Raw genomic sequence first — 55,876 nt, 5'->3', positions numbered from 1 at the left:
ATAATCCGCTTCAGCGGTATTATCGGGATGCCCGGGCCGGCCTTCACAATCCGCCGATGGACGATGCGGTCATCGGCAAATTAGCGGCGGAAGCCTTTGAGCAATAAAAAAAGAGCCTGAAAAAGGCTCTTTTTATGTATGGCTGTTGTGCCGGAGCAGTTTTTGATGCTTGCGGTCAATTCTGTCATAGATCACATTCATCAGCTTTTGATTATTCATAATGGCCGCCTTGTTTTCTTTTATCAGCTGTTCGTATGTTTTTATTTTACGTTTCGCCATGAGCCCGCACCTTCCTTACATATTTGTATTCGCTTTCTAATTCTCCGAGCGATAATTCATATAAATGCCGTTCCGACTTTTTGTATATTCCGTTATTGATCAGCAAATGGATCAGATGTTTTTTTCGTCCTTCAACTGATGATCTGAGCTGAGGAGAAGACCTCATGATTACCCTCCTAATCAAATGATATTGAGAATCATTATCAGTTAATGAAAGTATACAATGGGCATATTCATATGTAAAGGAAAAATACCGCCAATTTTTCGACAAAAAGTTTCCCGGGGAATAATGCTGTCGAATTGATTGTGTTTCTGTCAGATCAAAGCTGCTATTTTTCCGCTTTTCCATCCATACTATGAATGAGAATGGAGGAGTCCTTACATGAATGATCAAACGGCAAACTTAAAACGGGGCGAAAAAGGCGCGATTCTTAATATCGCCGCGTACCTCATCCTTGCCGCCGTCAAACTGGTGATCGGTCTTATTTATCATTCCGAAGCGCTCAGAGCGGACGGGTTAAATAATGCCACGGATATTGTCGCATCACTGGCTGTGCTGATCGGGCTCCGGATTTCCCAGCGCCCCGCGGACAGTGATCATGCTTACGGACATTATCGGGCTGAAACAATTTCTTCATTAATTGCGTCTTTTATTATGATGGCGGTCGGTATTGAAGTGCTGATCGGAGGAGCAAAGGCGATTGTCAGCGGAACGGAGGCCGAGCCGAGCTTCATTGCGGCATGGACGGCGCTCGGAAGCGCGATTGTAATGTACGGCATGTATGTATATAACAGCCGACTTGCGGATCGGGTTAAAAGTTCTGCCCTTCATGCGGCGGCGAAAGACAGCCGTTCTGACGCCTATGTCAGTATTGGGGCGTTTATAGGCGTCTTAACGGCCCGGCTTCATCTGCCGTGGATTGATCCGGTTATTGCTTTTCTGATCGGAATCATCATCTGTAAGACGGCATGGGACATCTTCAAAGATGCATCCCACTCATTGACAGACGGATTTGATCTGAAAGATTTGGAGCCGTATAAACACACAGTGAAAGAAATAAAAGAGGTCAGCAGGCTGAAGGATGTGAAAGCAAGGTATTTGGGGAGCACGGTTCATGTGGAAATGGTCATTACGGTAGATCCGGGACTGTCTGTGAAAGAAGGCCACGAAGTAGCCGATGAGGTCGAATATGCAATAAAACATGAACATGATGTGACTCATGTCCATGTTCATGTAGAGCCTGAAGTCATAAACAAAGATCGTGAAACGAATTAAATATGCTGTGATAAAAACTCTGTGACTTCTTCGGGCGTTTTCGCGTTTGCGCTGTGAAGATGCGCTTTCTTTTCGCCGTTTTTAAAGATCAGAAGGCTCGGTATGCCCATTACCTGATATTTGTCGGCAAGCTCAGGGAGCTCGTCTCTGTTCAGTTCATACCAATCATTTTGATTATATTCTTCCAAAATATCGCCGATGAACATATTCATGCGCGTGCAGTCAGGGCACCAGTCAGCGAAAAATTTCACGATGATTTCCTTGTCGGATTGAATAAGTTCATTAAATTGTTCTGTTGTACTGATTTTTTTCATATGACACATCTCCTTTTCCATGCCATTTTAATATAAAATAAAAAGGAATTACATACAAATGCTTTCATATTCAGAATGCCCAAAAATAATTAGATCATTTTCTGAGGAAAGTGATAAGATAGTAAAGATGAATTGTTGTGGGGGGAATATCCATTGAAAACAAGTCTAGGATTGGTGTACGGCGGAAAGTCAGCCGAACACAATGTATCGCTGCAGACAGCATTAGCTGTAACAAAAGCGCTTAATACTGAGAAGTTTGATATACATCCGATTTACATCACTGAAAAAGGAGAATGGCAAAGAGGCCCGCTGCTGACTGAGCCGGTTTCCAACGTGAAAATGCTTCAGCTGGAACAAAACGGTGAAAGTTTCGCTCTATCAGCATTGAACCGGGAAATGTTTCCTGAAGCGTCGCCTGACGAAAAGGCGCCGATCGATGTCGTATTTCCGCTTCTGCACGGACCGAACGGTGAAGACGGCACCATTCAGGGTCTGCTGGAATTGCTGAACGTTCCTTATGTCGGCAACGGGGTGCTTGCATCATCAGCCGGCATGGATAAAGTCATCATGAAGCATTTGTTCGCTCAAGCGGGGCTTCCGCAGGCGAAGTACGCCGCTTTCTTAAAAAAGGACTGGAAACAGACGCCGGACAGCTGCTTACAGCAGGTTGAAGAGGAGCTTGGGTATCCATGCTTCGTCAAACCGGCGAACCTCGGATCAAGCGTCGGAATCAGCAAATGCCGAAATCGCGAAGAGCTTGAAAAAGCCTTCGAACTGGCTTTTGAGTATGATCGGAAAATTGTGGTGGAAGAAGGAATCGCCGGAAGAGAAATCGAAATCGGCATACTCGGAAATGACGAACCGAAATGCTCCGCCGTCGGTGAAATCGCGCCGAAAACCGACTTTTACGATTACAAGGCGAAATATGAAGACGGCGACACGGATTTAATGATTCCCGCGCAAGTGACGGATGAACAATATGCGGAAATCAGCGAGATGGCGATTAAAGCCTTCAAAGCGATTGACGGATCAGGCCTTGTCCGCGCCGATTTCTTCCTGACCAATGACGGTCAAGTGCTCATTAACGAAGTGAACACAATGCCGGGCTTTACGCCATTCAGCATGTTCCCGCTGCTTTGGAAAGAAGCAGGCGTAGATTACAGTGATCTGATAGAACAGCTGGTTGAGCTGGCAAAAGAACGCCATGCCGAAAAACAGCTGATTAAACATACATTTTAATGAAGACGGACACTGCCTGAAGGGGCAGTGTCTTTTCCCGTAACAGACAACATTTTCAGAAAGCGAGGTGCCACCTTTGATAAAGCGAACTGTAAAACGAATCGCAGACATGGTCAAAGGCACACTGACAAATCCCGTATTTGAACAAACAATGATTGAGGGCGCCGCAACCGATACGCGGACTTTGGAAAAAAATCAGCTGTTCATTCCTTTAAAAGGCGAGCATTTTAACGGCCACACCTTTGTGCCGCAAGCATTCGAAAAAGGCGTTTCCGCGGTATTGTGGGACCGCTCTGAACCGAATCCGCCGGAAGAGCGTGCTGTCATCCTGGTCGATGACACGCTGGAGGCGCTGCAAACATTGGCAAAAGCTTATTTGAAAGAGCTCGGCACACGGGTTATCGGGGTGACTGGGAGCAACGGAAAAACGACAACGAAAGACATGCTTCACGCCGTTCTCGGCACGCAGTACCGCGTTCACAAAACCGCCGGCAATTTCAACAACCATATCGGCCTGCCGCTGACCGTGCTTGCCATGCCTGAAGATACAGAAATCGCCGTTTTAGAAATGGGAATGAGCGCGAGAGGCGAAATTGATTTTCTGAGCCGTCTTGCTGAACCGGAAGCTGCCGTCATTACCAATATCGGCGAATCCCACATGCAGGATTTAGGCTCAAGAGAAGGAATTGCGGAGGCAAAACTTGAAATTATAAACGGACTTCGGGAAGACGGCGTTCTGTTTTATTTCGGGGATGAGCCGCTGCTTCGCGAAAAGACGTACACTTGCCGGACAACGACATACGGCGCAGGCGCGGACAATGATCTCCGCCTGAAAGAAATAAAACAGGCGGAAGAAGGCACGTACTTCAATATCGACGGAATCGGCCGTTCTTTCTTTATTCCCGTTCTCGGCAGACATAATGTCATGAATGCCATGGCCGCATACGCCGCCGGCATCTATTTCGGCATTACGCCGGAAAATGCCGCTCTGGGACTGAGCCGCCTGAAGGTGACGGGGATGAGATTGGAACTGGTCAAAACGGACAACGGCATCTCGATCGTAAACGACGCATATAATGCGAGCCCGACGTCAATGAAAGCGGCGGTCGAATTAATCGAAACGATGAAAGGCTATCGGAAGAAAATGCTCGTGCTCGGTGATATGCTTGAACTTGGTGATGAAGAAAAAGCATTCCACGAAGAATGCGGAGCTGCGATCAATCCGGCGGAAATCGACCATGTATTTACTTACGGCACACTCGGCGCATTCATCGCTGACGGAGCGCGCCGGCGTTTTAAAGAAGGGCGCGTCAGCCATTATCTTGACAAAAAAGAACTGCTTCACGCCATACAGGAAATGGCCGCTTCCGGCGATCTCCTTCTGTTTAAAGCATCGAGAGGTATGAAGCTCGAAGAAATCGTTAAAGATTTATTAGAGAAGCACTGAAAAAATACTGATCAGCATCATAAAAATATACAAAAATGAAGAAACTAATTCAGGGTGAAATAATTCTGTCCGTATGAAAAAGAAAGACCGCCGGCTGGGAAATCCCGTCCGGCGCGGGGTCCGGCCCCGTTCGCGGGAAGAATCCGGTCAGGCCGCTTCCGGCCGCCTGACCATCTCGCCTTATTGAAAAACACATAGTGTAATGGTAAGATTAAACGTAAAGTAATTCGGGCTTTGTATACGTATGATCCTGTCCTTTGGATGAAAGGGCGGTTTTTAGTGGTAAATCACGACATTACTGAAACAGCAATCAGAAGGAGTTTGAATAATTTGACTATAACGTTTCAAGATTTCCAATTAAGTTCTGATCTCATGAAATCAATCAATCGTATGGGATTTGAAGAAGCAACACCGATCCAGGCACAAACGATTCCGCTCGGACTTTTAAATAAAGATGTCATCGGACAAGCGCAAACAGGTACAGGTAAAACAGCTGCGTTCGGTATACCCCTTGTTGAAAAAATGAACCCCGAGTCTCCTAATATTCAAGCAATCGTAATCGCGCCAACCCGTGAATTAGCCATTCAAGTATCTGAAGAGTTATATAAAATCGGACAAGATAAGCGTGCGAAAGTACTGCCTATTTACGGCGGCCAGGATATCGGACGTCAAATCCGCGCATTGAAGAAAAACCCGCATATCATCGTAGGTACGCCGGGGCGTCTTCTTGACCATATCAACCGCCGCACGATCCGTTTAAATAACGTGAACACGGTTGTCATGGATGAGGCTGATGAAATGCTGAACATGGGATTCATTGATGACATTGAATCCATTCTCTCAAACGTGCCGAGCGACCACCAAACGCTCTTATTCTCAGCAACAATGCCTGCGCCGATCAAACGGATCGCAGAGCGTTTCATGACTGAGCCGGAACACGTAAAAGTAAAAGCGAAAGAAATGACTGTGTCCAACATTCAGCAGTTCTACTTGGAAGTGCAGGAGCGCAAAAAATTCGATACGCTGACTCGTCTTCTTGACATTCAGTCTCCGGAACTTGCGATCGTATTCGGACGTACGAAACGCCGTGTCGATGAGCTTGCTGAAGCCCTGAACCTTCGCGGATATGCGGCTGAAGGAATTCACGGCGACTTAACGCAGGCGAAACGTATGGTTGCGCTTCGCAAGTTTAAAGAAGGTGCGATCGAAGTGCTTGTAGCGACTGACGTTGCCGCCCGCGGACTTGATATCTCAGGCGTTACCCACGTTTACAACTTTGACGTGCCTCAAGATCCTGAAAGTTACGTTCACCGTATCGGAAGAACGGGCCGTGCAGGAAAAACGGGTATGGCGATGACGTTTATCACACCGCGTGAGAAAAGCATGCTTCGCGCGATTGAACAAACGACAAAACGCAAAATGGACCGCATGAAAGAGCCGACGCTTGACGAAGCATTAGAAGGACAGCAGCAGGTGACGGTTGACCGTCTGCGCACGGCGATCAGCGAAAACAACCTGAACTTCTACATGACGGCAGCTGCGGAATTGTTAGAAGATCATGATGCAGTGACAGTTGTGGCTGCAGCCATTAAAATGGCGACAAAAGAGCCGGACAGCACGCCTGTACGCCTCACTGATGAAGCGCCTATGGTCAGCAAACGCTATAAAAACCAGCGTACTTCTAAGCGCAGAGACGGCCAAGGCGGCGGCTACCGCGGCGGCAAAGGGAAAAACAACAACCGTTCTTCCTACGATAAAAAACGCTCAAGCGACCGCCGTTCTTCAGGTGACAGACGCCAGAAAAAATCATACTAAAACACAGGAAGCGGACCCTTTTACGGGGTCCGCTTTTTTTTTGATATGCCGGAAAGTGAATCTTTTTTGCAAATCAGCCGTATTTGTATGTATGATAAAAAATGGGAGGTAGGTATGTTGAGAGCACAGCCAAAAAATCGAATCAGTCCAAGCGGCTTAAAAGTCTGGCGTCTTCAGGAAATCATCCTGTCCGCCTTCTGTCTTCTGGCCGTTATAGCAGCAGCTGTTTTAAGCCATTTCTTCCATTGGCCGTATTGGATCACCGGAGTCCTCGGCATCATTTGGGTTATCGGTTCAGTAATATCCGTCTATGCCATACCGAAAATCAGGCACAGGATCTGGCGCTATGAAGTCCATGAAAATGAAATTGATATTCAATCCGGCATTTTTATTGTCAAACGGGTCATTGTGCCGATGGTGAGGGTGCAGCACGTAGATACTTCACAAGGCCCGCTCCTCAGAAAGTACCGTCTGGCCTCAGTCAAAATCTCCACGGCGGCAACCGTTCATTCCATTCCGGCGCTTGATATGGAGGAAGCTGACCGGCTGAGGGATTCCATTTCCCGTCTGGCAAGGGTGACGGAAGATGATGTCTGAGCCGAAACGTCTGCATCCGGCGGCCGTGATTTTGAACTTATTCCATATTATTATCGAAACCATTAAAAACATTATTCTGCCATTTTTTCTCGTCTATATTGTAAACTCCAACCACTTCATCCGCTTTTACGGAGGCATTGCGCTCGCCGTCCTGCTTATCTGGCTGATTACGGCTAGTGTGATCGAGTGGAGAAAATTTACATACCGGATTGAGGACGGAGAATTCAGAATTGAAGAAGGCTTGTTTTTTACGAAAAAGAGATACATCTCCATTGACCGGATTCAATCAATGAATACGAGTGCCGGCATCATTCAGCAGCTTTTTAAGCTTGTTAAGCTTCAAATCGAAACGGCCGGCGACGGGAAAAACGCCGAGGCCGTCTTATCCGCCATTACTGTGGAAGAGGCGGAACGGATCAGAGCGGCTGTTTTTCAGCAAAAAGCGGAGCAAGAAGAACGAGGGGAGACTGCAGCGGAGCAGGAGCCGATGAGCGGGGAAGATGTGCAATCCGTTTACCGCCTGTCTGTAGGTGAGCTGCTTATGGCCGCCTCAACATCCGGGGGAATCGGTGTCATCATTTCAGCGGTATTCGCCCTCTTTTCTCAGATTGATGAAGTACTTCCGATGGACTGGCTCTATGACAGGTTTTCCTTTCTCAAGCATGCGAGCATCGGCATATACGCCGTGATCATTTTCATAGGATTGTTCATCGCCTGGCTGTTAAGCATCGCCGGTATGATGATCAAGCATGCCAACTTTAAAATAGAAAAAAAGGAACACGAATTGGTTATTACCAGAGGAATTATTGAAAAGCATCAAGTGACAATCCCGCTCCGTAAAATCCAAGCCATTAAAATGAAAGAAAATGTGATCAGGCAATTATTCGGATACGCGACGGTTGCGATTGTCAGCGCCGGCAGTGCGGGGAATGAGAAAGAAGGAGCACAGACGATTCTGTTTCCGATCATCCGCAAATCAAAGCTCGGTGTGATGCTAAATCGTTTCACACCGGATTACGTGCTGGAAGAAAACCGGAATCATTTGCCGAAAAGGGCGCTGCGCCGGTATTTATTCCGATCTATAATCTTCTCGGTTTTCGTGATCATCCCGCTTTGTATTCTGTTTAAGCCGTGGGGATATGCATCGCTGCTTGTGCTTCCTGTCGAACTGGTGCTTGGATATGCTTCGTTTAGGACAGCGTCATGGTGCATAAACGGCGGCAGGCTTCAGATCACCACGAGGCTGATCGGGAAGACGACCACGATTATGCTGAGAAGAAGAATGCAGATGTTTGAAGTCAGCCGCTCCTTTCTGCAAAAAAGAAGGCGGCTCGCATCTGTGGCTACCGCAGTGAAATCAGCTCACCACATGGAGCTTGTCATGCTGAAGGATGTCAGCGAGGAAGATGCCGAACGCATCGGGCGCTGGTATTCATATGAAAAAGCGGACGGTTAATACCGCCGCTTTTTTTGCTGCACGCATAAAAAGGAAAGCAAAAATCCGCCTGCCAGTCCGAACAAATGCGCCATAATGTTAATATTAGAGTTGATAAACGTCGACAGCACCGCGATGATAAGCAGGGTCATAATCATTTTCGACTGATCCCGGCCGATCAGCTCCTTGCGGAAAACAGTCAGAAACACATACACGCCGAAAAGTCCGAAGATCGCGCCGGATGCGCCGACATGCACATAATCAAGCGGTTCGGCAAGATACGTGCCGATATTGCCGATGATGCCCGATGCGATGTACACAATCAGAAAACGGACTTTTCCGAGCATCTGCTCAAGCGGGGGCGCGAATAAAAAGAGAGACATGGAGTTAAACAAAAGGTGAGTGAAATTCGCATGTAAAAACATCGGTGTCACCAGCCGCCACCATTCTCCCGAGGAAACGCCGTAATTATAGCCGGTCACAGCATCTGACCACATCATGACGGAATGAAGCGGCATACTGAAAAACAGCCATAAGAACGCCTGCAGCGCCAAGATACAGCTGACGGCCGGATAACGTCTGATAAAAGTCTGGAAATTTTCCGTTCGTATAAACATCGCAAGCCCCTTTGCATCTGATTTGTTACATATATAGTAACACGTTTATGACATAAACCGTTTTTTAGTACGGACTTTTAGGAGGAATTCACATGATTTTCGGAATCGGAATCGACATCGTTGAACTGCACAGAATTGAAAACATGCTCAGCCGGCAGGCGAGGTTTCCCAAAAGAATATTGACGGAGGCTGAATACGCCCGTTTTACATTGCTGTCGGACAAAAGGAAAATTGAATTTCTCGCGGGAAGATTTGCGGCAAAAGAAGCCTTTTCGAAAGCATACGGCACAGGTATCGGCAAAGAGCTCAGCTTTCAGGATATTGAAACCGGAAACGACACGGCGGGAAAGCCTGTGCTGGTCTGCGCCAAGCTTGACGGCGCGGCGGTTCACGTCTCCATTACCCATACAAAAGAATACGCCGCGGCACAGGTCGTGATTGAAAGGTTGTCACGCTAGTCTGCATATTAGCCGAAACCCCTTCATATATTTGATAGTGCATTAAGGGAGACAAGTTGTTTGAGGCTTTTATGGTACGCGTCCGTCCGTTCAGGGCGTACCGTTAAAGTCAAACAAGCGATTTCTTCCCTTTACATCAATTGAGAAGAAGGGGTTGAAAAAAGGTGAGAAAAAGCTTTGTTTTGCTTTTAACGGGACTGCTTGCCGTCCTTATTCTTTCGGCCTGCGGCCAAAAATCACAGGAAGATATCGTGAACGGTTTAGATAAGAAGGCGAAAGAATACACCTCGTACAAAGCGAAAGCCAAAATGACCATCGAAACGGGGAGTGATCCGCAAGTATACAATGTGGAAATCTGGCATAAAAAACCTTCCCTGTACCGGGTCTATTTGGAAAATCCGAAAAAAGACCAAAACCAAGTCATTTTACGGAACGCCAACGGAGTCTTTGTCCTCACGCCGTCTTTAAATAAGAGCTTCAGATTCCAAAGCGACTGGCCGAATAACAGCAGCCAAGTATATTTGTTTGAGTCACTTGTAAAGGACGTGCAGCATGACAAAGACGCCGTCTATTCCGCCAAAGATAAAAAGTACACGTTTGAAACAAAAACAAACTATCAGCACAACAAAATGCTGCCGACTCAGGAAATCACTTTCAACAAAAAGGACATGAGCCCGTCGCTCGTTAAAGTTATGGATACAGACCGGAAAGTGATGGTAAAAGTCGAATTCAAAAGCTTTGAATTCAACAAACCGTTTGATAAAGACTCTTTTGACGAGAAGAAAAATATGACGCTTTCCCAGATGGACGTCGCCACAAGCGCCAAGCCGTCTGATTCATTTGCGGTCAAAACACCGCTTCAAGTGCCGGCCGGCGTCAAAAAGCTTGAAGAGAAAGATATTTCAACGGCGGACGGCAAACGGATCGTCATGACTTACGGCGGAGAAAAATCATTCACCCTTATTCAAGAAAAAGCCCATATCGCAAAAGCCGCCTCTGCCGTCACGCTGAAAGGCGAACCGGTTAATCTCGGCTTCACGGTGGCCGCATTATCTGATACGTCTTTAACGTGGACATATGACGGAGTGGATTATCTTCTGTCATCACAGGATCTGACAAAAGATGAAATGGTGGCCGCCGCCAAAAGCATGCAGGGACAGTCGTCAAAATAACGTCAAAAAAGAGGCCGCCGCTGTCGGTCTCTTTTTTGATTCCATTTCACTTTACAGAATAATTTTAGTATGATAATAACAATATGAATTGAAAATAATGCTAGGAAGTGTATCGAATGAACACAGCATCCTTTTACAGAGAAACGTGGGCGGAAATCAACCTGTCCGCGATTAAAGAAAATGTCACGCATATGAAAAAACACATCGGGCAAAACGTCCATCTCATGGCGGTTGTAAAGGCGAACGCTTACGGTCACGGAGATTTGGAAGTTGGGAAAGCCGCGCTTGAAGCGGGTGCCTCTTGTCTTGCCGTAGCCATACTGGATGAAGCGATTTCATTGAGAAAACGGGGCATTACAGCGCCGATTCTCGTGCTTGGCGCCGTGCCGCCCGAATATGTACAAGCAGCTGCCGAGTATGACGTAACACTCACGGGATATTCTGTTGAATGGCTTCAGGAAGCTGCGCGCCACCTCGGAAGTGCAACAGTGCCGTTTCATCTGAAAGTCGACACCGGCATGAACAGACTCGGAGTCAAAACGGAGGAAGAAATCCAAAGCGTGTTAAAAATCCTCGATCAAAATCCCGGTTTAGTCTGTAAAGGCGTATTCACCCATTTTGCTACCGCGGATGAGAAAAACAGAGATTATTTCCTCTTTCAGTTTGACCGCTTTAAAAAATTGATCGCTCCGCTTCCTTTAAAAGAATTGATGGTGCACTGCGCGAACAGCGCTGCCGGACTTCGTCTTAAAAAAGGCTTTTTTAACGCGGTTCGTTTCGGCATCAGTATGTACGGGCTTCGTCCTTCTGCTGACATCCAAAGCGAAATTCCGTTTCAATTAAAACCGGCTTTTGCGCTGCACTCTGTTTTATCCCATGTGAAAAAGATCCGCAAAGGGGAAAGCGTCAGCTACGGCGCAACATATACGGCAGAGAAGGATCAATGGATCGGAACGGTTCCCATCGGCTATGCAGACGGGTGGCTCCGCAAGCTGAGCGGCACGTCTGTGCTGATCGGCGGCAAACGGATGAACATCGCGGGAAGAATCTGCATGGATCAATTGATGGTCGAATTAGATCAATCTTATCCGCCGGGCACCAAAGTCACCCTGATCGGCAGCCAGAAGGGAGAAACGATCACGATGGATGAAATCGCAGGGCGGCTTGGGACGATTAATTACGAGGTCCCTTGTACCATTAGTTCCCGCGTTCCCCGTATGTTTTTGGAAAATGAGAGTATAATGGAAGTAAGAAATCCTTTACTGCAAGATAATACAAGCAAGTAGCCGTCATCCGGAAAAAGAGAATTTATAAAACAGCTTTGCTTGACGTTTGAATAATGGTATCATTATGTCTGGATGGATGAATTGGTCGTATCCGTAAGTTTGGTGGAGGTGTATGTTTTTTGTCTGAATCCAGCGCAAGAACCGAAATGAAAATCAGCTTGCCCGAAAACTTAGTAGCTGAATTGGATGGTGTAGCGATGCGGGAGAAACGAAGCAGAAACGAACTGATATCACAAGCAGTGAGAGCGTATGTCAGCGAACGGACAACTCGCCATAACCGTGATTTGATGAGACGCGGGTATATGGAAATGGCGAAAATCAACTTGAATATCTCTTCTGAGGCTCACTATGCTGAGTGCGAAGCAGAAACGACCGTTGAGCGCTTAGTCAGCGGAGGATAATCATTTTGATTGTAAAGCGCGGCGATGTTTATTTTGCTGATTTATCTCCTGTTGTTGGCTCAGAGCAAGGCGGCGTACGCCCGGTTTTAGTGATCCAAAATGATATCGGAAATCGCTTTAGCCCGACTGCTATTGTTGCAGCCATAACAGCCCAAATACAGAAAGCGAAATTACCAACCCACGTCGAAATTGATGCAAAACGCTACGGTTTTGAAAGAGATTCCGTTATTTTGCTGGAGCAAATTCGGACGATTGACAAGCAAAGATTAACGGATAAAATAACTCATCTGGATGATGAAATGATGGATAAGGTTGATGAAGCCCTGCAAATCAGTTTGGCACTCATTGATTTTTAGTCATATTTTGGTTGCTCATATAGAGCAACTTTTTTTGTTTTCGAAAAACATAAGCGCTATAATAAAGAGATAATCAAACAAAATTTGTTGTTTTGTGTCGGGAGGTCAGTGAAACCCATGTCGAATCAGAAAGTGTATCAGTTCATCATTGATCAGCATGATGAACTGCTTGATACTTGGACAGCCAAACTAAAAGAAGTAGGCAATCAGGAAGACTATCAGCTTACGAATCACATATGTGAAAATATTTGTAAAGACTATATAGACATTCTTTTATTATCGACTAAAAATGACGAGGCTACGGAAGAGCAGATCAGTGAGCTCGCACTGCGCGCCGTTCAGCTCGGTCTGTCACTGAAACTTCTTTCAGCCACCCTGTCAGAGTTTTGGAAACTGCTTTACGAAACGATGGTCGACCTTAATATGGCCGATCAGGACAGAGCAGATTTGATTTTGGAAATAGACAGCTTTTTCAATCCGATCAACACGGAAATTTTAAATCAGTATTCTATCTCCTGGGAAAAAACGGTTACTTTGCAAAAAATCGCGCTTCAGGAATTGTCGGCTCCGCTGATCCCGGTATTTGAGCATGTAACGGTCATGCCGCTTGTCGGGACGATTGATACGGAGCGTGCAAAGCACATTATGGAAAATCTGTTAAACGGCGTCGTGAAGCACCGTTCACAGGTTGTATTAATTGATATCACGGGCGTGCCGGTCGTTGATACGATGGTGGCGCACCATATTATCCAGGCGTCAGAAGCGGTGCGGCTTGTCGGCGCGAAATGCCTGCTCGTCGGAATCCGTCCGGAGATTGCGCAGACGATCGTTAATCTGGGAATTGATTTGTCGCAGGTTATTACGAAGAATACCCTTCAAAAAGGAATTCAAACAGCGCTTGAAATGACAAATCGAAAAATCGTTTCATTGGGGGAATAACATTGTGAGACATCCAAAAATCCCGATCCTGAAACTGTATAACTGCTTATTGGTATCCATCCAATGGGAACTTGACGACCAGACAGCTTTGCATTTTCAAGAAGATCTGCTGAACAAAATCTATGAAACCGGCGCAAACGGGGTCGTCATTGACCTGACATCCGTTGACATGATCGATTCATTTATCGCGAAAGTGCTCGGCGATGTCATCACCATGTCTAAATTGATGGGCGCAAATGTCGTATTGACGGGAATTCAGCCGGCTGTGGCGGTCACATTGATTGAACTCGGAATCTCACTTGAGGAAATTGAAACGGCGCTCGATTTAGAGCAAGGGCTTGAGACATTGAAGCGGGAATTGGGGGAATAGCGATGAACGACCAATCCTGTGTGAAAATCATGACAGAATGGGATATCGTAGCCGCCAGACAGCTTGGCCGCAACGTTGCGAAGGAATTAGGCTTCGGCACGGTGGACCAGGCCAGAATCACGACGGCTATCTCAGAATTGGCCAGAAACATTTACTTATATGCAGGCAAGGGCCGGGTCAGCATAGAACAAGTAAACGACAGAGGGAAAAAAGGCCTTAAAATTATAGCAGAAGACAAAGGACCCGGAATCCCCGACATCCGTAAAGTGATGGAAGACGGCTTTTCAACGTCAGGCGGACTGGGAGCGGGACTTCCGGGCGTCAAAAGGCTGATGGACGAATTCAGCCTGCAATCTGTTGCAGAGGAAGGAACAGAGATTCAAGCCGTGAAATGGCTTCGGTAGGAGGTTAGAACGTGGATTTCAGGGAGGTTATAGAGCAGCGGTATCATCAGCTGCTTAGCCGATATATAGCCGAATTAACAGAAACATCTTTATATCAAGCCCAAAAATTCAGCCGAAAAACGATTGAACATCAGGTTCCTCCGGAGGAGATCATCAGCATCCACCGAAAAGTAGTAAAGGAACTGTATCCGGATCTGCCGGAAGATGTTTTTCATTCGCTGGATTTTTTAATAGAAGTCATGATTGGCTACGGGATGGCTTATCAGGAACATCAAAGTCTGAGAGATATCCAGCAGGAGCTTCGTTCAGAAATTGAAATTGCCGCAAATGTTCAGCAGACGCTGCTTGGCACAAAAATTCCTGAAGAAGAAGATCTGGATATCGGGGCAATCAGCGTCCCCGCCAAACAGATGAGCGGGGATTATTATCACTTTGTCAAAGACAAGGAATCGATTAACATCGCGATAGCCGATGTCATCGGAAAAGGAATACCCGCCGCATTGTGCATGTCGATGATCAAGTATGCCATGGACTCTCTTCCGGAGACCGGCATTCACCCCTCCCAAGTGCTGAAAAATCTTAACCGCGTTGTAGAACAGAACGTGGACTCAAGCATGTTTATCACCATGTTTTACGCAAACTACAATACGAAAAATCACCAATTTACATATGCTTCTGCGGGGCATGAACCGGGCTTCTACTACTCTGAAAAAGAAAAAAAGTTTTATGATCTGGAGGCAAAAGGATTGGTGCTGGGAATTTCTCAGGATTTTGATTACAGCCAATATGAACAGCACATGGACGAAGGAGATATGATCGTTCTTTTTTCTGACGGCGTCACCGAATGCCGTACCGAAAACGGTTTCTTAGAACGCAGCGACATTCAGCGCATGCTGGAAGAACATATGGACTGCTCCGCGCAGGATATGGTCAAAAATATTTACGACAGCCTGCTGAGACTCCAGGACTTTCAGCTTCATGACGATTTTACGTTAATTGTTTTGAAAAGAAAGGTTTAAAAAAACAGCAGCACGGGTAAAAAGCCATTAGCACGAGTAAGGATAACTTTCAGAGGTGATACGATGAATTTAACGGTAGATATGAAGGAGAATCTTTCAGATATACAAATCAATATCGCTGGAGAAATCGATGTATACTCAGCTCCGGTGGTTCGTGAAAAGCTGATGCCCCTGGCAAACGAGGGGAAGGACATGAGAATCTGCTTAAAAGATGTAAACTATATGGACAGTACGGGTTTAGGCGTTTTTGTAGGCGTGTTTAAAACGGTGAGCAAGGAAGGCGGCTCTCTGAAGCTTGAGAATCTTTCCGACCGGCTCGTCCGTCTGTTTGAAATTACGGGGCTTAAGGACATCATCGACATTTCGGCAAAGTCAGAAGGTGGCGTGCAATGAGTACATCAGTTGATTATATAGAGATGAAAATTCCGGCCGAACCGGAATATGTAGGAATCGTCAGGCTTACGTTATCAGGGGTCGCAAGCAGAATGGGCTATACCTATGATGACATTGAAGATTTAAAAATCGCTGTCAGCGAAGCTTGTACAAACGCTGTCCAGCATGCATACAACGATGAAAATAAGGGAGAAGTATCCGTGCGGTTCGGTGTGTTTGAGGATCGGCTGGAGGTCATTGTCGCCGATCAGGGAGACAGCTTTGATTTTGATCAAAAGCAGCAGGATCTCGGGCCGTACACACCTTCACACACAGTCGATCAATTGTCAGAAGGAGGGCTCGGTCTGTATTTAATGGAAACGCTCATGGATGAAGTCAAAGTTCAAAGCAACTCTGGCGTAACCGTGGCGATGACAAAGTATTTAAATGGGGAGCGAGTTGATCATGGCACAACCATCAAAAACTACGAAACTAACTAAAGATGAAGTTGATCGGCTCATACGCGACTTTCAAACACATGATAATAAAGAAGCCCAGGAAACACTCGTCGAGGTGTATACCAATCTCGTCGAAATGCTGGCAAAGAAATATTCAAAAGGAAAAAGCTTTCACGAAGACCTCCGCCAGGTCGGAATGATCGGACTTCTCGGAGCCATTAAACGGTATGATCCCGAGGTCGGCAAATCCTTTGAAGCATTTGCGATTCCGACCATCATCGGCGAGATCAAACGCTTCCTCAGAGATAAAACATGGAGCGTACACGTTCCGAGACGGATTAAAGAACTCGGGCCGCGCATTAAAATGGCGGTGGATCAGCTGACGACAGAGACGCAGCGGTCGCCGAAAGTCGAAGAAATCGCAGCCTTTCTCGATGTGTCAGAAGAGGAAGTGCTTGAAACGATGGAGATGGGAAAAAGCTATCAGGCGCTGTCTGTCGATCACAGCATCGAAGCGGATGCGGACGGAAGCACCGTCACGATTTTAGATATCGTCGGTTCGCAGGAGGAAGGATACGAACGCGTCAACCAGCAGATGATGATCAAAAGCGTGCTTCATGTGCTGTCCGACCGCGAAAAACAGATTATCGATCTAACATTTGTGCAAAATAAAAGCCAAAAAGAAACAGGGGACATTCTCGGAATATCTCAAATGCACGTCTCGCGCCTGCAGCGGAAAGCGGTGAAAAAACTGAGAGAGGCCTTGATTGGAGATCCCTCCATGGAGCTAATGTAATGATTCAGGTTGAAGAAAATGAACATGTTCAAACTCTTGTATACCAATTAAATAAAGAAGGCAAGTCCATATGCGGCGACAGCTTTTTTATGAAGGCGAATGAAGAAGAATTAGTTTGCGCGGTAGCGGACGGTCTCGGCAGCGGATCTCTTGCCAATGAATCCTCGTCAGCCATTAAAGACATCGTGGAAACGTATGCGGATGAGGATGTGGAAAGCATCATTGAGCGCTGCAATCAAGCGATGAAAAACAAAAGAGGGGCGACTGCCTCCATCTTAAAAATCAATTTCATCAAAAGGGAATTGACATACTGCTCGATCGGCAACGTCCGTTTCTTCCTGCACTCCCCATCAGGCGAAGTCTTTCATCCGCTGCCGATTTCGGGTTACCTCTCAGGCAAACCGCAAAGATACAAAACGTATACGTCATCATACGAAAAAGGGGCGAGGTTCATCATCTACACGGATGGGCTTGAGGTTCCGCATATCCGCACCTGCTTAAAGCAGGGACACTCAATAGAAGATATATCAAAATCACTTCATCCGTACACAACATCCAGACGTGATGATTTGACCTATATTCTAGGGCAGCTTTTATCGTAAGGCTGCTTTTTTTATGTTCCGCCGTTTTTTGATACACTAGAGAAAGAATGAAGAGATGGAGGCTTTTGTGATATGGAAACGTTAGCCCTTTTGAAAAAACAAATTGCTGAAGAAACAGCGTTATCCCAAAAACATGTCGAAAGTGTCATCCGCTTGCTGGAAGACGGCAACACCGTCCCGTTTATTGCGCGGTACCGAAAAGAGCAGACCGGCTCAATGGACGAGGTGCAGATTCAGTCAATCTCCGAGCGGTGGCAATACATACAAAACCTGACGCAGCGGAAAGAAGAAGTCATCAGATTGATCTCAGAGCAGGACAAGCTGACGGAAGGGCTGAAGCAAAAAATCGAACAAGCGGTCAAGCTTCAGGAAGTCGAGGATTTATACCGTCCCTTCAAACAAAAACGGAAAACAAAAGCCACCGTCGCCAAAAGCAAAGGCCTTGAACCGCTTGCGGACTATATTCTTTCTCTCCCGAAAGAAAACCGTCTTCACGACATCGCTGATCAATATATCAGTACAGAAAAAGAAGTCGCTTCAAGAGAGGAAGCCATTGAAGGCGCGAAGCACATCATAGCCGAACAAATCTCGGATGATCCTCATTTCAGAAAGTGGATCCGCCAGGAAACGTATAAAAAAGGAATTCTCACTTCCGCGGCAGGCAAGTCAGCCGCAGATGACGAGAAAAACGTCTATGAAATGTACTACGAGTACGAAGAGCCGATCCAAAAGGTCGTTCCTCACAGAGTGCTTGCGATGAACCGCGGTGAAAAAGAAGGCATTTTAAAGATTGCGATCGAACCGCCCGCCGATCAGATAAAAACTTACTTAGAAAAGCAAATCATCAAACACCGTGAAACGCCTGTGAAAGAAACGCTGAAAGAAGCCATTGAGGACAGTTACAAACGTCTGATCCAGCCGGCTATTGAGCGCGATATCCGCAAAGAGCTGTCAGAAAAAGCAGACGCGCAGGCGATTCATATTTTCGCTGAAAACCTGCGTAAGCTCCTGCTGCAGCCGCCGATGAAGGGGAAAGTTGTGCTCGGCGTCGATCCGGCCTTCCGTACGGGGTGCAAACTGGCAGTTGTTGATGAGACGGGAAAAGTGTTGAAAATCGACGTCATTTACCCGCACGCTCCCGTAAAAAAGACAGCGGAAGCCCGGAAAAAAATCAAAGAATTGCTGGACCGGTACGAAGTCGAGGTTGTGGCGATCGGAAACGGCACGGCATCACGGGAGACAGAGCAATTCGTCGTTGATGTGCTGAAAGAAACAGAGCGGGACATTTATTATGTCATCGTCAATGAGGCCGGAGCAAGCGTGTATTCCGCGTCAGAAATCGCCCGTGAAGAATTTCCGGATTTTCAGGTCGAAGAGCGCAGCGCCGTCTCCATCGCGCGGAGATTGCAGGACCCGCTGGCCGAGCTTGTGAAAATCGAACCTAAATCCGTCGGCGTCGGGCAATACCAGCATGATGTCAGCCAAAAGCATTTAAATGAATCACTCCGTTTTGTCGTAGAGACCGTCGTCAACCAAGTCGGGGTGAATGTCAATACAGCATCAGCCGCGCTGCTTCAATATGTAGCCGGGTTATCCAAAACCGTTGCCGGCAATATCGTTAAAAAAAGGGAAGAGCTCGGCAAATTTACAAATCGCAAAGAGCTGAAAGAAATCCCGCGTCTCGGCGCAAAAACATATGAACAATGCATCGGCTTTTTGAGAGTGCCCGGAGGATCGGAGCCGCTCGACCGCACCGGGATACACCCGGAAAGCTATAAAGAGACAAAGGCGCTGCTCAAAAAACTGCAGCTCACTGCGGATCAGATCGGAAGCGCGGACGCAAAAGAGAAAATCAGCGCATTGCCGCTGTCTGAAACGGCTGAAGAGCTCGGTATAGGGGAAATTACGCTTGCGGATATTTGCGGGCAGCTGACAAGGCCGGAGCGAGATCCTCGTGACGAAGTGCCGAAGCCTTTGCTGAAAAAAGATGTTCTGCAGCTTGAGGATTTAAAGGAAGGAATGGAATTGCAGGGCACCGTCCGCAACGTTGTAGACTTCGGCGCTTTCGTCGATATCGGCGTCAAACAGGACGGGCTTGTGCACATTTCAAAACTGAGCAATCAATACGTCAAACATCCTCTCGACGTCGTATCGGTCGGAGACATCGTCACCGTATGGGTCGAAGGGGTGGACGTGCAAAAAGGCAGAGTGTCGCTGTCTATGGTAAAATAAAAGCACTGCTTACGAGCAGTGTTTTTTTCTGTAGAAATACCAGCACTGATTCAGCAGTTTGATTTGGTAATTATCCTTTTCTAAAAACGCTTTTTGCATTTGTTTCATCAGCCAATTCGGCATGGCTCATTCCTCCTCAGCTTTTAGTTAGAGGTCGGTTTTAACTCATTGTATGCGAACGGTGAATTGTCCCGTTCAATGTTTTTAAAGCGGGGTGCACTTATGGATAACGAACAACTTCAAAAGCTGACGGAAGACATCTCTGCACAAGATTTCGGAAAGCCGTTCCGTCACAGAGCCTTCTTCAATGACCGGCTGAAAACGACAGGCGGCCGGTACATGCTGTCTTCCCATAACATCGAATTAAACCGCAAATATCTGATCGAACACGGGCAGAGCGAGCTGATAGGAATCATCAAACACGAGCTGTGCCATTATCATCTTCATCTTGAGGGAAAAGGGTACAAGCACAGAGACAAAGACTTCAGAGACCTGCTTCAGAAAGTCGGAGCGCCGAGATTCTGCACGCCGCTGCAAACCAAAAAGACACAAAAGAAAACATATATGTATAGATGCGCGGCTTGCGGCCAACAGTATATAAAGAAGCGGGCAATGAACCCGGAAAGATATGCCTGCGGAAAGTGCAGAGGAAAAATCAAAAGAATTTTTTAAAAAGGCTTGACTCATTTTAATGTTCTATGTTAAATTATAAAAGTCGTTGAGAGACAACGACACTTTCTCAAAAAAATAAATGTTGCTTCTTGACACAATATGTCGCATCATTTATAATGAAGAAAGTCTGATTATTCCACAGTAGCTCAGTGGTAGAGCTATCGGCTGTTAACCGATCGGTCGCAGGTTCGAATCCTGCCTGTGGAGCCATATGGAGAAGTACTCAAGTGGCTGAAGAGGCGCCCCTGCTAAGGGTGTAGGTCGCGTAAGCGGCGCGAGGGTTCAAATCCCTCCTTCTCCGCCAGATAAGTTCTCAACCAGACGGCCCGTTGGTCAAGCGGTTAAGACACCGCCCTTTCACGGCGGTAACACGGGTTCGAATCCCGTACGGGTCACCATTTACCTTCGTTGGGCTATAGCCAAGCGGTAAGGCAACGGACTTTGACTCCGTCATGCGTTGGTTCGAATCCAGCTAGCCCAGCCATTTTATTTAAAATTTTTGAATCACTTTTAGAGCGAGCCATTAGCTCAGTTGGTAGAGCATCTGACTTTTAATCAGAGGGTCGAAGGTTCGAGTCCTTCATGGCTCACCACTTGTCACGCGGGTGTGGCGGAATTGGCAGACGCGCTAGACTTAGGATCTAGTGTCTTACGACGTGGGGGTTCGAGTCCCTTCACCCGCACTTTCTTTTCAAAGTGCTGATCATCATCACTAGCTTATATGCTTAGTGGAAAGACAGCTTCATAGCACGCGGTCGTGGCGGAATGGCAGACGCGCTAGGTTGAGGGCCTAGTGGGTGAATAACCCGTGGAGGTTCAAGTCCTCTCGGCCGCATTAATGATACCAAGGGTTTAACCACCTTTGGTATTTTTTTGTGCTTATTTTTAAATGATCTACTGCCCACAAACTGCCCACTTACCTAAAGTAAGTCATCTGCAGTAGACATCGCATAAATATTTTCATCATTTATAGGTAGTTATTAATGCCTCAAACTCCAATTTGCAAAAGCAGAGAAAGTATTGCTAAGCATGGAGGAAAACAAAGATGCCTTGTTATATGATCAGCTATTAGAATTTAGACACGAGATAATAGGGCAGGGGCATAAAGGTACTGAAAAGGCTTAATCTTTTTTAAAAGGTTAAGCCTTTTTTTGGCTATAAATGTAATCGGTGTCCAATTAGTTGCCCTGAATTCATGAAAAAGGATAAAATAGGTGTAAATAAGTTGTTATTTTAAAATTAGAACCAATTCTTTATCACAAAGCAATAATAACTAATCGGCGAAGAAAGGATAACAGTCAAATGAAAACATTAGTTATCGTTATACACCCTAAGTTGGAAACGTCTGTTGTCAACAAAACCTGGATGAATCGTTTAAAGCAAGAGAATGACATTACGGTTCATGACCTGTACGGTGAATACCCTAATTTTATCATTGATGTAGAAAAAGAGCAGCAGCTCCTGTTAGATCATGAGCGTATCGTTTTTCAGTTCCCAATGTATTGGTATAGCAGTCCCGCGTTACTCAAACAATGGGAAGATGATGTGTTAACACATGGCTGGGCTTATGGAACTGGAGGTACTAAATTGCATGGAAAAGAACTACTTTTAGCTATCTCCTTAGGCGCACAGGAATCTGATTATCAAGCAGGCGGAGAATATAATATCACGATCAGCGAGCTTATCAGACCGTTTCAAGTCACTGCTAACTATATAGGAATGCGTTTTCTTCCTGCCTTTACACAATATGGGACACTTCATCTTTCAAAAGAAGATGTTAAGAACAGTGCGGAGAAATTGGTTGACTATCTTAAAGCTGAGCATTGATCCGGTATACGCGAGGAAAGCTGAAATAAATGATGTGAAACTAATTACAGCAAGGCGATGAGTACATATTTCTTGATGAAATGTAGATTTCCTTGGTCTCTAATAGGTGCCCAGTTTGTGCTCAGAATTCATGAAAAATGATGAAAATAAGTATAAATAAAATAAACAGATGCTTTGAATAAAAGCTTTTGTAACTCATGATAGGCTTTTACTAGGTTGAGGGACCAGCGGGTGAATGACCCGTGAAGGTTCAAGTCCTCTCGGCCGCATCAATGTTACCAAGGGTAATAGAGAGATCCTTGGTATTTTCTTGTGCTTATTTTTAAATGATCTACTGCCCACAAACTGCCCACTTACCTAAAGTAAGTCATCTGCAGTAGACATCGCACAAATATTTTCATCTTTATAGGTAGTTACTAATGCCTCAAACTCCAATTTGCCAAAGCAGAGAAAGTGCTGCTAAGCAAGGAAGAATACCAAGACTTCGAGGAAAATGTTTGCTGATGTTGAAAATTTTTCGATTGAAGTCGCTGATTATTTTCATGAACGAGGAAGCTTAATGCTCTCTACGAAAAATAAAAAAGGGGAGATTATTGATGAAAATCAGCCGGTGTCTATTGGCTGCAGTGATTTTAGGTAGTGTATTTTCAATAACTTATTTGCAAAGTGATCAAAATACTCAAACTATCTGGACAATACTTTGCTTGGTTCTTATTTGTCGATAGTCGCCGTAACGAAAGCACTAAACAACACCTTAAAGAGATTCTTTTGATATGACGGACACATATGACAGTTTGTGATTGTCAAAATTCAATGTTTAATCCTTGTTCAACTTACCCAGTTCAGTTAAAAGTTTGTTAAAATTGTGATAAATGTATGAAAGGATTAAATGTTCATATCGAAACATTTGGATTACAGGGAAGGGGAAACAAATACATGTCGATTTACCAAAAATAAAACCATTACCTAAGAAATGTTTCTTTATTTCCAGCTGGATTTAAAAAATAATTTTGTTAGGTGTCATGCAATAAATTCAATTGTCGGTGATTGGCCTGATTATATGCATCCATTATTTCATACCCGGTGCTACTTATTTCTGTTGTAGTCTGTATACTGATTAATAGGTAAAGAAAGTCGAAAAGGTATACGACATTCTTCATACAAATTAAAGTTTTGAATGAAAGAGCAGGATTACTCCTGCTCTTTTTCTTTCTAATTGGGCTAGGTTAAACGCAGACGGTTATTCCTTGGGAAAAACAAAAAAATTTCTTCTATCCATTGACTAGCTTGGCTTTAGCCGGGTTTCTATCACCCTGTTGGGCTTGTCAGATTTTAAAAAGGTATGCTACGTTTATAGTGTTTTGTTTCACCTGATTGCGGGGTAATAAAGATAGAATCAGTAAATAATTCTTAGGAACGACCTCAATCTTATAATAAACATATTGGAAGACGTAATGGAAGAACTAAAATATAGGTTTAGGATCCTTTGAAGAAATAAAAGTTTTTTTTCGATTGTGATAATATTCACAATAGAGCTGTATGAAGGGGAATCATTTCTCCAAATAGTCTGCAGAAAATACCAACCACAGCCCACGGATATATCACTAACCGCTTTGGCTGGTATTATCTGTTGGATGTTTCTCTTTTTGTTGCTTTTTGTATTATTTTTAGTCCAATCGGCAAAAATAAGTTAAGGAAACCAGCGAAAAAACTGAATTTCATCCTTCTTTCCTGGTTTACAATGTTATTTGGCGCTGGTATGGATATTCGTCTAGTCTTTTAAGGTACAGTTGAACCAATCATCCACTATGCCGTTAGCTCTCCATCAGGTGAAACAGAAACCCCCAGACTTTAGAGAAGCATTACGCTATACATTCTGGGACTGCATGCTTGGACCGTTTATACGCTTGTATAATGTGGATTTGATAATTAAGGAGTCGATATTATTAAATGAAGTTTAACAAGAAAAAAATTAACGTTGTAGACATTCAAAAAGCGAAGAAAAGCGTGTTTGCTACAGGGATAGGAAACGCGATGGAATGGTTTGATTTTGCTTTATATTCTTATTTGGCAGTTATTATTAGTAAAAACTTTTTCAGTCCAGTTCAAAACGATGAATTAAAGTTAATATTTACTTTTGCTACATTTGCAATTGCCTTTTTACTTAGACCGGTAGGCGGAATTATTTTTGGTAAAATGGGTGATAAATTTGGTCGGAAAATAGTATTAACAATTACTATTTTAATGATGGCTTTATCTACTTTAATAATTGGTGTACTTCCTACCTATGATCAGATTGGCGTATGGGCCCCTATATTATTACTCTTAGCTCGTATTTTACAGGGCTTTTCTGTGGGTGGAGAGTACGCTGGTGCAATGGTATATATCGCAGAATCTTCTCCAGATAATAAGCGTATAAGGTTAGGCAGCGGTTTAGAAATCGGCACATTATCTGGTTATATAGTAGCTTCTGTTTTAGTTACAGTACTTTTCTGGACTTTATCTGATGTTCAAATGAATAGTTGGGGATGGAGAATTCCTTTCTTCTTAAGTATTCCAATAGGATTATTTGGTTTATATTTGAGAAGTCATTTAGATGAATCACCAATCTTTGAAAATGACATCTCTGAAAACCAAGAACAACAACCAGGTTTATTAGAAGTCATTAAAACATATAAAAAAGATATCTTTTTATGTATCGTATTTGTGGCATTTTTCAATATAACCAATTACCTATTGTTAGGTTATATGCCTTCTTATTTAGATGAGAACCTTGGTATAAGTGATAATATAAGTACACCGATTACAGCAATTGTATTGATTATTATGGTACCGTTCGCTTTAACTTTTGGTAAATTGGGAGATAAATTAGGAAATAAAAAAGTTATAACAATTGGATTAGTATTAGGAATTGTATTTTCGATTATCTCTTTCCAATTTCTTAATATGGGGAGTCTAATATTCTTATTTATAGGACTTTTAATGTTAGGTATTGTATTATCTGTATACGAAGGTACTATGCCAGGATCTTTACCTACGTTGTTCCATACTGACATTAGATATCGTACATTATCCTGGACATTCAACTTATCAGTTTCTATTTTTGGCGGAACAACACCTTTAGTTGCTTCTTGGTTAACCCATGTGACAAGAAACAATTTGGCGCCGGGTTTCTATTTATTAGCAGTTAGTTTAATTGGCTTAATAGTTGTGTTAACCTTATTTAAAGATACTTCAGGTAAATCTTTAAAAGGTTCTTACCCAACAGTTGCTTCTAAAGCTGAGTTTCAAGAGGCTGTTGAAAATCCAAAAGATTCACTGTGGTGGAAAATGGAACAAACAGAAAAGGAATGAAAAAAACATCCATTTAATTGACCGGCTACTCGAAATACAGACTCAGAATAAGCTGGGATTATCCGAGCAGCAATGACTGCAGCTCTTTTATATTCTGGAGGGCTTACTGCTTTGCAAAAGCAGCGTTGCTATTCTCGATCGTCATTATTTTATTGGTTGTGTCCTAATAATAAAACATTGACGCAAGAACGAAGAGAAATTAAAAGGTCCGAGCAATACAGCAAAATAAGAAGCAAGAAGCTTTGTTATGCCAGTTCTTCTCCCGAAGGAGAGCTGGCTTTTTATTTTCTATATGGGGTCCAAAGCAGAAAACGAGAACTTGTACGCTAACTAATAATTCTATTGTTTTTATCAACAAAGGTTTTTTGGATATGAAGAGGGTGAACTGGTGAAAAAATGGAGTTTGTTGTGGAGTTAGCTTTTCAATAAAGCTCATCAAAAGTTCCATTATTCCAACGTGAATATATTTGCGATAAGTTATTGAATCAATATACGATCCACTCAATTATTTGAGTGGATCTGTTTGTTTTTTATTTATTTGCAGCAGTCTCTATGTGACGAAACAATAGATGAATTAAAACCCTTTACGCAGCCAGGTTGCGGCAAGATCAATTGCTCCGCGCGCAGCTTCAGTTTTAGCTAAGGCGTTGAGCATCACGAAATCGTGAATGATACCTAATGCAGTATTTGATAAAACCGGTTGTAATGAAGAAGAAATTAAAAGTTATAACAAGGAAATTCGTAATTTACTTAACATGCTGACAACTGAGCAATAGTTTTATGAATATAGATGGAGGGCCCTGCGGGTGAATAACCCTTGGAGGTTCAAGTCCTCTCGGCTGCATCAATGTTACCAAGGGTTGTAGACGCCCTTGGTATTTTTTTGCGGAAAATTCATCTGTTACTGTATAGTAGGCCGTATGATTTGTCAGTCACCTTCATCCTTCTGCTGACTGCGTGCGGCGGTAGTAAATATGATAATGCAATTAATGAAGTGATTAAGCAGGAGAAGAAAGTCAGAAAAGAAATGCGAGCAGATTCAGATGAGTACAAAAGAAATAACGCTATAATTCGTGTATATGATGACGGGAAGTATATTCAACTTGCGTTTTATCAGCCAGAAGAAAGTTCTCGCAAGCTTACTGCTTATTCTTATTATGAGAAGCTTGGAGATTCTTATGAGGAAATGGCACATATGCCGGGTGATAGTGATGGCGACCGCCTTGGTCTTTATAAGAAAACACCTGATTATAAAGAGGTTAAAAGCAAGGAAACAAAAACAATGTGCTTGTTCATTCCTGATAGGGGAACAATTGTTTTACCGTTAAGTTGTTGTGTGAGAGCCAGTATGTTAAAATGCTACGTAGATTTAATAATAAAGTTTAGATTCAAGGAGATTTATTTATGAAGTTGGATGAATTTACCATTGGGCAGGTTTTTCAAACTAAATCTTTTGAATTAACAAAAGAGAATATAATGAATTTTGCAGAAGTGTATGACCCACAATACATGCATTTAAATGAAGAAAAAGCAAAAATGGGCAGATTTAATGGAATTATTGCTTCTGGAATACAAACGTTATCTATTACTTTTAAGCTTTGGATTGAAGAAGGGTGTCATGAAGACGATATTATTGCTGGGACAGGAATGAATAATATAAAATTCCTAGCACCCGTTTACCCTAATGATAAACTGCACACTATTGTTAAGGTTATTGATAAAAAACCAAATAAAAGCCAGACGGGGATACTTACTGTATCGTTATCTACCTATAATCAGAAAGAGGAAAAAGTGTTTGAAGGGGAGTTATCAGTATTAATGAAACGCTAAATGACTTTTGTGGCATATCATCGTCACCTTTCATTTTTTATAGGTGTCTGGATGAAATAAGCAATCATCTTAATGAATTGATTGGACTTTGAGTCTGCTCTTTTTTATTTGCTCAACTTATGTCAAGAAACAAAGGAATAACAATAACGAAAAAATCATCTCGTAAATACGAATTTAAACATTGCTGCCTTGAGGTTTTTTGCATATTTCTCTGTATCATTGCACCGGATGAATATCTATAATGAGCGTTCTATCCTTCGATGTTATGTTTCCTTTTTACTTTTTGGTTTTGTCAGTTCAAAGCTGTACTTTACCATGTCATGGATTTGGTGCTCTGGGAGTCCCCCATCTAAGGTAAGAGTATTCCAATGCTCCTTGTTCATATGGTATCCGGGCTTGATTTCTTCAAAAAGACTACGTAGAAAATCAGCCCTTTTAGGTTCGCATTTAAGGTTGACACATAAGTGTTCGTCGCGGGTGAAGATAAGTGCAAATATTTTCTTATTCCCTTTGTGCCGAATTGCAGTCCAACCATCTCCAAAAGGATGGTCTTCATAAGAGTTTGGAAAGGTTAGGCAGTAATCTTTTATTTCATCATAATTCATTATCAATTCACTCCATACCTCATTATTTTTATATACAGAACATATTCGTTCAAACTAAGATTTGCGGTTTCTTTTATACAATCCGTGATTTCCTCAAGTATTTGTTTGAACTTAGCTTCTGAACCTTGAGTTGTTGGATAGTAATACTCACCCCTATTAAAGAATCTGGCATCGTCTGCATTGTCGTTAATTTTTCCTCTGTATCATGAGCATATTTATATCCCTTACCGTAATCTAAATCTTTCATCAAAAGGAGCAGACTTTATGTCTGCTCTTTTTTTGTTCATGAAAAAGCCATTTTTCTTATCCCCAGTCTGATAAAAGATTTTCTGTGAAATCATTTAACAATTATTGGTCAATTTTTCTTTTTCAATAATATCCTTTACCACATCCTCAATTGTGATATGCCCAAGAGCTTTTTCCAAGGCAGATTGGGCTATTTCAAATATTGGACCAATTGTACTTTGAATGTTCCGGCCTACAGGACATTGAGGATTGGGATTTTCATGTATACTAAACAATTCTTTATCTTGAACAACATGAACTGCTCTGTAAACATCAAGTAAGGTGATTTCAGTTAAATCCCTCGCTAATTCAGCTCCTGCAATACCTGGCCGAACTTTTACTAAACCTGCTTTTTTCAGCATCCCCATAATTTTTCTTATGAAGGCGGGATTTGTATTTACACTTCCAGCTAAAAATTCAGAAGTGCTAATTCCGTCTTCATTTATTTCAATAAGAGCCAATATATGAATTCCTACAGCAAAACGGCTGCTAATAGACATGATTTCTTCACCATCCTAATTACGTTCACTCTTTATAGTACACTTGTAACTGAATGTATTACAAGTTCTTTTACTCTAATATGCTCAATTAACAAGATGATAAAAGTATTGACAAATAAACGAGGTGTAACTAAAATTATTACATGTAATCAATATGGTTACATTTAAAATTTTGAATGATTAGGAGGACTTTAAATTGAAAATTGGAATCATTGGTGCAACCGGAAAAGCTGGAAGTCTTATCTTGAAAGAAGCGGTAAGCAGGGGACATGAAGTAACTGCAATTGTAAGAGATGCTGCAAAACTTAAAGAGGAAAAGATTTCAATCATTGAAAAAAATATAATTGATCTTACATCGGATGATCTAAAAAAGTTAGATGTAATAGTTAATGCCTTCGGTGCTCCATTAGGAGAAGAACAGGCACATGTAGATGCTGGCCGGGCATTAATTAGGGCATTAAAAGGAACGGGTACAAGAGCCGTAATTGTAGGTGGAGCAGGGAGTCTTTATGTAGACGAAAATAAAACTGTCAGTGTAATGGATACACCTGATTTCCCGGAGATTTTTATTCCAACAGCTAAAGGCCAAGGTCGTAACTTGCAAGAACTAAAGGAAACTTCTGATATTAACTGGACATTTATCAGTCCTTCAGCGGTATTTGACCCAGACGGGAAAAGAACTGGATTTTATCAGTCAGGAAAAGATCATCTTCTTGTGAATTCGAAAGGCGAAAGTTATATCAGCTATGCAGACTATGCAATTGCAGTATTGGATGAAATTGAAAATCCAAAACATATAAATGAACGCTTTACAGTTGTTGGAGAAGCTGAATAAGTTCCATGTATAATAAGTATCTTTCCTAATCCTATGTAAAATTATTGAAGGTCAGAAACTGATCTCCATCTCGATTAAATCTTTATTAGCAATGGCCAGCCGGGATACAAAAAGCGTATGAAGATTATACCCGGCTCTTTATCGGGCCAAACTCTCTCCATGCTCCCCTATGTGAATCGGTTTATTTAGACCGTAAACATTGATTGTTTGAGGAACAAACATGACAAGTTAATACCGTTAAAATAGGGGGTATACTTGAATGATCGTTTGGAAACATCTGCAGAAACAAAGCTATACCAGTGAACAGCCAAGAGTATCTTGTACTTGAACAAGAAACAGCTGAGCTTTTTAAAGAAATCTTTAACAATCAATATGAAGTACTGGGTTTGAAGACACTCGTGATTCATTTTCACGGTGTTTTCAAACCATAGTTATTAATAGGCATCTTATTTTGCACTCGTATCGACAGGTTTAACAAATAAAACATGAATGAACACATTATTAATTTGCAGTTATTTCCGTTTCGTGCTATGATAAAGGGGAATTATTTTTGTTCGTGTAAAGGATAGTATGAATATCGACTTTTCGTCTTGATGATACTTTGGGCAAGGATAGTAATACAATGTGTAACACACTAGGAGGCAACAAAAATGGAACAAGGTACAGTTAAATGGTTTAATGCAGAAAAAGGTTTTGGATTTATCGAACGTGAAAATGGAGACGATGTATTCGTACACTTTTCTGCAATCCAAAGTGACGGATTCAAATCTTTAGACGAAGGTCAAAAAGTAACGTTTGACGTTGAGCAAGGTGCTCGTGGAGCTCAAGCTGCTAACGTTCAAAAAACTGCTTAATCTTCAATCGTTTATACAAACAGGCTCTTTATACAGGGCCTGTTTTTTTATGTTCTCTGTATCATACTGAATAAAAAAACCCTACTCAACGTTCGAGTAGGGACAGTTGCTACAAGGTAAGAAAAAGGTTTAAAACCTCAAAGGATTGTTTACAGTATAACATACCGGATTGACGATATGTGGAATATATATAAATGATTTGTTTTTATGTTCTCAATATATCTGTATGTTATTCTTTGTTACATTTCGCATATCTCTAATATAAAAAGAAGATAAACAACTGCTATTCACTGTGGAAGCAGATGTAAGAAATTCTTAAAGATAAAGAGGAGAGTGGTTGTTTTTTCTTCTGGAAATAATCACTTAGACCTAAAACAATGAAAGCCCTGCCTCTCTTCCATCCTTACGGCTCCTTGTCCGTGCCAGTGTGAATCAGGATTACAAAAATTAAGTGACTATTTCATCGAGTTTTTTGATAAAAATTCAAATGTTCGTTGAAGAAAAAAATAAAACAGATTAGATTGTTGGGGTAATAAAAGGGGTTAATGTTTTAAAAGTAAGTTGAAGAAGTTAAACATCTAATCGTAATATTCCGAAAACTTTCGGGTGCTTTTTGGAATGCAAAACATTATTTAAAATTAGCCTTAGCAAAAACTTTTTATTTGTTTTTCAGTGATTCCTTTAATGAATTCCAGTTCACTAATCAAAAATTCATATGCATGATCCAACATTTTTTTTTCGCTTGAATTAAGTGCTTTTTCTTTCTTCATCCGCCTTAAATCACGTACAACTTCAGCGCCTTCTTGTATTTCACCCGTTTTTATTTTGTTCGTGTTTACTATATACCTTTGCTTCCACGGCAGTAGCCTATCTGATTCTCCATGCTGAAAAATGTGTATAATGTGTTTTAATGCACGTATATCAGTAACCGGCCGTATATTTGAACTCAATATTTTACGCGTTGGAATCATAACTGTCATATTACTGATTGACATTCTTATGACATAATACTGTTGTTTTTCCTCTAAGAATTGTTTTTCTTCTATGGCTTCAATTGTACCTGCTCCGTGCATTGGATAAACAATGTTATCGCCAATTTGAAACATATCATCCACCTCCATATATAGGAACTTAACTTAAGGTTATCATATATGGAGTGAGATATCAAATTTTTAATGATAACATGGTCGTTTATTGGTGTCAATAACTTTTTTAAAAAACAACATCAAAACAAGAGGGAGCCTGTGGGATTCCGGCTTTCATAACCAATGAAATGTTGAGGGCCCAGCGGGTGAATAACCCGTGGAGATTCAAGTCCTCTCGGCCGCATCTCAATGATACCAAGGGTTTTTGATAACTTTTGGTATTTTTTATTTCTTTTTAAAACATGTGTTTTGTGGCCAAAAGAGTCCGCTGCTTATAGGAAGTCGTCCGGTTTGCCAGCCATCCTTTGAAGAGTCTTTTTATTTTCCTTAGTGTATCGGTTATTCTGCTGACTGCGTGCGGCGGAATGAGATATGATAATTCGATTAATGAAATGATAAAATAGGAGAAGACAGCCAAAAAGAAATGAGAGCAGATTCAGATGAGAAACACAAGAATAACTCATCGTGATCGTATTCGTACACATTTTTACAGAGGAGGACAATTATGATTGGAATACTGGCAGGAATGGGGCCAAAATCTACTGGGCCATTTGTAGATAAAGTAGTAGACGAGTGCCAAAAAATATATGGAGCAATACACGACATGGATTTTCCTCATATGATGATTTATTCTTGTCCGACTCCTTTCTACATGAATAAACCTCTCAATCATACGGACATGGAAAATGCAATTATTGAGGGGGCTGTAAAGCTTGAAAAAACGGGTGTTAATTTTATTGCAATCCCATGTAATACCGCACATATTTATTTTAATCAAATAAAAAAATCGCTTTCAGTCCCTTTACTAAACATGGTTGATGAAACCATAAAAAAAATACCTAAAGGCTCAAAAAAAGCAGCTCTTTTAGCCACCGTTCCTACGGTTCAATCTGGAATATTTCAAGAAGCGTTAAACAGAGAAGGTTATGATTTTTTACATCAAGATAGTTGGCAAATCTATGTCGATCACATAATAGAAAAGATTAAACAAGGTCAAACCGATGAGGCTGGTACATTATATGATGAATTACACCGTGAATTAGCAGAAAAGGTTGATACGGTTATCATTGCATGTACGGATTTAAATATGGTCACGGATCAAAAAAGCAGCGAACTTACCTTTGTTGATTCATCAGCTTGTCTCGCTCAAGCCATTGTAAATAAGTATGTATCATTAACAAAATAAGCCGTCTGATTAATCAGCAAATTCAGGGCGCTTTTTTCCGTTAAAGCGCCCGGCTTCGGCAGATACATGATCCTCGATTACTTCTTTAAATGTAACTTCCCCGCGTTATTGTTCTTTTAACATTGAATATTTTCGATACGCTTTATAGAAACTGCAGCCAAAGAGAACGGCCATAAGAGCGGGAAGCGACCTTAAAAGGGCAAATGGAGTTTCAAATAAAAATGCTTTCCAAAACATTGCGCCTTCCATACTCCACAGACCTTCAGCTAAATACAAACCTGAATTCGTGTAAATCATATTACAATAAAACAAGCACAGTAACCCAAAACAAGATGAAAAACTCATTAGTCTTTTATAATAATTACTCTTTGATTGGCGATCCGAGAAGATTTCATTTTGATCATCATCTTCTTTTTGCCAATATCGAGTTCCAAGCCCCCAAGGGCCATTTATATAACTCCAGCCGAAGTCTTCATATATCTCTCTGTAATCTTCGAATTTTTTCTTTGATAAATAATCTTGATAATCCAGTCTCATCACATATTTTTTGTCGGTTTTTTCGAAAGTGTATATTCCTAATCCGCTGATATTTGTACAGCGATAGCCTTTTTGTAATTGCTCGTTCAGCCATTGCTCCTCTTTTTCAATATCAAAAAACATCTTAAATTTCTTCATTCGATTCACTTCCTTCGTGCAGGGATAAAATATGCAGTAACCTGTTTTGTTCCATTTTCAAAATGGCGCTTCCTTCCGCAGTTATCATATAAACTTTTCTCCGGCCCGACTCTCCAACAGGTTCAATCCAGCCATGCTTATTCAAGTTTTCAATCGCGCCGTATAATGTGCCGGCTGCTAAAATAACAGTTCCGTTACTCATCTTTTCGATCTTCTGCATGGCGGCATAGCCATGAAGCGGCTCCCGCAAAGCTAATAAAATATAATGCATGGTTTCAGACAGCGGTAATAATTTATGTTTCATATCCTCATCCTCTATTCAGTCTGACTATATAGTTAAACTTAATACAGTTCAACTGAATAGTCAATGGTCTTTTCAAAATTTGTCAAAGGAACTTGAAAATCAAATCTAAAAAGTCGCTTTTCTTACGTAATGGGAAGCGACTTCTGAGTAGTCCTATTCAATTAAATGGCCCGATTGTTGGATGTAATGCTTAACTTCAGTGTTTGAAATGCCGGGCGGTAATAAGATTTCACTTTATCGAATGCCCAGCGTATAAATACCCCAGGAAGGTCCAAACCCTCTCGGCCGCATTAATAATACCAAGGGTTTTGAGTCCCTTGGTATTTTTTGTTCATTGTATGATGACGTAAACTTCTGACTTACTTAGTGGCTGTCGTTCCAGTTTTTCTCTATAAAAGTATTAGCAGGCTGTAAGTTGGTTTTGTTCGCAATTTCAATGACAGCGGGAACCACGGAAGGGTCTGTTTTGGAGAAGTTAGGAATCCGCGGATCTAACCGGAAAAAGCGATCTCCCAGCAGATTCGCGCTGACCATGGATTCATAGTAGCCATTTCCGCCGGAGATCATCTGAAGAAATGGCAGTAAAGGTTCATTAGGCGACCTGTCCAAAAGGACTCCCCAATTTGGAGGAAGGTTCTTCAGATTTTCGGGACGTATGTTATCCGCACTCACCATTCCCCATCCCCTCGTATCTCTTCTTAACCGAGTCGGGACTTCACCTGTACCGATGGATAGCGCCGCAATTTGATCCAGTGGCACGTTGGCTTTACCAACCGCAAACGCGATACTGGCCGTACTGGGGTTCGTTGCCACTACATATCCGTCCACGTAGTTTTGATAGGCTCGCTGCGTCGCGGGAGCACCGCTGCTCCGCAGTATGACATCGCTCACTTTCTCATTTAAATAGGGAGAGCCGGGAAAGTTGTGAAATAATACGGGCGTCCAACGATCCAGTGCTGGGGAGTATAATTTGAATGAAGGGACAACAATTCGTTTTCTAAGATCTTTAAGACGAAGGCCTGGCGGGAAAAAGTTTCGCACCGCTTTAATAAAACCGGAATAGGGCAATTGTTGATTGAAAACAGGTCCGCCCGGCCGGGAAGTGCTGAATGCGGGCAGGATTTCATCCTCAAAATACTGAAGTGTTTCCTTCGGAGATCTTCCGCTTGCTAATGCAAGGGCAGTAAATGAACCGATTGAATTTCCCGAAAATACATGGGTTCGACTTATTAATGCTGGATTTTCTTCAGCCAGTCTGTTCAATAGTTGTAAACTTAAAGCACCTAAGGTACCGCCCCCGTCAAAGGTCATGATCCGATATTTTGCCAAAGCTGATTTCTCCTTTCTGATGAAAACTATCATTCAGTATATGTTCAGCCAGAGTCTATTGTATGGATGAATGAATATCTCCTTATCTTAAAAATGGTTTGATTATCAATCCAGCGAGTCGGGAAAGAATATGTTTTTTATTTGAAGAGGTTTTTTCCGGGAAAAAGGAGAATTATTTAAAAATAAAAGGGGGAAAACACTTGAATACGATTGACCTTATTGTTTTACATTTTGAAGAAGTAAGACGGCGAAGCATCAAGTTATGGACAGCTATACCTGAGGAAAAAATGGACTGGCGCCCCGATTCCGAAGCAATGTCGTGTAAGGAAATGATAAGACATGTATTAGAAGCGGAATTTCTTTATCATCACATTTTACTAAAACAAATGAATGAGTCTTCAGAGGAATCTAAAAACCCGTATGAATCAAAAACGTTTACCACAGTAACCGAAGAATTAGAATTCGCAAAACCGTATCGGGCCGAGTTTTTGACATTCATCAAATCGTTAAACGAAACAGATTTAACAAATATAAAGATTGACAGGTCTGATGTTGGATATATTCGCGAACTAGGAGACATGTTATTAAGAATCGCTTACCATGAGTCCGTACATACCGGTCAGCTTTTAGACTATCTCAGAACTGCTGAGGTTGACAGGCCTTTAATTTGGGACTAGTTAAATGATTGAGTTTCACACGGGAAGGGGAAATAACGGAAGCCTTAACTTCACCCAAAGTTAAGGCTTTTTATAAATCATTAAAACAAACATGTTGCCGTTGTTTTAATGATCTGTTCCCCAAACCGCTTTCCGATAATTTTCCGGATCAGTATCACCTTCTGTATTAATCATTAACACATTAGATGACTGATCTAATTCTAATTTCTTCTTTATCTGTTCCATTGAAGTATTCTTACTTAACTCATGCAGCAAACCTAATGGGACGGAACCTGACTCACCAGAAATAATCTTCGGATCCGGATCAATAGGATTACCCAATATTCTCATCCCCAATGCGCTTATCTTGTCATTACAGGAAAAGAAATAATCACTGCATGTTCTCAAAATGTTCCAACCGAATGGGTTGGGTTCGCCGCAGGCAAGCCCAGCCATCATTGTAGAAAGATCACCGTATACTCGGACAGGTGATCCAGAGGCGCTTTGGGCTGACCGGTACAGACAATTTGCGCTTTCGGGTTCAACTATGGAGATTTTGGGCTTATTCCCACTTTTTACATTTAATAGGGAAGCTGCCATTGAAGCAGCGAAAGATCCCACTCCAGCCTGAAGGATAACATGACTGATTGTATTGAAGAAATCTTCATTTTGTTTGTATATTTCTGCAATAATTGTTGTATATCCTTGCATGATAGAGAGAGGAATTTGCTGGTATCCTTCCCAAGCCGTATCCTGAACTAAAATCCAATGATGTTTCTCAGATAAATCTGCCGCCATTTGAACAGTGTCATCATAATTTAAATCTGTAATGTACGCATCAGCACCTAAATGTTTAATGGCTTCCAATCTCGCGGGAGAAGAACCTTTCGGCATATATACCTTTGCTTTCTGTCCAAAAAGGGAAGCCGCCCATGCCAGTCCCTTTCCGTGATTACCGTCGGTAGCTGTAGCAAATGTAGCAGAAGGAGCGCTTTTTACAAGTTCAACCAATTCGTTAAAATGAATGGAATTAAGGTCGATTTTAAGTTTTTTACTATAGTAAGAAGCAATCGCATATGAAGCACCCAAGCTTTTAAAAGCATTAAGGCTAAAGCGTTTAGATTCATCTTTAACATAAAGGCTGTTTATGCCGAGATATTGTGCGAGACTTCTTAACGAGTGAAGCGGTGTTGCTTGATAGCCGGGAATGCCGGAATGAAAATGAAGCGCTTTTTTTGTTTCCTCTGCAGAGAAATAGGAAGATTCCTGAGGTAACGTATCAGATCTGAAATGATTCGAAACCCAATCAATATTCGCAAACAAATTTCTTCATCCTTCCAATATGTGATATATCACATTATACATGGATCGGAATGTAAAGCAACTTTTCTTTTTCGCAAACGATATACTGAAATGTGGTATATTACATGTAAAATGATGTTTTAAAGAGGTGAAAACGTGACAATGAACCAACAGCACCAATTAAAACGAACATTTATGAAAGTTGAAGCTTATCAGTTTCTGAGAGAGTGGATTATAACAGGTAAGCTTGAGCCGGGAGAAAGACTGAGAAATCAAGATCTATCTGAGACACTCGGAATCAGCCGCACGCCGGTCCGGGAGGCGCTGCTTCAGCTTGAAAATGAAGGTCTTGTCATAACGAAAGCCAATCGGTGGACAGTGGTAGCACCTATTGACCTGGAAAATGCGAAAGAGGTTTACTCGGTCGTTTGGTCTCTCGAGTGTCTCGCTTTTGAACAGGCACTTTCAAGATTTACACAAGATCATATAGATGAGATGGAAAAATTAAATAAGCAAATGAATGCAATAATGGAGACGGATGATAAGGTAAAAGCGCTGGAATTGGATAATGCCTTTCATCAAAAGATCATTGAAGTCTCAAATAATACTGAACTGCAGAAATTACTGCAAGGACAAAAAACGAAAATACAGAGAATTGAAATTCGGTATTTCAGTCAAAATCACGCAATGAATGCATCCTGCAGTGAACACAATCAAATATTAGACGCAATGAAGAATAAAGATCTTAAACAAGGACTGAATGCCATAAGGAGTAACTGGGAAAACAGTCTGACTCGAATCATTTTAAACAGCCAATTAAAAGCCTGACAACTCGTCAGGCTTTTTTGTATGAATTTTTCGTTTGACTAATATGAGATATGTGATATATTACTCTTAACTGAAAGCGATTCAGTTTTTTGTGAAGAATATTTAGAATTTTACATCAATAAGGAGAAGGTGATTATTATGTTAAAAACAGTTTTTACAGAAAAAGCACCAAAAGCGATCGGACCTTATTCTCAAGGCATTAAAGTACAAGATTTTTTATTTTTATCAGGACAGCTTCCTGTTAATCCAAACACGGATGAAGTTCCGGCTGATATTAGGGAACAAACGATTCAAGTTTTAAAAAACATTGAATCCATTCTGAAATCAGAGGATTTAAAAATTGAAAGTATAGTGAAAACGACTATTTTCCTTAAAAATTTAGGTGATTTTAAAGCTGTTAACGAGGAATATGGTAAATATCTTGGAGACCATCGTCCTGCGAGATCCACAATTGAAGTAAGCCGGTTGCCTAAAGATGTACAGATTGAAATTGAAGTCATCGCGTATTCCGGATAAATATATACGAGTGAAAAGCTGCCCGGCTTCATGGTAATTCGTGATGTTCCAGAGCATGACATTCTTTTTTCGGGAGGATAAATATGTCTATAGAACAGGATGTGGATGTGCGGTGCCGGAGTTCTTCATCGAATAATGCCTCTTATGAAGATCCGGCTAAATGGTGCAGGCAAAATACAATTTGGGTCTTAGGCCTGTTTGGCACAGCAATAGGCGCGGGCGTGCTTTTTTTGCCAATTAATGCGGGAATAGGGGGCATTCTGCCTCTGGTGATCATCACTGTTCTGGCTTTTCCGATTACGTACTTTTCTCACAGAGCTTTGGCCAGATTTGTTTTATCGGCAGGTTCTGCAACAGACGGGATTTTAGCGGTGACAGGAGAATACTTTGGGGCGAAAGCAAGAAGAGTATTCACTGTCATTTATTTTCTTGCGATTTACAGCATCCTGTTAATGTATTCAGTTGCCATTACAAATACAGCTCAAAGCTTTATTGTGAATCAAATGAACATGCCAGAGCCGCCAAGGGGTTTAACTGCCGGATTTCTGATAGCAGGATTACTGTTTATCGTGCGTTTTGGTCAGGATGCGGTCATGAAGACTATGAGTTTGTTAGTTTATCCATTTATAGGTTCGTTATGTTTGATGGGGATCTATCTGATACCTAAATGGAATACAGCCATTTTGGATGTCACACACCTATCATTATCCGGATCAGGACAAGGGATGTTCATGACGGTATGGATGACATTCCCTGTCCTGGTGCTTTCATTTAATCATTATTCAATGATTTCACCATTCGTTGTAGCTCAAAGGCAGTGTTATGGAGACAAATTTGCTGATGATAAATGTGCCCAAATACAAAAATACAGTTATATATTGATGATACTTACTGTTTTATTTTTTGTATACAGCTGTGTATTCAGTTTGTCGCCGGCAGATCTTGCTATGGCAAAGAAACAAAACATCTCAATTCTCACTTATCTCGCCAACCATTTTCATTCAGCGTTTATTGCTTGTCTTTCCCCGATTATCGCATTTGTCGCAATTACGAAATCCTTTTTAGGACATTATATAGGAGCCTATGAGGCCATGCGGGATATCATTGTTGAGGTTTTTCCATCAAGAAATAATAAGAAAAAAACAGATTTTATCATTCTGTTTTTTATGTTTGTCACTTGCTGGCTAATAGCTTATATCAACCCAAGTATTCTAGGCATCATTGAAAGCATCAGCGGACCGATAGGGGCTGTTATTCTATTGCTGCTCCCTATGTATGCCATTCGTAAGCTGCCAGTATTAAAAATGTATCGAAATAAAATCAGTAATGTTTTTGTTACGATTATTGGTGTCATCACTGTTTCGGCAATTATTTTTGCTTTATTTTAATTATTTGTGTAAACGCTTTCTATTTAATGATTATATTGGAGTGGTCTTTATGAATGATATCACAATGAAAGATCAATTAATAAAATGGAGACATGACCTCCACATGATACCTGAAACAGCTTTTGAAGAACACATGACCTCAGTGTATATTGCTGAAGAATTAAAAAAAATGGGAGTAAGCGTTTGTTCGGGTCTGGGCGGAACAGGTATAGTCGCCACCTTAAAAGCGGGAGAAGGTTCAAAGGTTATAGGAATCAGAGCGGAACTGGACGCATTACACTTCACTGAAGCAGCAGATCATTCGTATGTGTCTAAAAATAAAGGGAAAATGCATGCCTGCGGTCATGACGGACATATGGCAATCCTTCTTGGGACAGCTAAAATATTGAGTGAAAGACAACATTTTAACGGCACCGTGTGTTTTATTTTTCAACCGGCGGAAGAACCGGGCAAGGGTGCGAGGGCCATGATTGAGGATGGACTTTTTGAACAATTTCCGCTCGATGAAATTTACGGATTGCATAATATGCCTGGATTGCCGGCGGGTACTTTTGCAACCCGCCCCGGGGGAATTATGGCCGGTGAAGATAACTTTGTCATCCGGATTAAAGGAAAAGGCGCTCATGCAGCCCGCCCTCATATGAGTATTGATCCATTGGTCATAGCGTCGCAAATTATTCTCGCCTTACAGACTATTGTGTCCAGAAATTTAGATCCAAGCGTTCCTGCCGTTATATCCTGTACGGAAATCGTAACAGACGGGGTGAGGAATGCGATTCCGACTTATGTGGAAATCAAAGGTGATACGCGAAGTTATTCTCCTGACACCCGACGTTTTCTCGAAGAAAAAATGAGGACTATCAGTTCCGGGATTTGTGAGATGCATGGTGCGGAGTGTCAGTTTGAGTATACACATGAATTTGCTCCAACGACGAATTGGGAAGAATATGTCGGGTTTACTGTTGAAGCTGCTGCCAAAACAGCCGGAAAAGAGAATGTCACTTCTAACATAAATCAGATGATGATTTCAGAAGATTTCTCGGCTTTTTTAGAGAAGGTTCCCGGTGTATTTGTTTTTCTTGGCAATGGTGATGAGCATGATCAAAAGGGCCATATTCCATTACACAGCCCGTCATATGATTTTAATGATGACATTCTTTTAACCGGTGCAGCGTATTTTGCGGAATTAGTTAAAATTCGCTTATCCTAAAACACATGAAACAAAGAAAAACAGCAATTACTGAATCAGTCAGTGCTGTCTTTCTTTGTTTTTTTGTTTTTTATAAGCCAGCGGCGTCATCTTCATGGCATGTCTGAACCTGCTGATGAAATAACTTGTGCTGTTAAAACCAACTTGATAAGAAATGTCTGTCACACTCGCATCTCTTTGCTGCAATAAATATAAGCTTTTTTGAATTCTGTAATCTATAACGTAGTGTAACGGAGAACATTTTAAAAAGCGCTTGAAATAGCGGCAGCACTCAGAACGGCTTAGCTGCCCGGCTTTCGCAATATCCTCCAATGTGATTTTTTCAGCATAATGCTGATGGATCCAGCTCAGCATATTCTTCATCCTTTGGTTCTTCAACCATTCTGTTTCGATACATTCAAGGTGGAAACAGTTGGCGATTAAGTGTTTCCAAACAGACGTAAGTTTCATCGTGATATCTATTTCATAAAAGAGGGATTTTTGCTCGATGCATTTGTGGATCTCTAATACAGCATTCAGAATGTTTTTTTCTAAAGGGTCGTCTGCGTGGATATATAAGTAAGGGACATTCGTTGCGTGAATCAAAGGTTTTACATAGGTCGTGTAGAGTTCCTGTGATAAAACGAAATGCGGGGAGACATTTAAACAGATATAAAGACAATCTGAACTGCCATGCTCCTTTGTCATATGCAGGCAGCCGCTGTTAATAAACAGCCCGTCGCCTTGACGGACAACCACCCATTCCTCATTTACTTGGAACAGCGCTTCTCCTTTTATTATAAGCACGAATTGAATTTCATCATGCCAATGAAGGGGAATATATCCGTGCAAATGGTTCTTAATGGTTTTTTCATAGCAAGCAACCGGCATAACAATTGTATGGTGTTTCGTCAAATCTTGCAGACTGTCATCCATCAGAAAGTTTTGCGTTTGCATGTTAAACACCTCAATATACTTATATTTTTAAATCCAATATTGGTATTAAGATGATGAATTCTTATATATCATAACATTATTGTTATATCAATGAAGCGATTGACTCAGTACAGGGAGGAATGCAAAATGGCATCTGAACATGTGAACCTTTACATGAATTCTGAACGTTTACTCAGCCGTCTTAAGGAGCTTGGTGAAATCGGACGTGACCGCAATGACAGACTCACAAGGTTAGCTGCTTCCGATGAAGATAAGGCGGGACGGGACTTATTGGTAACATGGATGAAAAAAGCAGGCTTAGAGGTTATGATTGATAAAATCGGAAATATTTTCGGGGTATGGTACGGTTCTGATCAGAATAATGATGCGCCCATTATGATCGGCTCTCATATCGACACGGTCATCAACGCGGGTATTTACGATGGATGTTACGGGGTTATTTCGGGACTTGAAGTCATAAACACTTTAAAGGAGTCCGGCTTCAAACCGGAGCGTCCGATTGTCATTGCGGCTTTTACCAATGAGGAAGGTGTGCGATATACTCCAGATATGATGGGATCACTCGTATTCGCCGGAGGACTTTCTTTAGAAAAGGCGCTTCAGACCCGCGGTACGGATGGGACGAAACTGGGTGAAGAACTTAAGCGTATAGGATATGAGGGAACAGAAAAGCCCGGCTTTTTAACACCGCACGCCTTTATTGAGCTTCATGTTGAGCAGGGGCCGATTTTAGACAAAACAGGCATTCCGGTCGGTGCCGTTGAGAATTTGCAAGGGATTTCCTGGCAGCGTATAACGGTTCAAGGCGTTTCAAATCATGCCGGGACAACTCCGACTGATATGCGTCAGGATGCCGGGCATGCAGCCGCACAAATCATAACGTATTTGCGCAAACGTGCCAATATGTCTAACGGCCAAACTGTCGCCACGGTCGGAACAATCAGTTTTGAGCCAAATGCTATCAATGTCATTCCATCATTGGCAGCACTTACAGTTGATTTGCGAGATCCGGACGAAAAGAGACTTCAAGAAGAAGAATCAGCACTGGCCGATTACCTGAAAGATTTGGAAGAGGCTGAAAACGTATCTATCACATCTGAACCATTAGTCCGTTTCAATCCCGTTGTATTTGATAAAAACATTGTTGCATTAATTGAGCGGGCTGCAAATAAACGGGGACTGGAATCAAAACGGATGACATCCGGTGCCGGGCACGATGCACAAATGATGGCCCGCATCTGTCCGACGGCTATGATTTTCGTTCCAAGTATAGAGGGGATCAGCCATAATCCTGAAGAATACACGAAAGATCATGACTTGGCTGCAGGTGTCAATGTATTATTAGATGTCGTTAGTGATCTTTCTTCTAAATAAGGAAACGGGAACATCAAGGAATACAAATCGAGATAAAGAGTGAAGATAGAGAGTGTCGTACAGAAAAGCTCTTCTCATCATTGATATCTCTGATGAAAGTTCAATTTTTCCCTGGCGTATCAATCATGCCAAAGGTTTAACCGCCTTTGGCTTTTTTTTATGTCAACTTTTGCGTCTGTTAAGTGAAAATTGTTTTATAAACGGTGTGATCATATAATTGAATGAAAAAGGATGCATATCATGCCGATCAATTCTTTTGAAAATTATCCGATGAGCTGGAAGCCGGCGATTGATAAAACGGAAAAACCCATTTATAAAGCGATTGCAGAGAAATTAGAACAGGATATATTACAAGAAGTTTTATTACCCGGAACCAAACTGCCTCCTCAGAGAGAACTGGCTGATTTTTTGGATTTAAATGTAAGCACCATTTCAAAGGCTTTTAAAGTCTGCGAGTTAAAGGGTCTGCTGAGTGCCTCTGTCGGGAGCGGGACTTTTGTTGCTTATGATGCGTTATCGAATGCGTATCTGCTGGAAGATACAAAGCCGAAGCATCTGATTGAAATGGGGGCGACGCTTCCGGATCAGGCTTCTTATGAGCCGCTGCTGCTCCAGCTGAAAAGTATGCTGCAAGAGGAAGATTATGAAAAGTGGTTTGGCTATGGCCGGACGGGTGAAAGTCTTTGGCAGAAAGATGCGGCTGTTAAGCTGATTCGAAGAGGCGGATTTGAAACGTCCGTTGATCACATTTTATTTGCAAACGGCGGGCAAAATGCGATTGCCGCGGCATTGGCGAGTCTTTGTAAACCAGGAGACCGCATTGGAGTTGATCACCATACATACCCAGGCTTGAAAACTGCCGCTTCGATGCTGAGTGTGCAGATTGTGCCGATCAAATCAGAGAACAATGAGATGAGCCCTGCCTCATTTGAATATGCGTGTAAAAATGAAAATATTAAAGGCATCTACCTCATCCCGGATTATCATAATCCGACAGCGTCCTTTATGTCTGTTGAGAATCGAAAAATGATCGCGAAAATTGCAAAAAAATATAACCAATTCATTATTGAAGATGCCTCGTACCATCTTCTTGGCAAGAATCCGCTTCCGGCCATCGCATCATTTGCACCGGAACAGGTCATTCACATTGCCGGTTTATCAAAATCACTGGCACCAGGGTTAAGGATGGCGTATGTCGCCGTCCCGAGTCAATATAAGGAGCCGATTTCAAAGGCGCTTTACAATTTAAATATAACCGTTTCCCCGCTGTTAGCAGAACTCACTGCACGGACGATCGTATCGAATCAATTTGAAATCTTAATTGACAGTCATCGTGAACAGACTATCCGCAGAAACAAAATGGTCGATCAATATTTAACCGGCTATACGTGTGCAGGTGCTGAGACGGGAATCTTTCGATGGTTACTGTTACCCGGAAATATGACAGGTGCTGCATTTGAAAAATCAGCCGCACAGCATGGAGTGCAAGTATACGCGGCTGAACGTTTTGTCGTCGGGAACAGTTGTCCGGAAAAGGCTGTAAGGGTGTCTGTCTGTGCACCGAAAACGCTTGGGGAGCTTGAGCAGGGACTGCTGATTCTTAAACGCCTGCTGGATGAGCACATCTAATATTGTCCGCCATACAATTATTATATTGTATGGTTTTTTTGTGCGTGTTATGATAATCCAAATCTGTTGGAGGTTATAGAAAGGCAGGTCGGATTATGCTTCACAAAGACAGTGCAAAAGGGTCAGATACTCAATCGGCATTATTGGAGCAATTCATAGGTTCTCCTGATAAACAAAAAAGATTATATAAGCGTACTTTGTTTGTCGTCAGTCTTTCACAAATTTTCGGCGGCGCAGGGTTGGCGGCCGGAGTGACTGTCGGTGCGCTTATTGCACAGCAAATGCTTGGTACAGATGCGTTTGCCGGTGTGCCCTCTGCTTTATTTACCTTAGGATCAGCAGGCGCCGCGTTATTTGTGGGGAGGCTTTCTCAGCGTTACGGCCGCCGGACAGGTCTTTCAGCCGGATTTATGATTGGCGGACTGGGAGCGATAGGAGTCATCATTGCGGCTATTTTAAATAGTGTGTTTCTGCTGTTTGCTTCTTTGATTATTTATGGTGCGGGAACAGCGACAAATCTGCAGGCCCGTTATGCGGGTACGGACTTGGCAAATCATAAACAGCGGGCGACTGCTGTCAGTATGACTATGGTTTTTACCACATTCGGTGCCGTTGCAGGCCCGAATTTAGTGAATGTAATGGGGAACTTCGCTCGCTCCATTGGTGTTCCGTCACTGGCGGGTCCATTCATTTTAGCGGCGGCAGCATATATGTTGGCAGGTGTTACTCTTTTCATCATGCTACGTCCTGACCCTTTAGTCATAGCAAGAACAATAGAAATGGCCGGCCAAACACCTGATGATAGAGGACAAGTGACCGCCGACGAACACACAGAGAACAAAAAAGGTATTATTGCGGGTGCGGCGGTTATGATTCTTACTCAAATTGTAATGACTGCTATTATGACAATGACACCGGTCCATATGAGACATCACGGCCATGGCTTAGGAGCGGTAGGTCTTGTTATCGGTTTTCATATAGGCGCCATGTATCTCCCTTCTTTGGTGACAGGTGTGCTTGCGGATAAATTAGGCCGTACTGTAATGGCTGTATCTTCCGGAATGACGCTGCTTTTGGCAGGGCTTATATCGGCATTTGCACCGGGAGATTCTATGATTCTTATGGTCATTGCTCTGTCTTTGCTCGGGTTAGGATGGAATTTTGGTTTGATAAGCGGAACGGCACTGATTGTTGATTCAACTGAAACGTCAACACGGGCTAAAACCCAAGGTACTGTGGATGTTTTGATTGCGTTGTCCGGAGCCGCCGGCGGAGCCTTGTCCGGAATGGTCGTAGCAGGTGCCAATTACCTGACATTATCACTTGGCGGAGGGATATTATCGTTATTATTAATTCCGGTGGTGATATGGTCGCTTGGAAGTAGGGAATAGTATCTTATGTTTAAAAGCAGTGCGAGGCTCCTGTGGTTGAAAAACCCATGAAGCGTAAGTCCTCCCGGCTGCATCTCAATGATACCAAGGGTGTAACGGCCTTTGGTATTTTTTATGTTCTCTTTTATTTTTAAAGTTTACTCTTATTTGCTCTGCTCAATAGACTGTCGTTTTTAAAAAAGGTTCTAAAACGATACAAATGATGCGCTTGAACGGTTGTAAGTTTGATGTATTACAAAAAAATAGCTGTTATATCCCTTTATATTCTTTACAGTAAATATATAAATAAGCGGTTAAAAAATATTTTTAGTAAAGGAGAGTCATATGGAAGAAGTTAAAGTTGTATACGCATTGATTAGAAATGAGTTCAATCAGATAGTAATGGTAGATAATCATGAGGGGCATTGGTCACTTCCAGGCGGAAAAGTTGAGCTTAATGAAAATCTAATAGAAGCAGCTGTACGTGAGGTATATGAAGAAACAGGGCTGGAAGTTGAAATTGGGGATATACTAGCTGTTAATGAAGCGAAATTTACATTATTATTGGAGCACACCAGAACATTCAGGTGTGTTTTTATTGTTGTATTCATTTCTGAAATGTGGTTATTCACTTATATCGATTTCCCATAAGTGTCCATCGGGGTCTTGGAAGTGCCCGGAGTATCCGCCCCAAAAAGTATCATGAGCGGGATCAGTTATCGTTGCTCCTGCCTGTTTTGCCTGTTCCATGACTTTATCGACTTCAGCTTTACTGCCAACATTATGTCCTCATGTAAATTCTGCAGGGCTTGGCGCAGTTAACGTAACGTTTGTTTCATGTGCGATGTTTTTGCGGTCCCAAAGGGCAAGTTTCAGTCCCGTTTGCAAGTCAAAAAAAGCAGCTGCGCCATGTTCAAATCTGTACCGGCTATTCCTTCTGTAGGCAGACCCAAGCCATCCCGATAGAAGTGCAGCGATTTTTCTAAATTGTCTGCGCCTGAAGTAATTACTGTAATCCGCGGCTTCATAGCAATCATTGATTAAGAGCAATATAAAGTATCGGGAATTTTCATTGAAAAGATTTTGACATTTCAGTAAAGAACCTATATATTCATATATGAGCACATAATCATATACGGTTATTTTTGTGTCCGTGTTAGAATGCTTCATAACAGAAAAGAAATAATAAATGCAGTGTATGAGATAAGGAGGAGATTTTTATGGGTCACAATCACAATCACGCTGGCGGGTCCAATAAGAAGGTTTTATTGATCTCTTTTATCGTGATTACAGGTTATATGATAATAGAAGCGATAGGCGGATTTTTAACCAATAGTTTAGCGCTTTTGTCAGATGCAGGCCATATGCTGAGTGACTCGATCTCATTAATGGTTGCTCTGATTGCTTTTAAATTGGCTGAAAAAAAGGCAAGTCATCATAAGACATTCGGCTACAAACGATTTGAGATTCTCGCAGCTGTGATAAACGGTGTTGCATTAATAGTGATTTCCCTTTATATCATTTATGAAGCAATCAAACGTTTCTCTCATCCGCCGGAGGTAGCAACAACCGGCATGCTGACGATTAGTATCATCGGGTTAGCTGTGAATATATTGGTCGCTTGGATTATGCTGAACGGCGGAGATACAAAGAATAACCTGAACATAAGAGGGGCTTACTTACATGTGATAAGTGACATGCTCGGATCTGTAGGTGCCATACTGGCTGCGATTCTTATCATCTTCTTCGGGTGGAGCTGGGCAGATCCAGCGGCCAGTGTCATTGTGGCTATTCTTGTTCTGAGAAGCGGTTACCATGTGACGAAAGACTCCATTCACGTATTAATGGAAGGAACTCCGGAAAATATCAATGTCACTGACATCATTCATACAATTGAAGAGACAGAAGGAATTCAAAGCATTCATGATTTGCACATATGGTCTATCACAAGCGGATTGAATGCTCTTTCCTGCCACGCTGTTGTTAACGATCAACTGACCATTTCTGAAAGTGAAAGTATTTTACGCAAAATTGAACATGAACTTGGAGATAAAGGCATTACACATGTAACCATTCAAATGGAAACAGCAGCGCATAATCACGACAATACGATTCTTTGTCAGGCCCAAACTGAGAATCCGCGTGACCATCATCATCATTAAAGGAGGAAATAGGGACTCACTTGTCTGCTGACAATTAAGATAAAACCGGAGGGGGGATTCATATGTACGACACGATAGTAATCGGAGCCGGTCAGGCAGGAATCTCAGTAGGATATTATCTAAAGAAGTCGAAACAAAAGTTTATCATTTTGGATAAAAGTCATGAAGCAGGAGAAAGCTGGAAAAACCGGTATGACTCATTGGTTTTATTTACTTCTCGAATGTACAGCTCTTTGCCTGGAATGCCGCTTGAAGGAGACAAGCATGGACTCCCTTCAAAAAATGAAATTGCTGCTTATCTGAAAAAATATGTTGAAAGATTTGAAATCCCGATCCAATTACGGACAGAAGTAATAAGTGTCCAAAAATTAAACAACGATTTCTTAATAAAAACAAACCGGGAAGAATATCAAACGAAAAATCTTGTGATGGCCGCAGGTCCTTTTCATACCCCTAACATTCCATCAATATCAAGGGATGTAGCCGATCATATTCATCAATTACATTCTTCACAATATAAACATTCAAAACAACTGGCGCCCGGGAATGTACTGGTAGTCGGCGGCGGGAATAGCGGAGCTCAGATAGCTGTTGAATTATCCAAAGAAAGAGTTACATATTTGGCTTGCAGTAATAAACCGGCTTATTTCCCTTTATGGATTGGAAAAAGAAGCATCTTTTGGTGGTTTGATAAATTAGGAGTTTTACATGCAAGTCATACATCAATAGTAGGCAAGTTCATTCAAAAGAAAGGCGACCCCATATTTGGGTATGAATTAAAACATGCAATAAGACAGAAGAAGATCATCTTAAAACAAAGAGTCATAGCCGGAAAGCAAAATGAAATCATTTTTAAAGATTCATCTTCATTAGAAGTAAACAATATCATTTGGGCAACTGGCTTTAAGAATCCGCTTTGTTGGATGAAAATAGAAGGTGTTTTGGATAAGGAAGGCCGAATTATACATCACCGGGGTGTTTCAGCTGCGGAGGGATTGTACTTTATTGGTTTGCCTTGGCAGCATAGGCGAGGTTCAGCGCTGCTTCAAGGTGTAGGAAATGATGCTGAATACATTGTAAAACAAATGAACGGCGGATAGACTGAGGAGAGCAGTAACTTACGGGTTTCCTGCTCTTTTTTGTGTTGAATACGTCCATCAGTGCAACTATTTTAGTCCGCGCATATTCAGTTTGAACTAAATGGATTCACATGGAGCGCGTGCTTCACTCCTCGTTCAGACTCTCTAATTTAATTCTTTCAAGTAAAAGTCGAAATAGCTCAAATAACAAGAAGTTAAAAAACTGCAAACCCCGCCGTATACGTATCCGCCCACTATAGAGTTCATTAATTACTTGGGACCATAGAAGAATTGTCAATGTCACTTCCGATAGTTGTAACCAGCCAAAAAAAAGAAAATGGGGAGGGTGTGCTTAATTTGCACAATCTTTTATGTAGAAGTGGCCCAAGGAGCCATCCTGCATTTTGCATTCGAATGAACCTGTCGTAAAAAATTGAGAGCAGACTTAAATATCTGCTCAACTCGCTGTTATTTCACAATGTTGAATCGGTCTTTGATCTTTTCAGGCAGTTTCTCGGCCTTAATAGCTTCAGATCCTCCGGTATAACCCTCATAGCTCCTCGGAACGCGTACAATGTCACCTTCTTGATAAGGCTTTTCAACAAAGAAAGAAACCATCTTTTTCTTACCTTTCTCGTTATACCCTTCTAAATTGTAAACGTAGTTGCTATTATTTTTGTTTTTTTCCGCTTTTCCGTGAATTTGTACGTAATAATCGCTTTCCAGCACGGCGCCTTGATCAGCGCAGCCTCCTAATATGAAAACCGATAGGCAGCCTAATATAATAATGAAAATGCTCATATTTTTCATTCTTCATCACTCCTTTTATACTTCTTATTCTAGTGAACACTGCATATCGAATAAATGCGGATACCTTACACTCACCTTACTTTTTTGTAAGAATTCCTGATATAAAAGATAATGATTCAGTTGCAGAATAACAAATAATGGGTAAATGCAATCTCGTTTGGAAGGAGACTGATATGATCATTAAAATGACTCCATTTAATATGAAAGAATTCAATAAACCAAACAACCATTTGCTGTTTCAGGGAGAATTGCACCTGCATTTGAAAACAATGTGTGGAATATACCGAGGAACGATTTGCTGAACCTATGTTAAGAAAAATGAAGATGATGATGTCAGTTACGTTGAAGAAGAGGGGAAAGCGGTCTTTTTTTTATTATGCTGAAAACAACTGCGCCGGCCGGATTAAGATACGTTGCAAATGTAATAGCGATTTTTTGTCTGACCATTTTAATTGATTGGCAGTCAGTGAAAATAGACATTTGTAATGAATTTATCCTTGCTCCTCCTAATAAGCGGCTTTAACTGCCAAGTTTCTGTTTCTCTTCATACCATTTGCGAAGCTGATGAATATGAGCTTGATGATATCTATTATGGTCTGCCATATGCCATATTCCCCATTGAATGGTTGATGATTTGGTCCTTTATAATCGATCTCCTGCTGTGACATGTCTGACACAATGGATATTAAGCGGCTGTCATTTTCATTAACGGCAGAATACAGCATTCCCACAAGATGATCCATGTGCGTTTCACCTTTTAAATCTAAAATTATTAACCCCGCCTCATTAGCACAATTTTTATATCAGTTTGCCTTATTACTCATATTTGTCAAGCCATCCGGGGAATGGGCCGCTGTAAGACGAAGCAATGAAGCAGGCTCTCTTTGCCTGCTTTTTTTGTGTGTCGGCCTTTACATCTGACATGTTAAGTTATCTGAAACTGTACCTTTTTAAATGTCAGACAGTGTTATATGATACTCTGCAGATATTCAAGAATATGTACTTGGAGGACATTCTCATGCAAATTTTATTGCTATCCCTACGCCTTTTCATGAAGATGAACGTTTATATTCAGCAGGATTTGATCCTATTGTCGAACATTTGAAAAACAGCGGTATCCATTCGTTCTCATATGCGGCACGACTGGTGAACAGCATCCACTCAGCATAGATGAGCGCCTTCAGATCATTGAGTATGTTAATCAGCGAAAATTTGAAGATGTTGAACTGATATTCGGGGTTTCAGCCGTAAGAACCAGTGATGCCGTCAAACTGATGAAACACATCGAGAAAACCAATATAGATTCTGTACGGATTGTTTTTCCTCCTGATATAAGACCGACACAGCAGCAAGCCGTTTATTACGTTATTCATTCATCAATTGACTTCATATTATTTCATTTGATAACATAAAATGGTTATCGTCTTAAAAAAAAGGATACCCGTTTTTATAAAAAGGAGTCATAACGTTGCTGAAAAGGTTTTTTCTTGTTTTTCTTACGCTGATGATGTCTATATTTGCTGTATTCGCGGCGGCTGAAGAGTCTCCCGGCGATCGTGTCATTTCTTTTGACGAGCCTATGATTTTATTGATCTCACTCGGAATCATTTTATGTTTGTTCATTCCGCCATTCGTCATGTCCTTTTTTAGCAGCTTGGTTGTGAGAATCATATCCGGCGTCTATCAATGTTTTATCGTTCTCACGTTTGCGGGCCTCATTCCGATTGGATTTCTGATTCCCCATGGCTTTTTGACAATTCTTGCTGCCGTTCTGGGGACTTTGGTCAGTTCAGCGAGTGTTGCCGTGACCTTATTCGTTGGCAGGAAAAAAGAGGCCGGAAGGTTTTAAAACTAGTGGGTAAGCTGCAATATTGAAGGGGAATCCCAGTGATATCCGCAGCGCTTTTTGCCGGTCATTGTTTGACTATTTATATGGAATAGCATAGAATTAAAGTAAATATTTATAAAAAGTCACTGGGGGAGCTTTAATAGCTGAGAAGAGACAATACGTCCTGACCCTTTGAACCTGATTTGGTTAATACCAGCGTAGGGAAGTGAAAAATTAGAGAGATTCTTTATCTTATCTATATTTAAGCCACTTTCCATAGAGGAAAGTGGCTTTATTTATTTTGAAAGGGTGATATGAAGTGGCGACGAAAAAAGTTTTTCTGGCAGGGCCTTTTAAAAGTTTAGTAGATGAGAAAACTGGATTGATGAGTACGTATGAGAGGGGAAAGCTGGAATCATTAATTTCCTTTTTTGAGAATGAAGGATGGCTGGTTCATAATGCTCACAAGCGGGAAGGGTGGGGGAAGGATTTCATGACACCCCTTCAATGCACTAAAATTGATTTTGATGAAATAAGCACTTGCGACCTTTTTGCAGCATTCCCCGGATCACCCGCTTCTCCCGGAACACATATAGAAATTGGATGGGCTTCTGCCTTGAAAAAAAAGATCGTGCTATTTCTAGAAAAGGACAAGGATTATGCTTTCTTAATTCAAGGGTTAAATTCAGTGGCGGATGTTGAGTACATCAGCTATAAAGATACAGATGATTTATTAGAGAACATTAAAAATATCTTTGCAGCATATAAGGCGGAATCTCAATGAGAAAGAGAACTTTTCATGAAGCATATACGGAAACGCTGTATGACATCTATCACAACCCTGAATTTCTCAATTCACCGCGCGGACAAAAAAGCAGAGAACAATTGAACTACCATCTGACTCTGGAAAATCCAATAGAACGTGTCACTTATTTATCCTCAAGAAAAACCAATATCGTGTTTAATTTTGCTGAAGTGTTATGGTATTTATCGGGGAGTAACGACTTAGATTTTATCAGTTATTACAATAAAAAAATGCCTTCATATTCAATGAATAAAAAAACATTAACAGGCACTGCGTATGGGCCTAAAATATTTGAATTCGGAAATGCAAAACTAAATCAATGGAATAGAATAAAAAATCTTTTGACACAAGAAGATATTGATTCAAAAAGGGCATTTATTCAAATATTCGATGCTTCGGAACTCTTCGTTTCAGAAAATATAGATGTTTCCTGCACAATCGGTTTGCAGTTTTTTGTGAGGGAAGGTGAATTATACATGTCTTCTGTCATGCGTGCAAATGATGCTTTTCGCGGGATGATCAGTGATCTTTTCTCATTTACGTTCATGCAGGAATTAATGGCCAGAGAACTGCGTTTAGAAGTCGGAGAATATTTTCATAATGCGGGATCAATCCATATTTATGATTCAGATCATGAATGGGCGAAAACGGTGCTTGAGGAAGCTGAAAATCACCATGATATTCGGGAATTTGAATTTCCGAAAATGCCTGAGGGAAATAACTGGCCGTCCATTGAAACAGTCTTAAAGTATGAAGAATTACTTAGGAAAGATCAAATTTCTATGACAAAAAACGATATTGAAATGCTTGATTTACCTGATTACTGGAAACAGATTCTTTTCCTTTTCAGTATATACCAGCATATTGCATATAAACGGGATATGGATCATTCTCTATTTCAAAGTTTACTTCCTATATATCAATTTTTCGTCAGGAATAAGTGGTTTCATTATTTCTCAATTGAGCAAAAGGAGGAAATTCAATGAAAACTTCATGGAAAGAAGACAGTGTTGCTGGTAAATTCGATGCTTATAATGACGTTTTAGAACAAACGTTAGGTTTTGAGTTTGTTTTTCGTACTTTTGATAAAGCGGAGATTAAAAAGGTGCTCGATTTCGGATGCGGTCCGGGAAAGGTAGCTTATAGGCTGGCTGACAGAATAGGCTGCAATGTGATCGCAGTCGATGAATCAAGGAAGATGTTAGATATAGCAAAGGCAAAAAGACAACATCCTCATGTGGACTATCATTTAATTGAACACGATAATCTTTCCTTCTTACCAGATCACTCGGTTGATGCTGCAATGGCCTGTTATGTTTTTATTAATACGGATAGTGACCAGCGTATCAAAGGTATCATAAATGAAATTTTTCGTGTGTTAAAACCAGGAGCTTCATTTGTCATACTCGATACGAATCCTGATTCAACCGGAATTGAATTTTCAACCTTCCGCAATGGAATACCGGGGAAAGAATATTCTTACGGAGAAGAAAGAAATGAATGGCTCCATGTTCCGGGACAAGCAGATTTAATTTTAAATGATTTTCATTGGCCGAAGTCAATGTATTATAAACTATTAACTCATGCAGGTTTTGAAAATGTAACTTTATCAGAACCAACGTTAAACGATATTGACCAAGAGCATGTAAAAGCCATAGAGAAAGAGTTTCAATTTAATAATTGGAAATGTGAAAAGGAATATCCGCCTTTTGTCATTTTTAAAGCAGTGAAACCTGCCTGAAGGAGGAGTGTAAATTGACGGATATTTATAAAGCGCTTTCGATTGCTGGGACTGATCCTTCCGGAGGGGCGGGAATTCATGCGGATTTAAAAACATTTCAGGAACAAAAGGTATATGGAATGGCTGTTATTACATCAGTTGTTGCACAAAACACACTTGGTGTGAAAAGTTTTGAGGAGATGTCTCTTCAGAATATATCTCAGCAAATAGACTGTGTCATGGATGATATAAAACCTGATGCTGTCAAAACCGGTATGCTTGCAAGTATAGGAATTATTGAATTGCTGGCAGAAAAGTTAAAAGACGCAAATATTCAATCGTATGTGATGGATCCGGTTATGATTGCTAAAAGCGGACATCATCTGCTCCATAAGGACGCCATTGATCATTTGAAGAAATTATTAATACCCCAAACAACTGTTATTACACCGAACATTCCGGAAGCGGAAGTAATCATCGGCAAATCAATCGAGACTGTACAGCAGATGCGTGATGCGGCGAAAGAAATGGTGGAGGTATACGGGGCGAAAAGTGCTGTCGTAAAAGGGGGGCACCTGAATGGAGAAGCCCGTGATATTTTGTACTTTGACGAGGACTTCGAGGAATTTGTTTCTCCCCGCTTTGATACAAAGCATACTCATGGAACAGGATGTACGTTTTCAGCTGTGATAACTGCAGAGCTGGCAAAGCAGCACAGCATACCGGAATCAGTGGCAACTGGAAAGGAATTCATTTCAGCAGCCATTAAACATCCCTTAGGAATCGGGAAAGGACAAGGCCCTACAAATCATTTTGCGTATCGCTCAACTATTAACCAAGAGACAACCGCTTAAGGAGTGTTATGATGATCTCCAAGAATTATGATGTATTTTTATTTGATTTAGACGGAGTGATATATATAGGAGATAAAGCTTTACCAGGAGCTGTGGCCTCTTTAAAACGACTCCGTGAAGAAAA

Annotated in this window: 63 protein-coding genes, 7 tRNA genes, 9 pseudogenes and 1 riboswitch (2 of these 80 cut by a window edge); of the genes and pseudogenes, 61 read left to right on the top strand and 18 right to left on the bottom strand. The window is 41.7% G+C overall.

Features of this window, described 5'->3' with window-relative positions; all coding sequences use genetic code 11:
* Positions 1-107: the 3' portion of an acyl-CoA dehydrogenase family protein gene (locus K3G25_RS18230; RefSeq protein ID WP_021495083.1), read on the top strand. The gene continues 1,039 nt to the left of window position 1, outside the view; 107 of the gene's 1,146 nt are visible here — the last part of the coding sequence; its start codon lies beyond the left edge, outside the window; the stop codon is at positions 105-107.
* 25 nt (positions 108-132) lie between these two features.
* Here K3G25_RS18230 and fbpB read toward each other — a convergent pair whose 3' ends face one another.
* Both fbpB and K3G25_RS18220 read right to left on the bottom strand, forming a co-directional pair.
* Positions 133-279, bottom strand: a complete 147-nt coding sequence (gene fbpB, locus K3G25_RS18225; protein WP_003156206.1) for a Fur-regulated basic protein FbpB — start codon at positions 277-279, stop codon at positions 133-135.
* Positions 266-445 carry a Fur-regulated basic protein FbpA gene (locus K3G25_RS18220; RefSeq protein ID WP_003156203.1) on the bottom strand — a complete coding sequence of 60 codons (180 nt, stop codon included), beginning with the start codon at positions 443-445 and terminating at the stop codon, positions 266-268. Before K3G25_RS18220 ends, fbpB begins: the two co-directional genes overlap by 14 nt.
* 216 nt (positions 446-661) lie before the next feature.
* Here K3G25_RS18220 and K3G25_RS18215 point away from each other — a divergent pair, with 216 nt between their 5' ends.
* Positions 662-1,555 carry a cation diffusion facilitator family transporter gene (locus K3G25_RS18215; protein ID WP_007410221.1) on the top strand — a complete coding sequence of 298 codons (894 nt, stop codon included), beginning with the start codon at positions 662-664 and terminating at the stop codon, positions 1,553-1,555.
* On the opposite strand, the gene K3G25_RS18210 is transcribed toward K3G25_RS18215, so the two are convergent.
* Positions 1,552-1,869 (bottom strand): thioredoxin family protein, encoded by a 318-nt coding sequence (locus tag K3G25_RS18210; RefSeq protein ID WP_003156200.1) that lies wholly within the window; start codon positions 1,867-1,869, stop codon positions 1,552-1,554. The two genes, K3G25_RS18215 and K3G25_RS18210, sit on opposite strands and share 4 nt — an antisense overlap.
* A gap of 153 nt (positions 1,870-2,022) precedes the next feature.
* Here K3G25_RS18210 and K3G25_RS18205 point away from each other — a divergent pair, with 153 nt between their 5' ends.
* The 5 genes from K3G25_RS18205 (at position 2,023) to K3G25_RS18185 (ending at position 8,423) form a co-directional block, all read left to right on the top strand.
* The gene (locus K3G25_RS18205) at positions 2,023-3,108 is read left to right on the top strand and encodes a D-alanine--D-alanine ligase (protein ID WP_029974096.1); all 1,086 of its coding nucleotides are present in this window, start codon (positions 2,023-2,025) and stop codon (positions 3,106-3,108) included.
* Positions 3,109-3,184: 76 nt separating this feature from the next.
* The gene (gene murF / locus K3G25_RS18200; RefSeq protein ID WP_232489455.1) at positions 3,185-4,555 is read left to right on the top strand and encodes a UDP-N-acetylmuramoyl-tripeptide--D-alanyl-D-alanine ligase; all 1,371 of its coding nucleotides are present in this window, start codon (positions 3,185-3,187) and stop codon (positions 4,553-4,555) included.
* 330 nt (positions 4,556-4,885) lie between these two features.
* The gene (gene cshA / locus K3G25_RS18195; RefSeq protein WP_014416963.1) at positions 4,886-6,370 is read left to right on the top strand and encodes a degradosome RNA helicase CshA; all 1,485 of its coding nucleotides are present in this window, start codon (positions 4,886-4,888) and stop codon (positions 6,368-6,370) included.
* A gap of 117 nt (positions 6,371-6,487) precedes the next feature.
* Entirely contained in the window at positions 6,488-6,967 is a 480-nt protein-coding gene (locus K3G25_RS18190) for a PH domain-containing protein (protein WP_025649968.1), read from the top strand.
* Entirely contained in the window at positions 6,957-8,423 is a 1,467-nt protein-coding gene (locus K3G25_RS18185) for a PH domain-containing protein (RefSeq protein ID WP_232489454.1), read from the top strand. Before K3G25_RS18190 ends, K3G25_RS18185 begins: the two co-directional genes overlap by 11 nt.
* Here the strand turns inward: K3G25_RS18185 and K3G25_RS18180 are convergent.
* Positions 8,420-9,019 (bottom strand): rhomboid family intramembrane serine protease, encoded by a 600-nt coding sequence (locus K3G25_RS18180; RefSeq protein ID WP_003156193.1) that lies wholly within the window; start codon positions 9,017-9,019, stop codon positions 8,420-8,422. The two genes, K3G25_RS18185 and K3G25_RS18180, sit on opposite strands and share 4 nt — an antisense overlap.
* A gap of 92 nt (positions 9,020-9,111) precedes the next feature.
* Here K3G25_RS18180 and acpS point away from each other — a divergent pair, with 92 nt between their 5' ends.
* The 14 genes from acpS to K3G25_RS18110 all read left to right on the top strand — a co-directional run bounded on the left by acpS (position 9,112) and on the right by K3G25_RS18110 (position 19,884).
* Complete coding sequence (gene acpS, locus K3G25_RS18175; RefSeq protein ID WP_061861876.1) at positions 9,112-9,477, top strand: holo-ACP synthase; 366 nt, start codon at positions 9,112-9,114, stop codon at positions 9,475-9,477.
* Positions 9,478-9,641: 164 nt separating this feature from the next.
* Positions 9,642-10,649 carry a LolA family protein gene (locus K3G25_RS18170; protein ID WP_007410230.1) on the top strand — a complete coding sequence of 336 codons (1,008 nt, stop codon included), beginning with the start codon at positions 9,642-9,644 and terminating at the stop codon, positions 10,647-10,649.
* Positions 10,650-10,765: 116 nt separating this feature from the next.
* The gene (alr, locus tag K3G25_RS18165) at positions 10,766-11,935 is read left to right on the top strand and encodes an alanine racemase (RefSeq protein ID WP_021495079.1); all 1,170 of its coding nucleotides are present in this window, start codon (positions 10,766-10,768) and stop codon (positions 11,933-11,935) included.
* 119 nt (positions 11,936-12,054) lie between these two features.
* The gene (gene endB / locus K3G25_RS18160) at positions 12,055-12,336 is read left to right on the top strand and encodes a type II toxin-antitoxin system antitoxin EndoAI (RefSeq protein ID WP_003156188.1); all 282 of its coding nucleotides are present in this window, start codon (positions 12,055-12,057) and stop codon (positions 12,334-12,336) included.
* Between the two features lie 5 nt (positions 12,337-12,341).
* Positions 12,342-12,692 (top strand): type II toxin-antitoxin system endoribonuclease NdoA, encoded by a 351-nt coding sequence (gene ndoA / locus K3G25_RS18155; protein WP_003156187.1) that lies wholly within the window; start codon positions 12,342-12,344, stop codon positions 12,690-12,692.
* A 117-nt stretch (positions 12,693-12,809) separates the two neighbouring features.
* The gene (locus tag K3G25_RS18150) at positions 12,810-13,631 is read left to right on the top strand and encodes an STAS domain-containing protein (protein ID WP_003156182.1); all 822 of its coding nucleotides are present in this window, start codon (positions 12,810-12,812) and stop codon (positions 13,629-13,631) included.
* 4 nt (positions 13,632-13,635) lie between these two features.
* On the top strand, positions 13,636-14,001 hold the full coding sequence (gene rsbS / locus K3G25_RS18145) for an RsbT antagonist protein RsbS (RefSeq protein ID WP_007609584.1): 366 nt from the start codon (positions 13,636-13,638) through the stop codon (positions 13,999-14,001).
* A gap of 2 nt (positions 14,002-14,003) precedes the next feature.
* A complete protein-coding gene (locus K3G25_RS18140) occupies positions 14,004-14,405 on the top strand; it encodes an anti-sigma regulatory factor (protein WP_232489453.1) in 402 nt (133 codons plus the stop codon).
* 11 nt (positions 14,406-14,416) lie between these two features.
* Positions 14,417-15,424: a PP2C family protein-serine/threonine phosphatase gene (locus tag K3G25_RS18135; RefSeq protein ID WP_007609589.1), complete on the top strand. Its 1,008-nt coding sequence runs from the start codon at positions 14,417-14,419 to the stop codon at positions 15,422-15,424.
* Between the two features lie 63 nt (positions 15,425-15,487).
* Positions 15,488-15,817, top strand: a complete 330-nt coding sequence (gene rsbV / locus K3G25_RS18130; RefSeq protein ID WP_003156176.1) for an anti-sigma factor antagonist RsbV — start codon at positions 15,488-15,490, stop codon at positions 15,815-15,817.
* On the top strand, positions 15,814-16,296 hold the full coding sequence (gene rsbW, locus K3G25_RS18125; RefSeq protein WP_007609591.1) for an anti-sigma B factor RsbW: 483 nt from the start codon (positions 15,814-15,816) through the stop codon (positions 16,294-16,296). Before rsbV ends, rsbW begins: the two co-directional genes overlap by 4 nt.
* Positions 16,262-17,050 (top strand): RNA polymerase sigma factor SigB, encoded by a 789-nt coding sequence (gene sigB, locus K3G25_RS18120; protein WP_003156171.1) that lies wholly within the window; start codon positions 16,262-16,264, stop codon positions 17,048-17,050. Before rsbW ends, sigB begins: the two co-directional genes overlap by 35 nt.
* Positions 17,050-17,652 (top strand): phosphoserine phosphatase RsbX, encoded by a 603-nt coding sequence (locus tag K3G25_RS18115; RefSeq protein ID WP_007410234.1) that lies wholly within the window; start codon positions 17,050-17,052, stop codon positions 17,650-17,652. Before sigB ends, K3G25_RS18115 begins: the two co-directional genes overlap by 1 nt.
* Positions 17,653-17,724: 72 nt before the next feature.
* Positions 17,725-19,884, top strand: a complete 2,160-nt coding sequence (locus tag K3G25_RS18110) for a Tex family protein (protein ID WP_109566718.1) — start codon at positions 17,725-17,727, stop codon at positions 19,882-19,884.
* 9 nt (positions 19,885-19,893) lie between these two features.
* On the opposite strand, the gene cmpA is transcribed toward K3G25_RS18110, so the two are convergent.
* A complete protein-coding gene (gene cmpA / locus K3G25_RS18105) occupies positions 19,894-20,007 on the bottom strand; it encodes a cortex morphogenetic protein CmpA (RefSeq protein WP_003156164.1) in 114 nt (37 codons plus the stop codon).
* Positions 20,008-20,106: 99 nt separating this feature from the next.
* Here cmpA and K3G25_RS18100 point away from each other — a divergent pair, with 99 nt between their 5' ends.
* The 15 genes and pseudogenes from K3G25_RS18100 (at position 20,107) to K3G25_RS18035 (ending at position 25,737) form a co-directional block, all read left to right on the top strand.
* Positions 20,107-20,556: a SprT family protein gene (locus K3G25_RS18100; RefSeq protein ID WP_053285489.1), complete on the top strand. Its 450-nt coding sequence runs from the start codon at positions 20,107-20,109 to the stop codon at positions 20,554-20,556.
* 135 nt (positions 20,557-20,691) lie between these two features.
* A tRNA-Asn gene (locus tag K3G25_RS18095) sits at positions 20,692-20,766 on the top strand.
* 3 nt (positions 20,767-20,769) lie between these two features.
* Positions 20,770-20,860: transfer RNA gene (locus K3G25_RS18090), tRNA-Ser, on the top strand.
* Positions 20,861-20,879: 19 nt separating this feature from the next.
* Positions 20,880-20,954: transfer RNA gene (locus K3G25_RS18085), tRNA-Glu, on the top strand.
* Positions 20,955-20,965: 11 nt separating this feature from the next.
* Positions 20,966-21,040, top strand: a tRNA-Gln gene (locus tag K3G25_RS18080).
* 33 nt (positions 21,041-21,073) lie between these two features.
* Positions 21,074-21,149: transfer RNA gene (locus K3G25_RS18075), tRNA-Lys, on the top strand.
* Between the two features lie 8 nt (positions 21,150-21,157).
* A tRNA-Leu gene (locus K3G25_RS18070) sits at positions 21,158-21,239 on the top strand.
* A gap of 68 nt (positions 21,240-21,307) precedes the next feature.
* Positions 21,308-21,391, top strand: a tRNA-Leu gene (locus K3G25_RS18065).
* Between the two features lie 170 nt (positions 21,392-21,561).
* A pseudogene (locus K3G25_RS18060) lies at positions 21,562-21,648 on the top strand (hypothetical protein); the annotation flags it as partial.
* Between the two features lie 210 nt (positions 21,649-21,858).
* Entirely contained in the window at positions 21,859-22,383 is a 525-nt protein-coding gene (locus K3G25_RS18055; protein ID WP_095061570.1) for an NAD(P)H-dependent oxidoreductase, read from the top strand.
* Positions 22,384-22,867: 484 nt separating this feature from the next.
* Positions 22,868-23,023 (top strand): annotated as a pseudogene (locus tag K3G25_RS18050) (tetratricopeptide repeat protein); the annotation flags it as partial.
* A complete protein-coding gene (locus K3G25_RS18045) occupies positions 22,980-23,108 on the top strand; it encodes a hypothetical protein (protein WP_223204396.1) in 129 nt (42 codons plus the stop codon). The pseudogene K3G25_RS18050 and the gene K3G25_RS18045, both read left to right, overlap by 44 nt.
* Positions 23,065-23,183 (top strand): annotated as a pseudogene (locus K3G25_RS20915) (IS1595 family transposase); the annotation flags it as partial. The gene K3G25_RS18045 and the pseudogene K3G25_RS20915, both read left to right, overlap by 44 nt.
* 746 nt (positions 23,184-23,929) lie before the next feature.
* Positions 23,930-24,295 (top strand): annotated as a pseudogene (locus tag K3G25_RS20810) (BCCT family transporter); the annotation flags it as partial.
* A 38-nt stretch (positions 24,296-24,333) separates the two neighbouring features.
* Positions 24,334-25,737: an MFS transporter gene (locus K3G25_RS18035; protein ID WP_110124531.1), complete on the top strand. Its 1,404-nt coding sequence runs from the start codon at positions 24,334-24,336 to the stop codon at positions 25,735-25,737.
* 574 nt (positions 25,738-26,311) lie between these two features.
* On the opposite strand, the pseudogene K3G25_RS18030 reads toward K3G25_RS18035, so the two are convergent.
* Positions 26,312-26,416: pseudogene (locus K3G25_RS18030) on the bottom strand (esterase); the annotation flags it as partial.
* A gap of 225 nt (positions 26,417-26,641) precedes the next feature.
* Here K3G25_RS18030 and K3G25_RS18025 point away from each other — a divergent pair.
* Positions 26,642-27,016: pseudogene (locus tag K3G25_RS18025) on the top strand (cystatin-like fold lipoprotein); the annotation flags it as partial.
* Between the two features lie 125 nt (positions 27,017-27,141).
* On the top strand, positions 27,142-27,567 hold the full coding sequence (locus K3G25_RS18020) for a MaoC family dehydratase (RefSeq protein ID WP_053285490.1): 426 nt from the start codon (positions 27,142-27,144) through the stop codon (positions 27,565-27,567).
* 263 nt (positions 27,568-27,830) lie between these two features.
* On the opposite strand, the gene K3G25_RS18015 is transcribed toward K3G25_RS18020, so the two are convergent.
* The 3 genes from K3G25_RS18015 to K3G25_RS18005 form a co-directional block, all read right to left on the bottom strand.
* Complete coding sequence (locus tag K3G25_RS18015; protein ID WP_053285491.1) at positions 27,831-28,172, bottom strand: MmcQ/YjbR family DNA-binding protein; 342 nt, start codon at positions 28,170-28,172, stop codon at positions 27,831-27,833.
* 73 nt (positions 28,173-28,245) lie between these two features.
* Positions 28,246-28,419 (bottom strand): hypothetical protein, encoded by a 174-nt coding sequence (locus K3G25_RS18010; protein WP_232489759.1) that lies wholly within the window; start codon positions 28,417-28,419, stop codon positions 28,246-28,248.
* Between the two features lie 94 nt (positions 28,420-28,513).
* Entirely contained in the window at positions 28,514-28,957 is a 444-nt protein-coding gene (locus K3G25_RS18005) for an Rrf2 family transcriptional regulator (RefSeq protein WP_021495071.1), read from the bottom strand.
* Between the two features lie 196 nt (positions 28,958-29,153).
* Here K3G25_RS18005 and K3G25_RS18000 point away from each other — a divergent pair, with 196 nt between their 5' ends.
* The 3 genes from K3G25_RS18000 to cspC all read left to right on the top strand — a co-directional run bounded on the left by K3G25_RS18000 (position 29,154) and on the right by cspC (position 30,646).
* Positions 29,154-29,792 (top strand): NAD(P)-dependent oxidoreductase, encoded by a 639-nt coding sequence (locus tag K3G25_RS18000; protein ID WP_014416975.1) that lies wholly within the window; start codon positions 29,154-29,156, stop codon positions 29,790-29,792.
* A gap of 104 nt (positions 29,793-29,896) precedes the next feature.
* The gene (locus K3G25_RS20910; protein ID WP_072177240.1) at positions 29,897-29,995 is read left to right on the top strand and encodes a molecular chaperone TorD family protein; all 99 of its coding nucleotides are present in this window, start codon (positions 29,897-29,899) and stop codon (positions 29,993-29,995) included.
* 447 nt (positions 29,996-30,442) lie between these two features.
* Positions 30,443-30,646 carry a cold shock protein CspC gene (cspC, locus tag K3G25_RS17995; protein ID WP_003156143.1) on the top strand — a complete coding sequence of 68 codons (204 nt, stop codon included), beginning with the start codon at positions 30,443-30,445 and terminating at the stop codon, positions 30,644-30,646.
* A gap of 644 nt (positions 30,647-31,290) precedes the next feature.
* Here cspC and K3G25_RS17990 read toward each other — a convergent pair.
* A complete protein-coding gene (locus tag K3G25_RS17990) occupies positions 31,291-31,752 on the bottom strand; it encodes a CarD family transcriptional regulator (protein ID WP_014416980.1) in 462 nt (153 codons plus the stop codon).
* A 544-nt stretch (positions 31,753-32,296) separates the two neighbouring features.
* Between K3G25_RS17990 and K3G25_RS17985 the strand changes: the two genes are divergently transcribed.
* On the top strand, positions 32,297-32,977 hold the full coding sequence (locus K3G25_RS17985; RefSeq protein WP_014416986.1) for an aspartate/glutamate racemase family protein: 681 nt from the start codon (positions 32,297-32,299) through the stop codon (positions 32,975-32,977).
* Between the two features lie 105 nt (positions 32,978-33,082).
* On the opposite strand, the gene K3G25_RS17980 is transcribed toward K3G25_RS17985, so the two are convergent.
* The 3 genes from K3G25_RS17980 to cotR form a co-directional block, all read right to left on the bottom strand.
* Positions 33,083-33,652 (bottom strand): DUF2812 domain-containing protein, encoded by a 570-nt coding sequence (locus tag K3G25_RS17980; protein ID WP_014416987.1) that lies wholly within the window; start codon positions 33,650-33,652, stop codon positions 33,083-33,085.
* The gene (locus tag K3G25_RS17975) at positions 33,639-33,956 is read right to left on the bottom strand and encodes a PadR family transcriptional regulator (RefSeq protein ID WP_014416988.1); all 318 of its coding nucleotides are present in this window, start codon (positions 33,954-33,956) and stop codon (positions 33,639-33,641) included. Before K3G25_RS17975 ends, K3G25_RS17980 begins: the two co-directional genes overlap by 14 nt.
* 363 nt (positions 33,957-34,319) lie before the next feature.
* Complete coding sequence (gene cotR / locus K3G25_RS17970; protein WP_232489451.1) at positions 34,320-35,285, bottom strand: sporulation hydrolase CotR; 966 nt, start codon at positions 35,283-35,285, stop codon at positions 34,320-34,322.
* Positions 35,286-35,485: 200 nt separating this feature from the next.
* On the opposite strand from cotR, the gene K3G25_RS17965 reads away from it, so the two are divergent.
* A complete protein-coding gene (locus tag K3G25_RS17965) occupies positions 35,486-35,962 on the top strand; it encodes a DinB family protein (protein ID WP_021495063.1) in 477 nt (158 codons plus the stop codon).
* Between the two features lie 105 nt (positions 35,963-36,067).
* Here K3G25_RS17965 and K3G25_RS17960 read toward each other — a convergent pair whose 3' ends face one another.
* Positions 36,068-37,264 (bottom strand): diaminopropionate ammonia-lyase, encoded by a 1,197-nt coding sequence (locus tag K3G25_RS17960; protein ID WP_014416991.1) that lies wholly within the window; start codon positions 37,262-37,264, stop codon positions 36,068-36,070.
* A gap of 141 nt (positions 37,265-37,405) precedes the next feature.
* Between K3G25_RS17960 and K3G25_RS17955 the strand changes: the two genes are divergently transcribed.
* The 4 genes from K3G25_RS17955 (at position 37,406) to K3G25_RS17940 (ending at position 41,185) form a co-directional block, all read left to right on the top strand.
* Entirely contained in the window at positions 37,406-38,071 is a 666-nt protein-coding gene (locus K3G25_RS17955) for a GntR family transcriptional regulator (RefSeq protein WP_031304481.1), read from the top strand.
* A 138-nt stretch (positions 38,072-38,209) separates the two neighbouring features.
* Positions 38,210-38,587: a RidA family protein gene (locus tag K3G25_RS17950; RefSeq protein WP_072177232.1), complete on the top strand. Its 378-nt coding sequence runs from the start codon at positions 38,210-38,212 to the stop codon at positions 38,585-38,587.
* 77 nt (positions 38,588-38,664) lie between these two features.
* Positions 38,665-39,975, top strand: coding sequence for an SLC5/6 family protein (locus K3G25_RS17945; protein ID WP_197538211.1), 1,311 nt, complete (start codon positions 38,665-38,667; stop codon positions 39,973-39,975).
* A 49-nt stretch (positions 39,976-40,024) separates the two neighbouring features.
* Entirely contained in the window at positions 40,025-41,185 is a 1,161-nt protein-coding gene (locus K3G25_RS17940; protein WP_014416995.1) for a M20 aminoacylase family protein, read from the top strand.
* A 39-nt stretch (positions 41,186-41,224) separates the two neighbouring features.
* On the opposite strand, the gene K3G25_RS17935 is transcribed toward K3G25_RS17940, so the two are convergent.
* Positions 41,225-42,121: an AraC family transcriptional regulator gene (locus K3G25_RS17935; protein ID WP_014416996.1), complete on the bottom strand. Its 897-nt coding sequence runs from the start codon at positions 42,119-42,121 to the stop codon at positions 41,225-41,227.
* Between the two features lie 126 nt (positions 42,122-42,247).
* Between K3G25_RS17935 and K3G25_RS17930 the strand changes: the two genes are divergently transcribed.
* The 4 genes from K3G25_RS17930 (at position 42,248) to K3G25_RS17915 (ending at position 47,145) form a co-directional block, all read left to right on the top strand.
* Positions 42,248-43,495 carry a Zn-dependent hydrolase gene (locus tag K3G25_RS17930; protein ID WP_232489450.1) on the top strand — a complete coding sequence of 416 codons (1,248 nt, stop codon included), beginning with the start codon at positions 42,248-42,250 and terminating at the stop codon, positions 43,493-43,495.
* A gap of 240 nt (positions 43,496-43,735) precedes the next feature.
* On the top strand, positions 43,736-45,124 hold the full coding sequence (locus K3G25_RS17925; protein ID WP_022552649.1) for an aminotransferase-like domain-containing protein: 1,389 nt from the start codon (positions 43,736-43,738) through the stop codon (positions 45,122-45,124).
* Positions 45,125-45,216: 92 nt separating this feature from the next.
* Positions 45,217-46,515: an MFS transporter gene (locus tag K3G25_RS17920; RefSeq protein WP_103527118.1), complete on the top strand. Its 1,299-nt coding sequence runs from the start codon at positions 45,217-45,219 to the stop codon at positions 46,513-46,515.
* A 324-nt stretch (positions 46,516-46,839) separates the two neighbouring features.
* Positions 46,840-47,145: an NUDIX hydrolase gene (locus tag K3G25_RS17915; RefSeq protein WP_021495054.1), complete on the top strand. Its 306-nt coding sequence runs from the start codon at positions 46,840-46,842 to the stop codon at positions 47,143-47,145.
* Here the strand turns inward: K3G25_RS17915 and K3G25_RS17910 are convergent.
* A pseudogene (locus K3G25_RS17910) lies at positions 47,119-47,522 on the bottom strand (VOC family protein). The gene K3G25_RS17915 and the pseudogene K3G25_RS17910 overlap by 27 nt on opposite strands.
* 192 nt (positions 47,523-47,714) lie before the next feature.
* On the opposite strand from K3G25_RS17910, the gene K3G25_RS17905 reads away from it, so the two are divergent.
* Positions 47,715-48,656, top strand: a complete 942-nt coding sequence (locus K3G25_RS17905; RefSeq protein ID WP_021495053.1) for a cation diffusion facilitator family transporter — start codon at positions 47,715-47,717, stop codon at positions 48,654-48,656.
* Positions 48,657-48,718: 62 nt separating this feature from the next.
* The gene (locus K3G25_RS17900; RefSeq protein ID WP_109566724.1) at positions 48,719-49,756 is read left to right on the top strand and encodes a flavin-containing monooxygenase; all 1,038 of its coding nucleotides are present in this window, start codon (positions 48,719-48,721) and stop codon (positions 49,754-49,756) included.
* A gap of 447 nt (positions 49,757-50,203) precedes the next feature.
* On the opposite strand, the gene K3G25_RS17895 is transcribed toward K3G25_RS17900, so the two are convergent.
* Complete coding sequence (locus tag K3G25_RS17895; RefSeq protein WP_014417007.1) at positions 50,204-50,545, bottom strand: YxeA family protein; 342 nt, start codon at positions 50,543-50,545, stop codon at positions 50,204-50,206.
* Between the two features lie 173 nt (positions 50,546-50,718).
* Between K3G25_RS17895 and K3G25_RS17890 the strand changes: the two are divergent.
* Positions 50,719-50,971, top strand: a pseudogene (locus K3G25_RS17890) (GNAT family N-acetyltransferase); the annotation flags it as partial.
* Between the two features lie 93 nt (positions 50,972-51,064).
* Here the strand turns inward: K3G25_RS17890 and K3G25_RS17885 are convergent.
* Positions 51,065-51,288: pseudogene (locus K3G25_RS17885) on the bottom strand (hypothetical protein).
* A 387-nt stretch (positions 51,289-51,675) separates the two neighbouring features.
* Here K3G25_RS17885 and K3G25_RS17880 point away from each other — a divergent pair.
* From K3G25_RS17880 to K3G25_RS17850, 7 genes are all read left to right on the top strand, one after another.
* On the top strand, positions 51,676-51,957 hold the full coding sequence (locus K3G25_RS17880) for a dihydrodipicolinate synthase family protein (RefSeq protein WP_224759939.1): 282 nt from the start codon (positions 51,676-51,678) through the stop codon (positions 51,955-51,957).
* 56 nt (positions 51,958-52,013) lie between these two features.
* Positions 52,014-52,394: a hypothetical protein gene (locus K3G25_RS17875; protein ID WP_014417010.1), complete on the top strand. Its 381-nt coding sequence runs from the start codon at positions 52,014-52,016 to the stop codon at positions 52,392-52,394.
* A 117-nt stretch (positions 52,395-52,511) separates the two neighbouring features.
* Positions 52,512-52,615: riboswitch (TPP riboswitch) on the top strand.
* A 77-nt stretch (positions 52,616-52,692) separates the two neighbouring features.
* Positions 52,693-53,157, top strand: coding sequence for a TIR domain-containing protein (locus K3G25_RS17870; RefSeq protein WP_021495050.1), 465 nt, complete (start codon positions 52,693-52,695; stop codon positions 53,155-53,157).
* The gene (locus K3G25_RS17865; protein ID WP_021495049.1) at positions 53,154-54,164 is read left to right on the top strand and encodes a thymidylate synthase; all 1,011 of its coding nucleotides are present in this window, start codon (positions 53,154-53,156) and stop codon (positions 54,162-54,164) included. Before K3G25_RS17870 ends, K3G25_RS17865 begins: the two co-directional genes overlap by 4 nt.
* The gene (locus K3G25_RS17860) at positions 54,161-54,919 is read left to right on the top strand and encodes a class I SAM-dependent methyltransferase (RefSeq protein ID WP_014417013.1); all 759 of its coding nucleotides are present in this window, start codon (positions 54,161-54,163) and stop codon (positions 54,917-54,919) included. Before K3G25_RS17865 ends, K3G25_RS17860 begins: the two co-directional genes overlap by 4 nt.
* 14 nt (positions 54,920-54,933) lie before the next feature.
* Positions 54,934-55,752, top strand: a complete 819-nt coding sequence (gene thiD / locus K3G25_RS17855; protein ID WP_021495048.1) for a bifunctional hydroxymethylpyrimidine kinase/phosphomethylpyrimidine kinase — start codon at positions 54,934-54,936, stop codon at positions 55,750-55,752.
* Between the two features lie 8 nt (positions 55,753-55,760).
* On the top strand, positions 55,761-55,876 hold the beginning of the coding sequence (locus K3G25_RS17850) for an HAD-IIA family hydrolase (protein ID WP_115940474.1). It continues 1,123 nt past the right edge of the window; 116 of the gene's 1,239 nt are visible here — the first part of the coding sequence; it begins with the start codon at positions 55,761-55,763; the stop codon falls past the right edge of the window.

It is taken from the genome of Bacillus sp. FCW2, assembly GCF_021228595.1.
Taxonomy (GTDB): domain Bacteria; phylum Bacillota; class Bacilli; order Bacillales; family Bacillaceae; genus Bacillus; species Bacillus velezensis.
This window is presented reverse-complemented; position numbering and strand designations above follow the sequence as displayed.

Excerpts from the sequence above, each read along its gene's own strand:
- K3G25_RS17895 (WP_014417007.1), bottom strand. The coding sequence starts at position 50,545 with ATGAAAAATATGAGCATTTTCATTATTATATTAGGCTGCCTATCGGTT.
- K3G25_RS17950 (WP_072177232.1), top strand. The coding sequence starts at position 38,210 with ATGTTAAAAACAGTTTTTACAGAAAAAGCACCAAAAGCGATCGGACCT.
- K3G25_RS17935 (WP_014416996.1), bottom strand. The coding sequence starts at position 42,121 with ATGCAAACGCAAAACTTTCTGATGGATGACAGTCTGCAAGATTTGACG.
- K3G25_RS18220 (WP_003156203.1), bottom strand. The coding sequence starts at position 445 with ATGAGGTCTTCTCCTCAGCTCAGATCATCAGTTGAAGGACGAAAAAAA.
- cmpA (WP_003156164.1), bottom strand. The coding sequence starts at position 20,007 with ATGCCGAATTGGCTGATGAAACAAATGCAAAAAGCGTTTTTAGAAAAG.
- K3G25_RS17940 (WP_014416995.1), top strand. The coding sequence starts at position 40,025 with ATGAATGATATCACAATGAAAGATCAATTAATAAAATGGAGACATGAC.
- K3G25_RS17955 (WP_031304481.1), top strand. The coding sequence starts at position 37,406 with ATGAACCAACAGCACCAATTAAAACGAACATTTATGAAAGTTGAAGCT.
- K3G25_RS18100 (WP_053285489.1), top strand. The coding sequence starts at position 20,107 with ATGGATAACGAACAACTTCAAAAGCTGACGGAAGACATCTCTGCACAA.
- K3G25_RS18110 (WP_109566718.1), top strand. The coding sequence starts at position 17,725 with ATGGAAACGTTAGCCCTTTTGAAAAAACAAATTGCTGAAGAAACAGCG.
- K3G25_RS17915 (WP_021495054.1), top strand. The coding sequence starts at position 46,840 with ATGGAAGAAGTTAAAGTTGTATACGCATTGATTAGAAATGAGTTCAAT.
- K3G25_RS17860 (WP_014417013.1), top strand. The coding sequence starts at position 54,161 with ATGAAAACTTCATGGAAAGAAGACAGTGTTGCTGGTAAATTCGATGCT.
- rsbW (WP_007609591.1), top strand. The coding sequence starts at position 15,814 with ATGAGTACATCAGTTGATTATATAGAGATGAAAATTCCGGCCGAACCG.
- K3G25_RS17975 (WP_014416988.1), bottom strand. The coding sequence starts at position 33,956 with ATGAAACATAAATTATTACCGCTGTCTGAAACCATGCATTATATTTTA.
- K3G25_RS18150 (WP_003156182.1), top strand. The coding sequence starts at position 12,810 with ATGTCGAATCAGAAAGTGTATCAGTTCATCATTGATCAGCATGATGAA.
- K3G25_RS18185 (WP_232489454.1), top strand. The coding sequence starts at position 6,957 with ATGATGTCTGAGCCGAAACGTCTGCATCCGGCGGCCGTGATTTTGAAC.
- K3G25_RS18115 (WP_007410234.1), top strand. The coding sequence starts at position 17,050 with ATGATTCAGGTTGAAGAAAATGAACATGTTCAAACTCTTGTATACCAA.
- K3G25_RS18005 (WP_021495071.1), bottom strand. The coding sequence starts at position 28,957 with ATGTCTATTAGCAGCCGTTTTGCTGTAGGAATTCATATATTGGCTCTT.
- cspC (WP_003156143.1), top strand. The coding sequence starts at position 30,443 with ATGGAACAAGGTACAGTTAAATGGTTTAATGCAGAAAAAGGTTTTGGA.
- K3G25_RS17990 (WP_014416980.1), bottom strand. The coding sequence starts at position 31,752 with ATGTTTCAAATTGGCGATAACATTGTTTATCCAATGCACGGAGCAGGT.
- K3G25_RS18045 (WP_223204396.1), top strand. The coding sequence starts at position 22,980 with ATGAAAATCAGCCGGTGTCTATTGGCTGCAGTGATTTTAGGTAGTGTA.
- K3G25_RS17905 (WP_021495053.1), top strand. The coding sequence starts at position 47,715 with ATGGGTCACAATCACAATCACGCTGGCGGGTCCAATAAGAAGGTTTTA.
- K3G25_RS18020 (WP_053285490.1), top strand. The coding sequence starts at position 27,142 with ATGAAGTTGGATGAATTTACCATTGGGCAGGTTTTTCAAACTAAATCT.
- K3G25_RS18215 (WP_007410221.1), top strand. The coding sequence starts at position 662 with ATGAATGATCAAACGGCAAACTTAAAACGGGGCGAAAAAGGCGCGATT.
- K3G25_RS17930 (WP_232489450.1), top strand. The coding sequence starts at position 42,248 with ATGGCATCTGAACATGTGAACCTTTACATGAATTCTGAACGTTTACTC.
- fbpB (WP_003156206.1), bottom strand. The coding sequence starts at position 279 with ATGGCGAAACGTAAAATAAAAACATACGAACAGCTGATAAAAGAAAAC.
- K3G25_RS18035 (WP_110124531.1), top strand. The coding sequence starts at position 24,334 with ATGAAGTTTAACAAGAAAAAAATTAACGTTGTAGACATTCAAAAAGCG.
- K3G25_RS17980 (WP_014416987.1), bottom strand. The coding sequence starts at position 33,652 with ATGAAGAAATTTAAGATGTTTTTTGATATTGAAAAAGAGGAGCAATGG.
- K3G25_RS17925 (WP_022552649.1), top strand. The coding sequence starts at position 43,736 with ATGCCGATCAATTCTTTTGAAAATTATCCGATGAGCTGGAAGCCGGCG.
- K3G25_RS17865 (WP_021495049.1), top strand. The coding sequence starts at position 53,154 with ATGAGAAAGAGAACTTTTCATGAAGCATATACGGAAACGCTGTATGAC.
- K3G25_RS18015 (WP_053285491.1), bottom strand. The coding sequence starts at position 28,172 with ATGAATTATGATGAAATAAAAGATTACTGCCTAACCTTTCCAAACTCT.
- acpS (WP_061861876.1), top strand. The coding sequence starts at position 9,112 with ATGATTTTCGGAATCGGAATCGACATCGTTGAACTGCACAGAATTGAA.
- K3G25_RS18210 (WP_003156200.1), bottom strand. The coding sequence starts at position 1,869 with ATGAAAAAAATCAGTACAACAGAACAATTTAATGAACTTATTCAATCC.
- K3G25_RS18055 (WP_095061570.1), top strand. The coding sequence starts at position 21,859 with ATGAAAACATTAGTTATCGTTATACACCCTAAGTTGGAAACGTCTGTT.
- K3G25_RS17900 (WP_109566724.1), top strand. The coding sequence starts at position 48,719 with ATGTACGACACGATAGTAATCGGAGCCGGTCAGGCAGGAATCTCAGTA.
- K3G25_RS18140 (WP_232489453.1), top strand. The coding sequence starts at position 14,004 with ATGAACGACCAATCCTGTGTGAAAATCATGACAGAATGGGATATCGTA.
- sigB (WP_003156171.1), top strand. The coding sequence starts at position 16,262 with ATGGCACAACCATCAAAAACTACGAAACTAACTAAAGATGAAGTTGAT.
- K3G25_RS18010 (WP_232489759.1), bottom strand. The coding sequence starts at position 28,419 with ATGAAAGATTTAGATTACGGTAAGGGATATAAATATGCTCATGATACA.
- K3G25_RS17985 (WP_014416986.1), top strand. The coding sequence starts at position 32,297 with ATGATTGGAATACTGGCAGGAATGGGGCCAAAATCTACTGGGCCATTT.
- K3G25_RS18180 (WP_003156193.1), bottom strand. The coding sequence starts at position 9,019 with ATGTTTATACGAACGGAAAATTTCCAGACTTTTATCAGACGTTATCCG.
- alr (WP_021495079.1), top strand. The coding sequence starts at position 10,766 with ATGAACACAGCATCCTTTTACAGAGAAACGTGGGCGGAAATCAACCTG.
- rsbV (WP_003156176.1), top strand. The coding sequence starts at position 15,488 with ATGAATTTAACGGTAGATATGAAGGAGAATCTTTCAGATATACAAATC.